Source organism: Allobosea sp. UC22_33, from assembly GCF_042700715.1.
In the GTDB taxonomy this organism is placed as follows: Bacteria; Pseudomonadota; Alphaproteobacteria; order Rhizobiales; family Beijerinckiaceae; genus Allobosea.
The window spans coordinates 400,356-458,026 of the sequence record NZ_CP170556.1 but is presented as its reverse complement, the minus strand read 5'-3'; the positions used below and the strand labels follow the sequence as shown (position 1 = coordinate 458,026).

General features: G+C 66.8%; 49 protein-coding genes, 4 pseudogenes and 1 riboswitch (2 of these 54 cut by a window edge). Of the genes and pseudogenes, 23 read left to right on the top strand and 30 right to left on the bottom strand.

Annotated features, from left to right (window positions below; genetic code table 11):
• The 5 genes from ACFJGT_RS02130 to ACFJGT_RS02110 form a co-directional block, all read right to left on the bottom strand.
• Window positions 1–645 carry the 5' portion of an ABC transporter ATP-binding protein gene (locus ACFJGT_RS02130; RefSeq protein ID WP_377845386.1) on the bottom strand. 327 nt of this gene lie to the left of the window's left edge, so 645 of the gene's 972 nt are visible here — the first part of the coding sequence; its start codon is at window positions 643–645; its stop codon lies off the left edge, out of view.
• Between the two features lie 44 nt (window positions 646–689).
• Window positions 690–1,583 carry an ABC transporter permease gene (locus tag ACFJGT_RS02125; protein ID WP_377845384.1) on the bottom strand — a complete coding sequence of 298 codons (894 nt, stop codon included), beginning with the start codon at window positions 1,581–1,583 and terminating at the stop codon, window positions 690–692.
• 10 nt (window positions 1,584–1,593) lie between these two features.
• On the bottom strand, window positions 1,594–2,559 hold the full coding sequence (locus ACFJGT_RS02120; protein ID WP_377845381.1) for an ABC transporter permease: 966 nt from the start codon (window positions 2,557–2,559) through the stop codon (window positions 1,594–1,596).
• Between the two features lie 99 nt (window positions 2,560–2,658).
• Window positions 2,659–4,230, bottom strand: coding sequence for an ABC transporter substrate-binding protein (locus ACFJGT_RS02115; protein WP_377845379.1), 1,572 nt, complete (start codon window positions 4,228–4,230; stop codon window positions 2,659–2,661).
• Window positions 4,231–4,277: 47 nt separating this feature from the next.
• The gene (locus ACFJGT_RS02110) at window positions 4,278–4,628 is read right to left on the bottom strand and encodes a VOC family protein (protein ID WP_377845377.1); all 351 of its coding nucleotides are present in this window, start codon (window positions 4,626–4,628) and stop codon (window positions 4,278–4,280) included.
• A 182-nt stretch (window positions 4,629–4,810) separates the two neighbouring features.
• Here ACFJGT_RS02110 and ACFJGT_RS02105 point away from each other — a divergent pair.
• A pseudogene (locus tag ACFJGT_RS02105) lies at window positions 4,811–5,064 on the top strand (TCP-1/cpn60 chaperonin family protein); the annotation flags it as partial.
• A gap of 119 nt (window positions 5,065–5,183) precedes the next feature.
• Here the strand turns inward: ACFJGT_RS02105 and ACFJGT_RS02100 are convergent.
• The 7 genes from ACFJGT_RS02100 to ACFJGT_RS02070 all read right to left on the bottom strand — a co-directional run bounded on the left by ACFJGT_RS02100 (window position 5,184) and on the right by ACFJGT_RS02070 (window position 13,591).
• Window positions 5,184–6,062 (bottom strand): SMP-30/gluconolactonase/LRE family protein, encoded by an 879-nt coding sequence (locus ACFJGT_RS02100; protein ID WP_377845375.1) that lies wholly within the window; start codon window positions 6,060–6,062, stop codon window positions 5,184–5,186.
• Between the two features lie 22 nt (window positions 6,063–6,084).
• Window positions 6,085–7,014, bottom strand: coding sequence for a 3-keto-5-aminohexanoate cleavage protein (locus tag ACFJGT_RS02095; protein WP_377845373.1), 930 nt, complete (start codon window positions 7,012–7,014; stop codon window positions 6,085–6,087).
• 9 nt (window positions 7,015–7,023) lie between these two features.
• Complete coding sequence (locus ACFJGT_RS02090) at window positions 7,024–7,974, bottom strand: 3-hydroxyacyl-CoA dehydrogenase (protein ID WP_377845371.1); 951 nt, start codon at window positions 7,972–7,974, stop codon at window positions 7,024–7,026.
• Complete coding sequence (locus ACFJGT_RS02085; protein WP_377845369.1) at window positions 7,971–8,750, bottom strand: SDR family oxidoreductase; 780 nt, start codon at window positions 8,748–8,750, stop codon at window positions 7,971–7,973. The genes ACFJGT_RS02090 and ACFJGT_RS02085 overlap by 4 nt, the downstream gene beginning before the upstream one ends.
• 14 nt (window positions 8,751–8,764) lie before the next feature.
• Window positions 8,765–10,777: an ABC transporter permease gene (locus ACFJGT_RS02080; protein ID WP_377845367.1), complete on the bottom strand. Its 2,013-nt coding sequence runs from the start codon at window positions 10,775–10,777 to the stop codon at window positions 8,765–8,767.
• Between the two features lie 44 nt (window positions 10,778–10,821).
• Window positions 10,822–12,402, bottom strand: a complete 1,581-nt coding sequence (locus ACFJGT_RS02075; RefSeq protein ID WP_377845365.1) for a sugar ABC transporter ATP-binding protein — start codon at window positions 12,400–12,402, stop codon at window positions 10,822–10,824.
• A 67-nt stretch (window positions 12,403–12,469) separates the two neighbouring features.
• Window positions 12,470–13,591, bottom strand: coding sequence for a sugar ABC transporter substrate-binding protein (locus tag ACFJGT_RS02070; RefSeq protein ID WP_377845363.1), 1,122 nt, complete (start codon window positions 13,589–13,591; stop codon window positions 12,470–12,472).
• Between the two features lie 167 nt (window positions 13,592–13,758).
• On the opposite strand from ACFJGT_RS02070, the gene ACFJGT_RS02065 reads away from it, so the two are divergent.
• Complete coding sequence (locus tag ACFJGT_RS02065) at window positions 13,759–14,436, top strand: GntR family transcriptional regulator (protein ID WP_377845361.1); 678 nt, start codon at window positions 13,759–13,761, stop codon at window positions 14,434–14,436.
• Window positions 14,437–14,679: 243 nt separating this feature from the next.
• Here the strand turns inward: ACFJGT_RS02065 and ACFJGT_RS02060 are convergent.
• The 5 genes and pseudogenes from ACFJGT_RS02060 to ACFJGT_RS02040 form a co-directional block, all read right to left on the bottom strand.
• Window positions 14,680–15,404, bottom strand: a pseudogene (locus tag ACFJGT_RS02060) (DUF1028 domain-containing protein).
• A 16-nt stretch (window positions 15,405–15,420) separates the two neighbouring features.
• Window positions 15,421–15,606, bottom strand: coding sequence for an HAD family hydrolase (locus tag ACFJGT_RS02055; RefSeq protein ID WP_377848898.1), 186 nt, complete (start codon window positions 15,604–15,606; stop codon window positions 15,421–15,423).
• Window positions 15,607–15,623: 17 nt separating this feature from the next.
• The gene (locus tag ACFJGT_RS02050; RefSeq protein WP_377845359.1) at window positions 15,624–17,138 is read right to left on the bottom strand and encodes a malonyl-CoA synthase; all 1,515 of its coding nucleotides are present in this window, start codon (window positions 17,136–17,138) and stop codon (window positions 15,624–15,626) included.
• A gap of 5 nt (window positions 17,139–17,143) precedes the next feature.
• Complete coding sequence (locus ACFJGT_RS02045) at window positions 17,144–18,529, bottom strand: malonyl-CoA decarboxylase (protein WP_377845357.1); 1,386 nt, start codon at window positions 18,527–18,529, stop codon at window positions 17,144–17,146.
• Window positions 18,530–18,564: 35 nt separating this feature from the next.
• The gene (locus ACFJGT_RS02040) at window positions 18,565–19,944 is read right to left on the bottom strand and encodes an SLC13 family permease (protein ID WP_377845355.1); all 1,380 of its coding nucleotides are present in this window, start codon (window positions 19,942–19,944) and stop codon (window positions 18,565–18,567) included.
• Between the two features lie 200 nt (window positions 19,945–20,144).
• Here ACFJGT_RS02040 and ACFJGT_RS02035 point away from each other — a divergent pair, with 200 nt between their 5' ends.
• The 8 genes from ACFJGT_RS02035 (at window position 20,145) to ACFJGT_RS02000 (ending at window position 27,996) form a co-directional block, all read left to right on the top strand.
• Window positions 20,145–20,810: a GntR family transcriptional regulator gene (locus tag ACFJGT_RS02035; RefSeq protein ID WP_377845353.1), complete on the top strand. Its 666-nt coding sequence runs from the start codon at window positions 20,145–20,147 to the stop codon at window positions 20,808–20,810.
• 394 nt (window positions 20,811–21,204) lie between these two features.
• A riboswitch (TPP riboswitch) is annotated at window positions 21,205–21,334 on the top strand.
• A gap of 90 nt (window positions 21,335–21,424) precedes the next feature.
• A complete protein-coding gene (locus tag ACFJGT_RS02030; RefSeq protein WP_377845351.1) occupies window positions 21,425–22,501 on the top strand; it encodes a hypothetical protein in 1,077 nt (358 codons plus the stop codon).
• Window positions 22,502–22,506: 5 nt separating this feature from the next.
• Complete coding sequence (locus ACFJGT_RS02025) at window positions 22,507–23,955, top strand: acyl-CoA reductase (RefSeq protein WP_377845348.1); 1,449 nt, start codon at window positions 22,507–22,509, stop codon at window positions 23,953–23,955.
• Window positions 23,945–24,736, top strand: coding sequence for an ABC transporter ATP-binding protein (locus ACFJGT_RS02020; protein ID WP_377845346.1), 792 nt, complete (start codon window positions 23,945–23,947; stop codon window positions 24,734–24,736). The genes ACFJGT_RS02025 and ACFJGT_RS02020 overlap by 11 nt, the downstream gene beginning before the upstream one ends.
• Window positions 24,733–25,482 (top strand): ABC transporter permease, encoded by a 750-nt coding sequence (locus ACFJGT_RS02015; RefSeq protein WP_377845344.1) that lies wholly within the window; start codon window positions 24,733–24,735, stop codon window positions 25,480–25,482. Before ACFJGT_RS02020 ends, ACFJGT_RS02015 begins: the two co-directional genes overlap by 4 nt.
• 6 nt (window positions 25,483–25,488) lie before the next feature.
• A complete protein-coding gene (locus ACFJGT_RS02010) occupies window positions 25,489–26,481 on the top strand; it encodes an ABC transporter substrate-binding protein (RefSeq protein WP_377845341.1) in 993 nt (330 codons plus the stop codon).
• Window positions 26,478–27,245: an SDR family oxidoreductase gene (locus ACFJGT_RS02005; RefSeq protein ID WP_377845339.1), complete on the top strand. Its 768-nt coding sequence runs from the start codon at window positions 26,478–26,480 to the stop codon at window positions 27,243–27,245. The genes ACFJGT_RS02010 and ACFJGT_RS02005 overlap by 4 nt, the downstream gene beginning before the upstream one ends.
• A 79-nt stretch (window positions 27,246–27,324) precedes the next feature.
• Window positions 27,325–27,996: a 4-hydroxythreonine-4-phosphate dehydrogenase gene (locus ACFJGT_RS02000; RefSeq protein ID WP_377845337.1), complete on the top strand. Its 672-nt coding sequence runs from the start codon at window positions 27,325–27,327 to the stop codon at window positions 27,994–27,996.
• 22 nt (window positions 27,997–28,018) lie between these two features.
• On the opposite strand, the gene ACFJGT_RS01995 is transcribed toward ACFJGT_RS02000, so the two are convergent.
• From ACFJGT_RS01995 to katG, 6 genes are all read right to left on the bottom strand, one after another.
• Window positions 28,019–28,408: a c-type cytochrome gene (locus ACFJGT_RS01995; RefSeq protein ID WP_377845335.1), complete on the bottom strand. Its 390-nt coding sequence runs from the start codon at window positions 28,406–28,408 to the stop codon at window positions 28,019–28,021.
• 11 nt (window positions 28,409–28,419) lie between these two features.
• Window positions 28,420–28,743 (bottom strand): hypothetical protein, encoded by a 324-nt coding sequence (locus tag ACFJGT_RS01990; RefSeq protein ID WP_377845333.1) that lies wholly within the window; start codon window positions 28,741–28,743, stop codon window positions 28,420–28,422.
• A gap of 26 nt (window positions 28,744–28,769) precedes the next feature.
• Window positions 28,770–30,089 carry a sulfite oxidase gene (locus ACFJGT_RS01985; RefSeq protein ID WP_377845331.1) on the bottom strand — a complete coding sequence of 440 codons (1,320 nt, stop codon included), beginning with the start codon at window positions 30,087–30,089 and terminating at the stop codon, window positions 28,770–28,772.
• 82 nt (window positions 30,090–30,171) lie between these two features.
• Window positions 30,172–30,957 carry an anti-sigma factor family protein gene (locus tag ACFJGT_RS01980; RefSeq protein WP_377845328.1) on the bottom strand — a complete coding sequence of 262 codons (786 nt, stop codon included), beginning with the start codon at window positions 30,955–30,957 and terminating at the stop codon, window positions 30,172–30,174.
• The gene (locus ACFJGT_RS01975; protein WP_377845326.1) at window positions 30,958–31,476 is read right to left on the bottom strand and encodes an RNA polymerase sigma factor; all 519 of its coding nucleotides are present in this window, start codon (window positions 31,474–31,476) and stop codon (window positions 30,958–30,960) included.
• A 144-nt stretch (window positions 31,477–31,620) separates the two neighbouring features.
• The gene (gene katG / locus ACFJGT_RS01970) at window positions 31,621–33,795 is read right to left on the bottom strand and encodes a catalase/peroxidase HPI (protein WP_377845324.1); all 2,175 of its coding nucleotides are present in this window, start codon (window positions 33,793–33,795) and stop codon (window positions 31,621–31,623) included.
• A 183-nt stretch (window positions 33,796–33,978) separates the two neighbouring features.
• Between katG and ACFJGT_RS01965 the strand changes: the two genes are divergently transcribed.
• The gene (locus tag ACFJGT_RS01965; protein WP_377845321.1) at window positions 33,979–34,950 is read left to right on the top strand and encodes a hydrogen peroxide-inducible genes activator; all 972 of its coding nucleotides are present in this window, start codon (window positions 33,979–33,981) and stop codon (window positions 34,948–34,950) included.
• Here the strand turns inward: ACFJGT_RS01965 and ACFJGT_RS01960 are convergent.
• Together ACFJGT_RS01960 and ACFJGT_RS01955 are read right to left on the bottom strand one after the other, a co-directional pair.
• A complete protein-coding gene (locus ACFJGT_RS01960; RefSeq protein WP_377845319.1) occupies window positions 34,915–35,070 on the bottom strand; it encodes a hypothetical protein in 156 nt (51 codons plus the stop codon). The genes ACFJGT_RS01965 and ACFJGT_RS01960 overlap by 36 nt on opposite strands.
• Before the next feature lie 183 nt (window positions 35,071–35,253).
• Window positions 35,254–35,562 carry a hypothetical protein gene (locus ACFJGT_RS01955; RefSeq protein WP_377845317.1) on the bottom strand — a complete coding sequence of 103 codons (309 nt, stop codon included), beginning with the start codon at window positions 35,560–35,562 and terminating at the stop codon, window positions 35,254–35,256.
• 150 nt (window positions 35,563–35,712) lie between these two features.
• On the opposite strand from ACFJGT_RS01955, the pseudogene ACFJGT_RS01950 reads away from it, so the two are divergent.
• Window positions 35,713–36,089 (top strand): annotated as a pseudogene (locus ACFJGT_RS01950) (siderophore-interacting protein); the annotation flags it as partial.
• Between the two features lie 293 nt (window positions 36,090–36,382).
• Here ACFJGT_RS01950 and ACFJGT_RS01945 read toward each other — a convergent pair.
• From ACFJGT_RS01945 to ACFJGT_RS01930, 4 genes are all read right to left on the bottom strand, one after another.
• Window positions 36,383–37,612: an ABC transporter substrate-binding protein gene (locus ACFJGT_RS01945; RefSeq protein WP_377845315.1), complete on the bottom strand. Its 1,230-nt coding sequence runs from the start codon at window positions 37,610–37,612 to the stop codon at window positions 36,383–36,385.
• 138 nt (window positions 37,613–37,750) lie between these two features.
• On the bottom strand, window positions 37,751–38,506 hold the full coding sequence (locus ACFJGT_RS01940; protein ID WP_377845313.1) for an enoyl-CoA hydratase/isomerase family protein: 756 nt from the start codon (window positions 38,504–38,506) through the stop codon (window positions 37,751–37,753).
• A 1-nt stretch (window position 38,507) separates the two neighbouring features.
• Window positions 38,508–39,716, bottom strand: a complete 1,209-nt coding sequence (locus ACFJGT_RS01935) for a CaiB/BaiF CoA transferase family protein (protein WP_377845311.1) — start codon at window positions 39,714–39,716, stop codon at window positions 38,508–38,510.
• A gap of 55 nt (window positions 39,717–39,771) precedes the next feature.
• A complete protein-coding gene (locus ACFJGT_RS01930; protein WP_377845308.1) occupies window positions 39,772–40,671 on the bottom strand; it encodes a hydroxymethylglutaryl-CoA lyase in 900 nt (299 codons plus the stop codon).
• 169 nt (window positions 40,672–40,840) lie between these two features.
• Here ACFJGT_RS01930 and ACFJGT_RS01925 point away from each other — a divergent pair, with 169 nt between their 5' ends.
• From ACFJGT_RS01925 to ACFJGT_RS01915, 3 genes are all read left to right on the top strand, one after another.
• On the top strand, window positions 40,841–42,787 hold the full coding sequence (locus ACFJGT_RS01925) for a helix-turn-helix domain-containing protein (protein WP_377845306.1): 1,947 nt from the start codon (window positions 40,841–40,843) through the stop codon (window positions 42,785–42,787).
• A 115-nt stretch (window positions 42,788–42,902) separates the two neighbouring features.
• Window positions 42,903–44,177, top strand: coding sequence for a hydroxymethylglutaryl-CoA reductase, degradative (locus ACFJGT_RS01920; RefSeq protein ID WP_377845304.1), 1,275 nt, complete (start codon window positions 42,903–42,905; stop codon window positions 44,175–44,177).
• Between the two features lie 21 nt (window positions 44,178–44,198).
• A complete protein-coding gene (locus ACFJGT_RS01915) occupies window positions 44,199–45,086 on the top strand; it encodes an AraC family transcriptional regulator (protein ID WP_377845302.1) in 888 nt (295 codons plus the stop codon).
• Between the two features lie 15 nt (window positions 45,087–45,101).
• Here ACFJGT_RS01915 and ACFJGT_RS01910 read toward each other — a convergent pair whose 3' ends face one another.
• Entirely contained in the window at window positions 45,102–47,075 is a 1,974-nt protein-coding gene (locus ACFJGT_RS01910) for a pyridoxamine 5'-phosphate oxidase family protein (protein ID WP_377845300.1), read from the bottom strand.
• A 194-nt stretch (window positions 47,076–47,269) separates the two neighbouring features.
• Between ACFJGT_RS01910 and ACFJGT_RS01905 the strand changes: the two genes are divergently transcribed.
• The 8 genes and pseudogenes from ACFJGT_RS01905 to ACFJGT_RS01870 all read left to right on the top strand — a co-directional run.
• Window positions 47,270–48,865 carry an ABC transporter substrate-binding protein gene (locus ACFJGT_RS01905; RefSeq protein WP_377845297.1) on the top strand — a complete coding sequence of 532 codons (1,596 nt, stop codon included), beginning with the start codon at window positions 47,270–47,272 and terminating at the stop codon, window positions 48,863–48,865.
• 1 nt (window position 48,866) lies between these two features.
• Window positions 48,867–49,841 (top strand): ABC transporter permease, encoded by a 975-nt coding sequence (locus ACFJGT_RS01900; RefSeq protein WP_377845295.1) that lies wholly within the window; start codon window positions 48,867–48,869, stop codon window positions 49,839–49,841.
• Window positions 49,842–49,870: 29 nt separating this feature from the next.
• Window positions 49,871–50,677, top strand: a complete 807-nt coding sequence (locus ACFJGT_RS01895) for an ABC transporter permease (protein ID WP_377848897.1) — start codon at window positions 49,871–49,873, stop codon at window positions 50,675–50,677.
• Window positions 50,674–52,302 carry an ABC transporter ATP-binding protein gene (locus ACFJGT_RS01890; RefSeq protein ID WP_377845293.1) on the top strand — a complete coding sequence of 543 codons (1,629 nt, stop codon included), beginning with the start codon at window positions 50,674–50,676 and terminating at the stop codon, window positions 52,300–52,302. Before ACFJGT_RS01895 ends, ACFJGT_RS01890 begins: the two co-directional genes overlap by 4 nt.
• A 55-nt stretch (window positions 52,303–52,357) precedes the next feature.
• Window positions 52,358–53,773 (top strand): amidase, encoded by a 1,416-nt coding sequence (locus tag ACFJGT_RS01885; RefSeq protein WP_377845291.1) that lies wholly within the window; start codon window positions 52,358–52,360, stop codon window positions 53,771–53,773.
• 202 nt (window positions 53,774–53,975) lie between these two features.
• Complete coding sequence (locus ACFJGT_RS01880; protein ID WP_377845289.1) at window positions 53,976–55,070, top strand: LacI family DNA-binding transcriptional regulator; 1,095 nt, start codon at window positions 53,976–53,978, stop codon at window positions 55,068–55,070.
• A gap of 79 nt (window positions 55,071–55,149) precedes the next feature.
• On the top strand, window positions 55,150–56,088 hold the full coding sequence (locus ACFJGT_RS01875) for an ABC transporter permease subunit (protein ID WP_377845286.1): 939 nt from the start codon (window positions 55,150–55,152) through the stop codon (window positions 56,086–56,088).
• Window position 56,089: 1 nt separating this feature from the next.
• Window positions 56,090–57,671 (top strand): annotated as a pseudogene (locus ACFJGT_RS01870) (FGGY-family carbohydrate kinase) (it continues 72 nt past the right edge of the window).

Genomic DNA, 57,671 nt, shown 5'->3' with positions numbered 1-57,671 from the left:
CGCCAGATCGTGGGTGATCAGGATCAGCGAGGCAGAGGTCTGCTCGACCTGCCGCTTCATCAACCGCAGCAATTGCGCCTGGATGGTCACGTCGAGCGCCGTCGTCGGCTCGTCGGCGATCAGCAGGCGGGGGCCGGCGATCATCGCGATCGCGATGACGACGCGCTGGCGCATTCCGCCCGAGAACTGGTGCGGATAGTTGTTCAGCCGTTCCTCAGGCTGGGAAATGCCGACCTCGCGCAGCATTTCGATGCAGCGGGCTCGTCGCGCCGCCGCCGGCAGATCGGTGTGCAGGCGTAGCATTTCCTCCAGCTGGTTGCCGACCGTGTAGAGCGGATTGAGCGCCGTCATCGGATCCTGGAAGATCATGCCGATGCGCTTGCCCCGAATATTACGCATGCCGCCTTCGTCGAGCCGAACCAGATCCTGCCCTTCGAAACGGATCTCGCCGGCCTCGATGCGGCCCGGCGGGTCGATCAGCCCCATGATCGAGAAGCCGATCATGGATTTGCCGCCGCCGGATTCTCCGACGAGACCGAGTATCTCGCCTGTTGCCAGGTCGAAATCGACGCCGTCGACCGCCTTCACCACTCCGCCGAAGGTGTGGAAGTACGTCTTCAAGCCGCGGACGGAGAGCAGCGGCACAGTCTCGGCGGTTTGGATCGCGCCGGTTTGGAGCGGGGACGGGATCATTTGAGCCGCGGGTTCAGCTCGTCGCGCAGGAAGTCGCCGAGCAGGTTGATGCCGAAGACGATCAGCATGATGAACAGCCCCGGGAACACCGAGATCCACCACAGGCCGGAAAAGAGGACGTCGAAGCCGTTTTTGATGAGCAGGCCGAGCGATGGCTCCGTGATCGGCACGCCGACGCCGAGGAAGGACAGCGATGCCTCGATCAGGATGAAGGTGCCGACCTGGATGGTCGCTACCACGATCAACGGGGTCAGCACGTTGGGCAGGGCATGGCGCAGGATGATCTTGCGGTTCGGAAGGCCCGACACCCGCGCCGCCTGGACATACTCCTTCTGCGTTTCCCGGAGCGTCGAGCCGCGCACGATGCGCGCATAGACGACCCAGCCCACCGAAATGAGCGCGATCAGCACCTTGTCGACGCCGGTTCCGAATGCCGACATCAGGAACAGCGCGGTCAGCACGGATGGAAAGGACAGCTGGATATCGGCGATGCGCATGATCAGGCTGTCGAGCCTGCCGCCATAGAAGCCGGCGAGAAGACCGAGCGTGGTGCCGAGCAGGCACGAACCCAGCATCGCCGCGACCCCGATGAACAGCGAGATGCGGCTGCCGTAGACGATGCTGGCGAGCACGTCGCGGCCCTGTCCGTCGGTGCCCAGCAGATATTGCGACGTCCCGCCCTCCAGCCAGACCGGCGGCTTGAAGGAATCCATCAGTTCGAGCTGGGCAACGTCATAAGGGTCCTGCGCGACGAGCCACGGGCCCAGCGCGATCATGACCGCGAACATCACAACGATCGCGCTGCCGAGGATGGCGGAACTGTTATGGCGGAAGTTGTGGAAGAACTCCGAGGCTGCAAAGCGGGAGATGGACGACGAGAAGGCATTCATCGGCGGCGCTTCACTTGATCTTGATGCGCGGATCGATGAGCGCATAAAGCATGTCCACGACGAAGTTCACGACGACGAACATGAAGGCTACGAACATCAGGTAGACGACGATCACCGGTCGGTCGCCGCGATAGATCGAGTCGACCAGGAGTTTGCCGATCCCGGGCCAGGCGAAGATCGTCTCGGTCAGCGTCGCGAAAGCGATGAGATCGCCCAGCATCAGACCGAATACGGTGACAAGCGGGATCAGCGCGTTCTTGAGCCCGTGCTTGAACAGCACGCCCCGCCGATCCGTGCCCTTCGCGCGGGCGAACTTGATGTAGTCCTGCTTCATCACCTCCATCATCTCGGCGCGGATGATGCGCATCAGGATGGCGAGCGTGCCGACCGAGAGCGTCAGCGCCGGCAGGATGAGGTGGCGCAAGCCTTCCCAGCTCAGGAAACTGACCCGCATGCCGAGCCATTCCTGCGTCGGACCGCGCCCCGAGGAAGGAAAGAGCTGGAGCTTCACCGCGAAGACGAAGATCAGAACCATGCCGAGCCAGAAGCCCGGCAGCGAGATACCGACGAGCGAGCCCGCCATCACGGCGCGGCTTCCCGCGCGCTGCGGGTTGGCACCGGCGTAGACGCCGAGCGGAATCGCCAGCACGAGCGCGATCGCCATGGCGAGCGCAACGATCTCGAGCGTCGCTGGCAGGCGCTCGAGGATGAGCTGCATCGCCGGCTGCCGGAACACGAACGAGCGGCCAAAATCACCTTGCGTCAGGCTCGACAGGAAGCGCCAATACTGGACGAGATGGCTGTCATCGAGCCCGAGCAGTCTTCGAGCCTGCTCGATCTGCTCCTCGGTCGCGTCGAGCGGGACCATCATGTACGTCGGATCGCCCGTGAAGCTCATCATCACGAAGACGAGCACGGATACGGCCCAGAGGACCACGATCATCTGGATCAATCGCTTGAGCAGATAGCCTAGCACGAGGGCAAACTTTCAGGCGTGACGTGTCATGGGCGCGGGCGCCATAAGGGGCCGGCCTTGCCAGGCCGGCCGGGCTATTTTCGAAGCCGGGAACAGCCGTCAGCTGACATCCATCTCGTAGGCCCAGATGAACTTGTCCATGCGCGGCACGACCTTGATGCCTTTCTTTGCCGCGTAGATGTCCTGCTCGTAATGGAGCGGGATCATCGGGATCTCGCGGGTTGCAACCTTGGTCGCCTCCTGCAGGAAACCGTTACGCTGCTTGATATCCGCGGTGGCGTCCGCCTTGTCGATCCAGCCGTCGAACTCCTCGTTGCTGAACGCTCCGCGGTTGGCCTGGCCGAAGCCGGGCTTCTTGCCGCGGCTGTACAGCAGCGTCGAATACATGTTGCCCGCATCGCCCGAGGGCGTATCCCAACCGCTCATGATGAAGCTCGACTTGTCGGACGGCACGCGGATGTACCCGAAGAAGTTCGACCGCGGCATCAGGTTGAGGTTCAGCTTGACGTTGATCCGCGCGAGCATCCCGGCCAGCGCCTGCGCGATCGCGCCGTCGTTGACATAGCGGTTGTTGGTGGTGTCGAGGGTCATGGAGAACCCCTTCTCGAACCCGGCTTCCTTCATCAGCGCCCGGGCCTTCTCCAGGTCGAACGGGTAGGTCTTCCGGAAATCGAGCCCTGGCACATATCCCAGGTGCGAGGACGGGACGTATTGCTCGCTCGGCGTGGCGAAGCCGTTCATCACGACGGTCTTTATGGCCTCGATATTGATGGCACGCACCAACGCCTCGCGCACGCGCCGGTCACGCATCGGATTGCTCGGCAGGTCGATCGTCGGCGACTTTTCGCGCGTGTCGATCGCGATCACCATATTGAGCAGACTTGGCCGCGTGATCACCTCGAAGGCCGGATTCGCCTTGACGCTCGCCACGTCGCGCACCGCCAGGTCCTGGATGACGTCGACACCGCCGGTGAGAAGCGCGGCGGTGCGCGTCGCCGGGTTGGTGATCGGCTTGAAGGTGACCTTGTCGATCTTCGGCTTGCCGCGCCAGTAGTCGGCATGCGCGGCCAGCACGATGCGGTCTTCCTTGACCCATTCGGCGAGCTTGTAAGGTCCCGTGCCCATGGGCTTCAGGCCCATCTGCTCGTCGCCTATGGCCTTGGTGTATTTCTCGCTGACGATCAGCACCTCGGCCAGCGCCATGTGCAGCACGGCGTAGGGCTTGGGCGTCTTGATCTCGACCGTGTAGTCGTCGATCGCGCGGGAGGACGCGATATTGGCGACGAGGTTCGACATCAGCGCCTTCTTCAGGCGCTCGAAGGTGTAGATGACGTCGGAGGCCTTGAGCTCGTCGCCGTTGTGAAACTTGACGCCCTTGCGGAGCTTGAACACCCAGGTCGTGTCGTCCACTACCTGCCAGCTTTCGGCCAGGCCCGGTTCGAAGCCCAGCTCCGGCGTGCGTGCCACCAGCGGGTCGTAGAAGTGGTAGAACATGATGTTGCCGGTCAGCTCGTTGGCGGCATGCGGGTCGAGGATCACCGCATCCGCCGTCAGGGCGATGGTGAGAGCCTTCTCCTGAGCCCGCGCAACGCCGGAAAACGCGACACCACCGAGCAGCGCCAGACCGAGCGCTCCTCGGCGGGAAAATTCCGTAAGGCCGCTTCTGATCATTTGATCGCTCCCTCGCCTTTTCCGCTTCTGATTGGCACTCCGCGCGTTCAGGCGAGCGCCGACTGGATCTCGATCTGGTAGCCTTCGGGGTCGTTGAAGACGAAGGCGCGGATCTTGAGCTCTGCACTGCTCCGCGGCTCGCGCAGTCCGGCGGGGCCGATGTCGCGGATATAGGCGTACCAGGCGTCGACATCGGCGACGCGGATGCAGATCTGCACTGGCTTGATATCGTTGGCCCGGTGGCTACCGCGGCTTTCGTCGACGAGGCCGACATAGCCATTCGGTGTAACGCGGTAGATTTTCGACCAGCCCTGATCGATCTCAAGTGTCAGCCCGATCACGTCCTCATAGAAGCGCATCGCGGTTGAGAGGTCGCGGTAATAGAGGAAAGTGATCAACTTTTCGGTTGCCGCATGGGCGGGCCGCATGGGTGCACTCATTGCATCAACCCTCTCTACCGTTCCCCTGCGCGCCCATTACACGGCACGTATCGTCGCCGGGAGCGTCTTGTTATTCCAACGGTATACCAAACGTATTTCATGTCAAGCAAGGGCGGCCGTTGTGACGATCAGCGCACCGCGTCGAGATCGTCCGCAAGGCGATCACCGCTCCGGCCCGCCAGATCGTCGAGAATGCCGGCGGCGATGGCGCGGTCGTGGTCGGCAAGCTGCTGGAGTCGCAGGACTATGCCTGGGGCTACGACGCCCAGACCGGCGAATGCCGCGATCTGGTCAAGGCCGGCATCATTGACCCGACCAAGGTCATGCGCACGGCGATCCAGGATGCGGCGTCGGTCGCGGCCTGCTGATCACCACCGAGGCGATGATCGCCGAGGCGCACCAAAACTTGGTCTGGCCGCTCTTACGCGCATCGCTCGCCTCACGGCAGGCAGCGCCGTTTTTGCCCGTTCCGGACACTCCGATGTCCGCTCTCAGAAGGCTTCGACAGGCTCCTCAGGCGCCAAACCGCATTTCCGGCTGGCCTTTGATCCCGAGATCGTAGATCGCGAACAGGCTGCCGCGCAGCACGCCGTCACCGGGGAAGCGCGGCAGCGGCGGCTTGGCCATCGAGGTCACGAACAGGATGTCGAGGTTCGGCCCGCCGAACATCACGCTCGTCACCTTCTTGACCGGCATGTCGATGATCCGGTCCACGCTGCCGTCCGGCGCGTAGCGCACCAGCCGTCCGTCATAGACCAGCGCGTTCCAGAGGAAGCCCTCGGCATCGACGGTCGAGCCGTCCGCGGCGCCGCCCTTCGAGGTGTCGACCTTGGCGAAGACGCGGCGGTTCGTCGCCGCGCCCGTATCGAGATCGTAGTCATAGGCCCAGATCTCGCCGGACCAGGTGTCCTGGAAATAGAAGGTCTTCCCGTCCGGGCTCCAGCACGGGCCGTTCGAGCAGACAATGCGGGTGTCGAGCCTCGTCACCTTGAAATCGGTCGAGAGGCTGTAGAGCGCGCCGTTGGCGCCTTCCTCCTGCGTATCCATCGAGCCGGCGACGAAGCGGCCGCGCTTGTCGACCTTGCCGTCGTTCAGCCGGTTGCTGGGCTGGTCGGGTTCCGGATCATGAATCAGCGTGACCTCGCCGGACGTGAAGTCGAGCGCATGGAAGCCGCGCTGCAGCGAGACGATGGCGCCTTGCCCGTCCTTGCGAAGCGCCATCGAGCCGATCTTCTGCGGCACATCCCATGCGCGCACCTCGCGTCCATCGACGGTCGCGCGAAACACCCGGCCGTCGAAGGAATCGATCCAGTAGAGCCGCTCCTGCTCCACGTCCCAGAGCGGGCCCTCTCCGAGCGTCGTCTTGACGTCGACCAGCACTTCGATGCGCATGCTATCCTCCCTGTCGGTGTCGTCAGAATGCGACCTTGTCGCCGCCCTTGAGCTCCAGCATCGCGCGCGCCTCGTCGGGTGTGGCGATCTCCAGCCCCAGCCCTTCCAGGATCAGCCGCACCCGGCGCACCTGCTCGGCATTGGTCTCGGCAAGCCGTCCCGGCCCCAGCCACAGGCTGTCCTCGAGTCCGACGCGGACATGCCCGCCTTGGGCTGCTGCGATGGCGGCGATGTTCATCTGGTTGCGGCCGGCGCCCAGCACGGACCAGCGATACTGGTCGCCGAAGAGCCGGTCGGCCGTGCGCTTCATATGCGCAACGTCGTCGGGATGGTTTCCGATCCCGCCCTGCAGGCCGAACACCGTCTGGATGAAGAGCGGGCCCCGCACCAGCCCGCGGTCGAAGAAATATTTCAGGTTGTAGAGATGGGCGGTGTCGTAGCACTCGAATTCGAAGCGCGTGCCGCTGCCGGCGCAGGTGGTCAGGATGTGCTCGATCTGCCCGAAGGTGTTGCGGAAGATGATCTCCTTGTTGGCGAGATAGGTCCGCTCCCATTCATGCTTCAGGTCCTTGAAGCGGTCGAGCATGCCGAAGAGCCCAAAATTCATCGAGCCGAGATTGAGCGAGGCCAGCTCCGGCTTGAAGGTCGCGGCGGGCTTGACCCGCTCCTCGATCGTCATGGTCGGGGCGCCGCCGGTGGTGATGTTGACCACGCAATCGCTGCGCTGGCGGATGATCGGCAGGAAGCGGGCAAAGGCTTCCGGCGTCTGGTCCGGCGCGCCGGTCTGCGGATCGCGGGCATGGAGGTGGACGATCGCGGCGCCGGCTTCGGCCGCGCCGATCGCGGCGTCCGCGATCTCCTCCGGCGTCACGGGCAGAAAAGGCGACATCGATGGGGTATGGATCGCGCCTGTGACGGCGCAGGAAATGATGACCTTCCGGGCCTTTGCCATGGTGGGCTCCTATTCTCCGATGTCGCGCGCGGCAGCGCGCTTATGGGCGGCGAGCGCCATCAGGCGCCTGTCCCGCCAGATCTGGCGCTGGGCGAGGTCGTCGCGAGAGAGGCGAGCGGCGCGCTGGCCCTCGACGGTGTCCATCACCGGTCCATTCCAGTCGGCGCGACGGCCGGCGAGTTCTGCGGCGATGCCGCTGTAGATGTGCTGGTAGCGCTGGGCGTAGTCGCGCACCCCGCCGGGCGCGTTGAGGTCGATCGTCTCGAACGGGCCGATGAAGGACCAGCGAAGCGCCAGTCCTTCGCAAATGCCGATATCGACATCCTCGACATCGGCGATGCCGTCGGCGACCAGTCGGAAGGCCTCGTCAAGCAGCGCCCCCTGCATGCGGTTCATGATGAAGCCGTCGATCTCGCGTTTCATCACCAGCGGCTGCTGTCCGCAGGCTCGCATGAAGGTCGCGGCCTTCTCGACCGTTTCTGGCGCCGTCCAGGGCGAGGGGCAGACCTCGACGGCGGGAACGAGATAGGGCGGGTTGATCGGGTGGCAGACGAGGCAGCGCGCGCGGCCGGCCACCTGCTCCATGAAGCGCGAGGGCAGGATCGCCGAGGTCGAACTGGCGATGACCGCCTCCGGCGGTGCCAGCCGATCCAGATCGTCGAAGACGGCGCGCTTGCTCTCGAGAATCTCGGCCGTGCTCTCCTGAACATGGCCGGCGCCGGCGAGCGCCTCATCGAGCGCCTCAACCGGCTTCAGCCGTGCCAGCACGTCGGCCGGCGTGTGGCCGCCAAGCAGGCCGTTGGCCGCGAGCTCGGGCAGCACCGAGGCGGCGAAGTCGAGCGCCGCATGCGGCGCCTGCGCCTCGCGATCCCAGAGCCTGACCTCGTGCCCAGCGCGGGCGAAGCTGATCGCCCAGGAGCGGCCAATCAGGCCAGAGCCGACGATGGTCGTGCGCATCACAGCGACTCCAGATTGCCGTCAACAGGGAAGGACTGGCCAGAGAGGTTGTTGCCGGCCGGCGTCAGCAGGAAGAGCGTCATCGCCGCCACGTCCTCCGCCTCGGTCATGCGGCGCAGCGAAATGCGCTGAAGATATTGCTCGCGCATATCTTCGAATGAGACGCCGACCTGTTCGGCGCGGGCACGGATCACCCCGTCCATTCGAGGCCCCTTTATGATCCCGGGCAGGATCGCGTTGACGCGGATATTGGCGGGGCCGAGCTCCTTGGCCAGCGACTGCGTCAGCCCGATGATGCCCCATTTCGCAGCTGAATACGGGGTGCGGAAGGCGTAGCCGAAGCGCCCGGCCGAGGAGGACATGTTGACGATGGCGCCGCCTCCGGCGGCTTTCAGCATCGGCACGGCGTGCCGCGTGCAGAGGAACTGGCCGGTGAGGCAGATGTCGATGGTGCGGCGCCACGCGGCAGGGTCGATCTCTTCGACGCCGCCCGTCGGCCCCGCGATGCCGGCATTGTTGATCAGCGCGTCGAGCCCTCCGAGCGTGGTCCGCGCTTCCTCGAAGAGCCGGGCGACATCGGCATCGTCCGCGACATCGCAGCGCGTCGCGCCATGGCGGGGATGGGCGGCGCGGAAATCGGCGAGATGGCTCTCGTCGATATCGCAGATATGCACCCGCGCGCCGTTCTCGATCAGCAGATCGGCGATGGCGCGCCCGATGCCGGAGGCGCCGGCCGTGACGACGACGCGAAGGCCGGGCTTGAGCGCAAGTGCGGGCATCGTTCGTCGTCTCCTCAATGCGAGCGTTCGCGCAGCGCCACGACGGCGCCGAGCACCACCACACCGTACAGGATGGCGCGGGTGGCATAGGGCACGGTGGTTCCGGCCAGCAGGGTCTGGAGCGCGGTGAGCAACAGCACGCCGCCGAGCATACCGAGATAGGAGCCGCGTCCGCCGGTGATGAGCGCGCCACCGACCACCACGACCGCGATGGACGGCAGCAGATAGTCGTCACCCATGCCGAGGCTCGCCTGCCCGGAGAAGCCGGAGAGCAGGATGCCGACCCCCGCCGCGCACAGGCCCGACAGCATGTAGACCTTGACCAGCGTGGCCTTGACCGGGACACCGGACAGCTCCGCCGGCCTCTCGCCATTGCCGATGGCATAGACGCGCCGGCCAAACACCGTGCGGCCGAGCAGGATCGCCGCGCCAGCGGCGAAGAGCGCGACCAAGGGCACGATCGGCGTGACGCCGAGGACCTTCGCCGTCATCAGCCAGCGCAAAGCGGGTGAGGCGAAGCCGCTCGGCGTCCCGCCCGAATAGACCAGCGCCGCACCCTGCAGGATGCCGTTCATCGCAAGCGTCATGACGATCGGCGAGAGGCCGAGTGCCACGATGCCGAGGCCGTTGACGAGACCGATCAGGGCGCCCACCGCCAGCACCGCCGGCACGACATACACCAGCGCCGCATCCGAACCGGAGAGCAGACCGGCGCAGAGAATGCCGCACAGCCCGATCGTCCAGGGCAGGGAGAGATCGAGGCCGCCGGTCAGGATCACCGCGCCCTGCCCTAGCGCGAGGATCGCGAGAAAGCAGCCCAGCACAATCAGCGAGTCGTAATAGGGCCAGGACAGGATGGTGTTGCCCAGCACGAACTGGGTGACGACGAGCACGGCGATGAAGCAGAGATAGGCCGGCAGGCCATTACGCAGTGCCTCCGCATGGCGGCGCCACCAGACCGGGCGTTCGATGGCCGGATCCGTCATCGGCAGGGCGACGCGGACCGGCGGCAGGTCGAGTTGGCGCGGCAGCCGGCCGGCGCGGCGGGCAGCGGAGCGGGCGACCACTTGCCGCAAGCTGCGCAGCAGGACGGAATCGCGGGCGAGCGAGGAGGCGAGCACCGCCAGCACCAGAATCAGCCCCTCGACTACCGAGGAGTAGAAGGCCGGCACGTTGAGCACCAGCAGGATGTTGACGACCAGCATCAGCACATAGGCACCGAAAATCGTTCCGACGATGCCGCCGCGCCCGCCGCCCAGCACGGTGCCGCCCAGCACCACGGCCGCGAACATCTGCAGCAGCATCGGGTTGCCGACCAACGGGTCGCCCGAGCCGGTCTGGGCGCTGATGAAGATGCCCGCCAGCCCGTAGAGTCCGCCCGCCAGCACATAAGCGAAGAACTCGTGCAGCCTGACGCTGAGGCCGGCGGCGCGCGCCGCCTCCCGGTCGGAGCCGAGCGCCGGCAGCGCCTTGCCGAACAGAGTGTTCTTGAGAGCAAGCCAGAGCGCGATCAGAAGGGCGAGCAGCAGCACCGGCATCGGCAGCAGGCCGGGGACGGCATTGCCGGTCAGCGCCTGTGCGAAGCCGGACGGAATCTCGCCGCCGGGCTTGTCCATCACGAGCAGCGTGACGCCCTGAAGGATGAACATGGTGGCGAGTGTCACCACGATCGGCTGGAGCCTCAGGCCGGCGATGAACAACCCGTTGAAGGCGCCGGTTGCCGCGCCGATCCCGATGCCGAGCACAACCCACAGCACGATCGAGCCGGGGCTGTCCTGCATCTGCCCGGCGAGTGAGACGTTGACGAGCGAGATCACGGCAGCGGCAGACAGGTCGAACCCGCCCGTCAGCACCACGATGGTCTGGCCGCTCGCGGCGATGGCGAGCGTCGCGCCGCCGGCGGCGAGCGTGCCGATTTCGTAGTAGCCGAGCGTGCCACCGCTCAGCCAGCGCACAAGGCCGAGGCAGATCAGGAAGACGCCGACCGCGATCAGCGGCCCGCGCGAGCGGTCTGGCCAGCTCCGCACGCGAGAGGATAGCGCTGTGCGAGGCGCGGCTGCAGCAAGGGAGTTCATCGCGCGGCCTCCAAAGCGGGAGCCGGCTCATCGGCGATCACGGCTGATCCGCCGCCGAGCATGGCGCGCAGGATCGCGTCCTCGCTGATCGCCTCGCCGTCGAGGCTCGCCGCCAGCCCGCCGCGATAGAGCACGAGCACCCGGTCGCAGAGATGGTCGAGCTCGGCCGTCTCGGTCGAATGGAACAGGATCGAGCCGCCGGCAGCGGCGAATTCCCGCATCAGCGCATAGATCTCGTTCTTGGTGCCGACATCGATGCCGCGGGTCGGGTCGAACAGCAGCAGGATCCGGCTCTCGGCGAAGAGCCATTTCGCCACGGCGATCTTCTGTTGATTGCCGCCGGAAAATGCCTTCACCGGCGTCCATAGCGCCCGCATCTGCACATTGAGCCGGGCCATAATGCGGGCGACGGCTTGCTCTTCGCGCTGCCGGTCGACGAAGCCGAAGCGGCTGTAGCGCTCGATCACCGGCAGCGAGACATTGCGGCGCCCGTCGAGCTTCAGGAAGAGCGCCTCGGTCTTGCGATCCTCCGGGACGAGGCCGATGCCGATGCGCGCATCCAGGGCGTCGCGCGGAGAGGTCAGGCTGACCGGGTGCCCGTCGATCCGGATCTCGCCTTCGCTCTCGGCCGTGCCGAAGAGCGCTGAGAACAATTCGAGCTGGCCCATGCCCTGAAGCCCGGCGACGCCGAGGATTTCACCTCGGCGAAGGTTCAGATCCAGTTTGTCGAGCCGGTTGCCGACCGAAAGCCCGCGGGTCGCCAGCACGGCCGTGTCGGACAGGAGGCTGCGCGGCGGGCGCGGTGGAAACGAATGGCCGCCGCTGCCGCCTGCGATCAGCCCGATCAGCTCCTCGTCGCCAACCTCGGAGAGGGGGCGCGTCGCGATGTGCTTGCCGCCGCGCAGCACCGTGACGCGGTCGCAGAAGGCCCGAACTTCGCGCATGCGGTGCGAGATGAAGACGGTGGTGACGCCCTGCGCCTTGCATCGGGCGATGATGTCACCAAGCCAGTCGATGTCACTGCCCGACAAGGTCGAGGTCGGCTCGTCGAGCAGGAGAATGCGCGGCTTGCGGAAGAGGGCGCGGGCGATCTCGATCTTCTGGCGCTCGTTGAGGTCGAGGTCGCGGATTTCCGAGCGCGGGTCGATCGCGCCCAGGCCGAGCGCCACGAGATGGGCCTCGACCGCGCGGCGTGCTTCCCCGCGCCGGATCAGGCCGAGCGGCCCGCGTGGCGGGGTCGGCAGCAGCATGTTGTCGAGCACGCTCAGATCCCGAACCAGGCTGAGTTCCTGGAAGGCGGTGCGGATGCCGTGGCCGTGGGACGCGGCCGGGGAATGCAGCTCGGCGCGCGTACCGAAGATGTCGAAGCCGCCGGTCGTCGGTCGCACCAACCCGGAGAGCAGCTTGACCAGCGTCGACTTGCCGGCACCGTTCTCGCCGAGCAGCGCATGCGTGTCGCCGGCCCGGATGTCGAAGCCGACGTCGTTGAGCGCGATCGTAGCACCATAGACCTTGCGGATGTCGCGGGCTGCGACAGCGATGCGCGCGCCGTCGCTGGAAATCTCGCGCTGAAGCACGGGCTGCCGTCCTTCCTGCGTTGGGAATGTGGAAAGCAGGCGGCGCAGTGGCCGCCCGGCGCGGCGATCAGTTCTCGGGCTGCCCGACGAGCGCGGCGTTCAGGCCGATCTCGGGAGTCTCGTTCGAGAAGATCGAGGCGAACCAGCCCGGATTGGTCACGATCGACGGCTTGAAGGCGTTGCAGCCTGCCTTCATCTCCTCCCAGCTTCCTTCCTGGCAGAGCTTGATCGTCTCGTTGGTGACGACCGGCAGCGGCAGCACCGTCTTCTTCGCCACCTCCTTGCCTTCCAGCTTGGCGACGGCGAGCTTCAGTGCCAGAGCGCCGGAATAAGGCGGGGATGCGTAGGAGATGCGCGGCGCAGCCATCGGCTTGTAGGTGCCGTTGGCGCCCTCGACCTCGGTCCCGGTCGGCAGCATCTGCACGCGCCCGCCATTGGAGCCTTCGCCGGCGCAGGGCTTCAGCTTGTCTTCCGCGATGCCGGCCTCGATTTGCATTGTATTGGCGGTGTAGCAGCCGACCTGCATCCAAAGACCATCGATCTGGTCCCATTTGCGGGTGGCCAGGATCTTGGAAAGCTCGGTGCGGGCGACGGCCTGGCTCCACATGCCGACCGCCTCGTTGACGATCTTGATGTCGGGGTGTTTGGCGAAGACCTCCTTGGCCGCCTTGGTGCGCAGCGTATCGACCGAGGTGCCCGGCACACCGGTGATGGAGACGATGTTGCCCTTGCCGTTCAGCTTCTTGACCAGCCATTCAGCTGTGACGCGGCCGGCCTCCTCCTGGTCGATCGCGACGTTGTAGGCGCAGGGTTCGGTGATCTCACCGTCATAGGCGATGACGGTCACACCTTTCTCGCAGGCGTTCTTGATGGCGGAGTTGAGGGCGGTCGGCGAGATCGGGAAGACGACGATCGCCTTGGCGCCGGCCTGGACCATCGCGTTGATCTGCTGGATCTGGCGCTGGGCATTGGGGCCGGCGACCTGCACCTGCAGGTCGACCTTGTCGGCCATCGTCTTGGACGCGGCCATCGCCTTGATCATGTTGGCGGCTTCGCCCTGCCAGTCATTGCCGATGAAGCTCATCGACAGGAAAATCTTGTGCTTGGCGGGAGGCTGGGCCGTTGCGACCCCTGCTGTCGCCGACAAGGCCAGCGCGGCGGCTGCCGCGATGAGATGCTTCTTCTTCATGATGGACGTCCTCCCAGACGCTGCTCTGTTCGATCCGAAGGGCATCTCTGGCGACGCCTCATTGTTTTGATCAAAGATCATAAATCAGATATCAAGGCAATGACGATTTGAGTTCGATCCCGTCCCCGCTATGGTCCCGGCAGACGAACACCTTGGATTTCAAGACGATGAGCCTCGCGCGCCCTCAGGAGTTGCCCTATTCGCCGATCTCCCGCGCGACCATTCAGGAGAACGTCTACGGCCGTATCCGCGAGATGATCCTGAACGGCGACATCGAGCCGGGCCGCACCGTGACTGTCAGCAGCCTGTCCGAGGCCTTCGGCGTCAGCGCCATGCCGGTGCGCGAGGCGATGCATCGGCTCGTCGCCGAAAAGGCTTTAACGGTGGTGGCTGGCCGCTCCGTCGGCATCCCGACGCTGAGTGCCGCAAGGCTGGAGGACCTCAGGCGGGTCCGGTGCGAGATCGAGGGCATGGCGACCGAATGGGCCGCGGCCGCGATCACGCCTGCGGATCTGCGACATCTCGACGAGTTGATCGCCATCATGGAGGCCGCCAAGGCGGTGAAGGACCGGGCCCGCTATGTCCCCGCCAATCGCGATTTCCACTTCACGATCTACAAGGCCGCGGGTTCGCCGGCGCTGATGGCGATCATCGAATCGCTCTGGCTCCAGATCGGCCCCTACATCAATCTGCTCAAGGAAACCGACAACTGGACGAGCGCCAATCGCGATCACAAGGCGATCCATACAGCGCTGCTACACGGTGACCCCGTGGCTGCTGGGCAAGCGCTGCGGGACGACATTTCTGAAGCGGCGAAGGCGCTGGGGCGCTTTCTAAGCAAATGAAGTCGACTTAGGCCGTTATTTGGGCCGGCAACCGGGCAGACGTGGAAATATCGCGACTGCGGAGAGTTTTGGCCAACTGAGTTGGCGGCCGCGCGCTCGCGCTTTTCCTGCAGTGCTCCGACATCGGCTTTGCGAACAGCGGAGGCATGAAGGCGTTTAATTTTAAGGATCTTGGGGTTTCGAGCCGAGCGGCAGCGCTAAGTCTGCTTTCGGGCAGGATGCAGAGTACGAGCGCGATGGCACCTACTCGGGATGCCGCGCCTTCCAGTCCTCGGCATACTCGGCACAGAGGCGATAGGCAGCCGCCCGATCCAGGCATCCGACCGGATCGGCCCGCGAGGGCAGAAGCCGCTGGAACGGAACATATCCTTCATGGGCCAGGCGCCAGAGCCGGCGCAGCTCCGTCAGCGGCTCGGGATGATCGTCGACGCGGAGGTCGAAGCGCGGGAACGGTGCATCGGACCAAATGCGGAGCGCGCAGGACTGGCGCCCGCGCCGGTCGCCGCCGGCCCGCTCGCCTGCGTCCATCGCGACGAGGAGACGCTCGTCGAAATCGCGATCGGCTGCGTCGAGATAGGCCGCCAACGTCGCCGCGACAACGGCGGGTCCGGCCAGCATGTTGCCGGCAACGGAGACATCGGGCGCGGCGACCGCGCCGCTCCAGTCGAGGCAGGCCGGGCCGGTATGGGAGGCCGTCCGTCCCTCGCGGTCGACGAGATGGAGCTGGCGATGCGCGCGGCCTTCGTCCGCAGCGGTCAGGAGCGCGACGATCTCGGGCGCGGAGCAGCCCTCCTGGAGGAGACGCAAGCCGTCGACGCCATATAGGGGTTGGCGAGGGCCTGCGTCGCCAGCGCGCCACCCCGGCCCGCGCCATAGGGGACGACTGCTCCGACCGCGAGCGCCCGCGAGACGCACAGGACGGCGAATTCGCCGGTGCGCCTGTCCCGTGCGACGATCGACCATGTCATCCGAGCCGCCTTCCGCTTAACCTGAGACGAGGCTGCAAGGCGGCATGATCGTCATCATCCCTGCCGTTGCGGCCGAACGGACGCCATTGTGGCTGTCCTCCAAGGCGAAGCAATGCTTCGGCGCAATTCCCAGCCGCTTTGACGCCCGCGGATAGGGATCGAGGGCAGGCTTGCTGGTCTCATGGTCGCCATGACCGACAATATGCCATGGTAAACCGATCAGGCGCCAAGCAGATCGCCATAGGTCTCGCGCAGCAGGTTCTTCTGCACTTTGCCCATGGTGTTGCGCGGCAGATCGTCGACAAAAACGACGCGCTTCGGCAGCTTGAACCTGGCCAGCCGCGTTTCGAGGCTCTTCAGCACGTCCTCCTGGGAGAGGGAGACCTTCCCGGTCGTGACGATGACGGCGATCACGCCTTCGCCGAAATCGCGGTGGGGGATGCCGACCACGGCCGACTCCAGCACGCCGGGAAGCGCGTCGATCTCCGTCTCGATCTCCTTGGGGTAGACGTTGTAGCCGCCGGTGATGATCAGGTCCTTGCCACGGCCAACGATGTGCACATAGCCGCGCTCGTCGACCTTGCCGAGGTCGCCCGTGATGAAGAAGCCGTCATGCCGCAATTCGGCGGCCGTCTTCTCCGGCATGCGCCAGTAGCCTTTGAAGACATTGGGCCCGCGCACCTCGATCATGCCGATCTCGCCCTGCGGCAGGTGCTGGCCGGTCTCGGGGGATGTGATGATCAGTTCGACGCCGGGCAGAGGCATGCCGACGGCGCCGGCCACCCGCTCGCCGTCATAGGGGTTGGAGGTGTTCATGTTGGTCTCGGTCATGCCGTAGCGCTCGAGGATGGCGTGGCCGGTCCGGGCCAGCCATTCGCGATGCGTCTCGGCCAGGAGCGGAGCGGAGCCGGAGACGAAGAGCCGCATGTTGCGGGTCGTCCCGGGGCTCAGCGTCCCGTGTTCCAGGAGACGGACGTAGAAGGTCGGCACGCCCATCAGCACCGTCGCGCGCTTCATCAGCTTCAGGACGAGGTCCGCGTCGAACTTCGGCAGGAAGATCATCGAGGCGCCGGAGAACAGCGTCACATTGGTGGCGACGAACAGGCCGTGGGTGTGGAAGATCGGCAGGGCGTGGATCAACACATCCCGGTCGGAATAGTGCCAGGTATCGCGCAGCGCGAGGGCATTCGAGACGAGATTGCCATGAGTCAGCATGGCGCCTTTCGAGCGGCCGGTGGTGCCGGAGGTATAGAGGAGGGCAGCAAGGTCGTCCGCCTCGCGGTTGACCGTCGCGAACACCTCCGCCGCTGCGGCCGCTGCCTCCATCAGCGTTCCCCCGCCACGAACGTCGAGGGTCGCCATGGCTGCGCCTGCCTTGTCGGCTGTAGCCTGAAGCGCCTCGCGCCTCGCCGGATCGCAGACGAGGAGCGCGGGCTCGGCATCGCCGATGAAGTAGTCGATCTCGGCCGGGGTGTAGCCGGTGTTCAACGGCAGGAAAACGCCGCCGGCGCGCAAGGTGCCGAGATAGAGGACGATGGCCTCGACGGATTTTTCGACCTGGGCAGCGACCCGATCGCCCGGTTTCACACCGAGACCGGCGAGAGCGTTGGCCATCCTGCCCGTGCGGGCGACGAGATCGGCGTAGCTGATGTGCTCGCCCGTGATCGTCTCGATGGCGGTGGCGTCAGGCGATGCAATGCTGGCTGACAGTCGGGCGAAGAGATTGGCGTTCATGGCGATCACCGCGCGGGAGAAGAGGTTGCGGAGGGATGAGAGGGCAGCGCCTGCCGCACCGCGGCGGAGACAGCCACGACGCCGCGTTCAGCCAGCGCCTCATGGTTCGTTTCGATCTGGTCGGGTGCGTAGAGGTAGTTGACCATGAGGCCATGGGCCTGGCGCAGCCCGTTCGCCGACACGTCGCCAAGGAAATTCAGCCGCTCGAGCCGGGCGCCGTTGCCGAGGTGGAACCGGGCGACCGGATCGACCGGTTTGCCCGCCTTGTCCTTGGCGTTTAGGAAGTAATGCGCTGCGAGCGGGATGAGCGCGCCGCGCGCGGCTTCTGCCTTGACTTGGTCCTGGTGCCAGCCGGTCTCGTCGATGACCGCCAGGGCTGCGCGCCGCTCCTCGTCGAGAACGGCAGACGTGCCGGCCTCCCGCTCACGCTTCAGCCAGGCGGCGAAGCCCGGCGTCGGCGACAGGGTGACGAACGTCTTGATATTCGGCAACTCGGCCTTCAGGTCTTCGACCACCTGTTTGATGAGGAAATTGCCGAAGGAGACGCCCGCGAGCCCGCGCTGGGTGTTCGAGATCGAATAGAACACCGCGGTCGTTGCCTGCGCCGCCTCGATCGGTTGCCGATCGAGGTCGAGGAGCTCGGCAACATTGTCCGGTATCGCCTCGGTGAGGGCGACCTCGACGAAGATCAGCGGCTCGTCGGGCAATTGCGGGTGGAAGAATCCGTAGCAGCGCCGGTCATCCGGCTGCAGCCGGTTGCGCAGATCGTCCCAGTTCTTGATCGCGTGCACTGCCTCGTAGCGGATGATCTTCTCGAGGATATTGGCCGAGGTCGACCAATCGATGTGCCGCATGCCCAGGAAGCCACGGTTGAACCAGGAGCCGAACAGATGGGCGAAGTCGGAATCGACCGCTTTCAATTCCGGATGGGCGCCGAGATGCTTCAGCAGTTCTTCGCGCATGCGGACCAGCGCTGCAGTTCCGCCCGGAGCCAGGTTCACCCGCCGAAGCAGCTCCTGGCGGCGCGGTTCGGCGGCGGCGTGGAGTCCTTCCATCGCATTGGGGGCGCCGCGCTGCACCGCCTGCATCGCGGTGGCGACGGCCGCCGGGCTTGGTCCGAACCGGGAGGCGAGCATGACGAGGAAGGCGCGGCGCTCCTCCGGCTCCGCCGCATCGAATGCGGCGACGAGCGAGCTCGCGAGCGCGACGCCGGACGCTTCGCCGCGGCGGGAGAGGAGCAGTTCGCCGAGGCTCGCGAGGTCGGGGGCGGCGACCGGTGCGGAGGTCTCGCGACGGCGCAGCAGGTTGCGGCCGTGCTCGGTCAGCGTATCCAGCAGGTCACCGAGCAGGGCGGCGGGGTGGTGGCGGCCAGTCCAGGCGGACTTGGTCATGGGGCGCTCCTGTGCCGGGGCTGGGACAGAGGGGTTCATCGCGGCACCACGATGAAGAGGAGCCAGAGGATGACGGGCGCGACCACGGTGACGAGCGCGCCATAGCCGAGCAGCTGCCTGAAGAAGGCGTCGCGGTCCGTGCCGCGGGCATTGGCGAGCACGAGCGCGCCGTTGGTCGAGAACGGACTGACGTCGACAATGGTGGACGCGACGCCCATCGCGGCAATGAAGCCGATCGCGCTGACGCCGCTTCCACCCTGGAGGAAGGGAACGGCGAGCGGGATCAGGGAGCCCAGCACCGCCGTCGAGGAGGCGAAGGCGGAGACGACGGCGCCGATGAAGAGGAGGAGCAGCGCGGCGAGCAGCGGCGAGGTCATGCCGGCGACGCTGTGGCCGACCAGACTGATCGTGCCCATCTGCTCGAGCACGGTGACATAGGTGCTGACGCCGGTGATCAGCATGATCTCGGGCCAGGCGACCTGCGACATGGCCCTTTTCTGGGTGTTCGGTGCCCAGAGCGCCAGAACCAGGCCGATGGTCAGCGAGGTGAAGCCGATGTCCAGCTTGAACGCGAGCACGAGAACCGCAAGCAGGATCAGGCCTGCGAGCGTCACGACCTGGTAGAGGCCGCCGTCGGCATCGGGGAGCGGGGCGTCCGCGGTGAGCCGGTTGGCCTCGCCACCGCCCTCGCGGGCGATCTGCTGGCTCAGCGCCTGGGCCTCGCTGTCGCCGAAGATCTGCGGACCGGTGGCAGCCCTGGCGATTTCGCTGTGCGGCACGTTGACGACGGCCGGCGCGCCCGGCGCCGCCTTCAACAGCTTGCGGCCGCCCAGCGCCATGAACAGCAGCAGCGCGACGGTCGCGTTGACGAGGAAGCTCGCCGCGAATGTCGTCATGGGGCTCAGCGGCAGGCCGGCCTTGGCGACGATGCCGTTGGTGATGCCGCCATAGATCGAGATCGGCGAGAACCCGCCGGCCTGGGCGCCGTGAACGATCATCAGACCCATCAGCAGCGGCGAGATCTGGTATTTGAAGGCGAAGCCGAGGGCGATGGGGGCGATGATCGCGACCGCGCCGGGGCTGACGGCGCCGACCGAGGTGAGCAGCGCCGAAATCCCGAACATGATCCACGGGATCGCCGCGATCCGCCCTCTCACCGCACGAACAGCCAAACGCACCAGCCAATCGATCGTGCCGTTGTTCTGGGCCAGGGCGAACAGCCAGGTGATACCGACCAGAGTGAGGAAAAGGCCGCCGGGAAAGCCGGCGATGATCTCGGCCGATTTCTGGCCCGCCAGCAATGTGCCGACCAGAAAGGCACCGATGAATGCGAGCACGCCCATGTTGATGGGCCAGAGTGTCGCGACAACGAACATCGCCACGAGGGCGTAAATCGAGATGAGTTGCGGCGTCATCGGGTGTCCTCCGGGGCTTTATTTTTTTGTCGGCGCCTTGCGTCCACGGATGTGGAGCAAGCGTGCCCTGCATCAGTTTGTATGCGTCGTTATCGTTCTTATATCCTACAAATGTCATGATGTATATATCGCTCTCCATCACGGGTTCGCCTTGCCCGCGTGTTATATTGCGGCGCCCGTCGCTGCCGGAGATTGCCAAGGTGAAGCCAGTTCCAACCACGATGCGGATCCGCGGGGCTTTGGAGAACGCAATCGTCGAAGGACGCTTTCCCCCCGGCGCAAGGCTCGATCCGGAGCTGCTGGCGCGCGAGTTCGACTGCTCGCGAACACCGATCCGCGAGGCTCTTCAGCAGCTCGAGGCATCCGGCCTGGTCCGGGTCTTCCCCAAGCGTGGCACCTTCGTCTCAGAATGGAAGGCGGAGGAGCTGGCCGAGCGCTTCGAGGTCATGGCCGAGATCGAGGCGGCCTGTGCGCGTCTCGCAGCCCGCCGTATCACCGATGCCGAGTTGACGGAGTTCGAGGCGGTTCATGGGGCCTGCCGTGCGCTGGCGGAGGCCGGCGATGTCGACGCGTATTACGTGCGCAATTCTGATTTCCACCACTGCATCTACCATGCGACGCACAACGCCTTCCTCGAACAGGAGGCGTCCCGGCTGCACGCGGTGCTGCAGCCCTACCGGCGCATGCAGCTGCGCGTGCGCAATCGGATGGCGCGCTCACTAGCCGAACACGATGACGTGCTGGCGGCCATCCGGTCAGGTGACGGCGAGGCAGCGGCGAAGGCGATGCGTGATCACGTGGTGATCCAGGGCGATCGCTTCCACGATCTGATCGCTGCTCTGCGCCAGGATAATCGAACGCTCTGACGGGGCGATGAAAGCGACGTGTTCGGCGGCACGGTCATGATCGGTGCGCCCGAGCCTATCTCCGCTTCCTGAAGCGCTTAAACAGGAAGCGCGGCAGGTGCCCACCCAGGAGCGTCTCGATCGTTCCGTCGAGGAGGAGCCGGAGAATAGGTGGGCCTCCCAGTATTCCTGCGCGGCCGTTACTCGCGACGGTGATTGCATGGCGCCACTGAGGCGCTTCCGCGGCACAGCTGGCGACGCCCCAAATCGCTGGCCTTTGTTGTGGCCGCGTTCGTCGCGCTCGTTGGAGCGGTCTCGTCCAAGCACCAGATGGAGGTCTCAAAGTGCATCCAACCACGCCCCCGCATGCAACCGCGTGATCGCTTGACAGCTCAGTCGATTGCTCGTCATCTGCATCCGTTCCCAGGGGGGCCTCGCTAGGAGGCTGAGATTCCGCCGGCTGGGCTTTCGAGCCCGAGCAACGCGGTGACCCTCCGAACCTGATCCGGATCATACCGGCGTAGGGATGCGGGACATGCGGCCGTCACAGGCCCTGATTCCAGCTTGCGCTCGTGATCCTTCCAGCGATCGACGCTCCCGGCTTGGCCGTGCGCGTCCGAACGGAGTGGGCTTAAGTGACGCAGGCCGAGATCATCGCGGCGCTATCGGCGTTCATCGCGCTTCCGGACGCGTCGGAAGCCGAATTCGAGGCGATGGCGCTCAAGGTCTTCGCCTATCAGTTCCGCAACAACGAGCCCTATAAGCGCTTCTGCCTGCAGCGCGGCCGCACGCCTCTCTCGGTGAAGCGCTGGCGCGATATCCCGGCCGTACCGATCACTGCCTTCAAGGACCTGACGCTGAGCTGCAGCCCGCCCGAGCAGGCGGAACGCGTGTTCATGACCAGCGGCACGACGCAAGGCATCCGCGGCCGCAGCTATCACCCGACGCTCGACGTCTGGAAACGCTCGATGCTGGTCAATTTCCGCGCGCGCTTCATGCGCGACACCAAGCGCATCCGCATGGGCATCCTCTTCCCGGACGTGACGGAACTGCCGAACTCCTCGCTCGCCACCTACCTCTCGCTCGCCAAGCAGGAGTGCGGCACACCTGATTCCCAGACCTTCATTGACGCGGACGGCCTCGACCTGGACGGCCTTCTGTCGGCTCTGGAGCAGGCGGAAAAGAGCGGCGAGCCCTATGCCCTGCTCGGCGCGAGCTATTCCTTCGTGCCCGTGCTGGATGCCCTCGCCGCCAGCGGCCGGTGCTTCGCCCTGCCGGAAGGCAGCCGCATCCTCGACACTGGCGGCTTCAAGGGGCAGTCGCGCGAGCTGGGACCCGACGAGTTCTATGACGGGCTCAGCGCCGCCTTCGGCGTGCCGCGTTCGGCCTGCATCAACATGTACGGGATGACCGAGCTGAGCTCGCAGCTCTATGACGAAGGCAATGCGGTCTGCCCCTCCGTCAAATCCGGGCCGCACTGGATCCGCAGCCGGGTGGTCGATCCGCTGACCGGCGTCGACCGGCCAGAAGGCCAGCGCGGGGTGATCGTCCATCACGACCTCGCCCATTTCAACTGCGTCGCGGCGATCCTGACCGAGGATGCCGGGGAGATCGTGCCGGGTGGTTTCAAGCTGCTCGGCCGCGTCGATGGCGAGGCCTCGAAGGGTTGCTCGGTCGCGGTCGCCGAATTCCTCGCAGCGGCCCGGGGCTGACTGCCGTGATCGAGCATGCGGGCCATCTCCCGGGCCTGAACCGCGAAGCGCTGCGCTGGCGCGAGGTCGGCCATAGCGCCTGGGGCGAGAACGCCGTAATCGCCCTGCCGGAGCTGGACGAGGCGCAGGCGGCAGCGCTCTCAGCGCATGTGCGCGACAATGCCCGCGCCCGGCTGAAGCGGATGGAGACCGCGCGCATCGTCGCCGCGATCGACGGCGCCATCGCGCGCCTGCTCGACCGCCAGCACCCGCTGCGACGCAAGGCCGAGCATCTCCTGCCGATCGTCACCGGCTATGACCGCGAGACCGTCCGCCTCGGCCTGACCGGCTATCTCAAGACCTTCCGCAAGCCGCAGCTCTTGCGCTTCCTGGCCGAGGATTTTGCCAATCCCGGCCTGCTCGACGGTTTCCAGCCGACGCCCAAGGGCGGCTATCTGCGCGCCCATGGCCCTGAGCTTCTGCTGCATATCTGGGCCGGCAATGTCCCCGCGCTCTCGCTCTGGAGCCTGATCTGCGGCTTGCTGGTCAAGGCCGGCAGCATCGGCAAGCTCGCATCGGCCGAGCCGCTGACGGCCGGATGGTTCGCGAGCCTGCTCACCGAGATCGATCCCGAGATCGGCGAATGCCTCGCCGTCACCTGGTGGAAGGGTGGCGAAGCGGTGGCGGAGCCGGTCTTCCTGCGCGAGGCCGACACGGTGATGGCCTATGGCAGCAACGCTACGCTGACGGCCCTGCGCGCCAAGCTGCCGATCACCACGCGATTCCTGCCGCATGGCCACAAGATCGGCTTCGGCGTCGTCGCGCGTGAAGCGCTCGACAGCCGAAAGGCCCCGGCGCTGGCCCGGCTCGCCGCCCATGACGTTGTCCGCTACGAGCAGCAGGGCTGCTACTCGCCGCAGATGCTCTTCGTCGAAAACGGCGGAAAGGTCAGTCCTTCGGAGTTCTCCCGCTACGTCGCGCAGGAACTCGCCGCCTTCGCCTCGCGCCATCCGCGGCGCGCGCTTTCGTCGGGCGAGGCGGCTTCGATCGCATCATGGCGCGGTACGCAGGAAACCCGCGCGATGGACGGCGCCGCGGAGCTTATCGGCGAGCCCGCCGATCCCTGGAGCGTCGTCCATGTCGAGACGCCGGAAGCCCTCAGCCCGACGGGGCTCAACCGCACGCTCAAGCTCGTCGCGGTCGAAAACCTCGACGCGGTCCCTGCCCTCGTCGCGCCCTATCGCAGCTTCCTGCAGACGGCCGGCATCGCCGCATCCCCCGAGCGGCTGTTCCGGCTTGCGGAGCAGCTTGGCGCGGTCGGCGTCAGCCGCATCGCCCCGCTCGGCCGCATGACCGCGCCGGAAGCCGGTTGGCATCATGACGGGCGCTTCAGCCTGCTCGACCTCGTCAGCTTCACCGAGATCGAGCAATCGGCCGAAGCCGCGGCAGAAGGGTTCGCGCCCTATGTCGACTGATTCCGCCAAAACCGGTTTCGTCGCGATCGAACGCGCCAATTACCGCTACAATGCGGCCGGCCCGGCGGTCGTTGAGGCCGTCGACTGGACGATCCCGCGAGGCGAGATCCATTGCCTGCTCGGCCGCAGCGGCTGCGGCAAGACCACCTTGCTCAAGCTCGCCGCCGGGCTGCTGATGCCGAGCGAAGGCGCAATCCGCATCGGCGGCGAAGCGCTGACCGGCCCGAGCCCGCGCGCCGGCTTCGTCTTCCAGGCGCCGACCCTGCTCGACTGGCTGAGCGCGCTCGACAACGTCCTGCTGCCGGTCTCGCTGAAGCGCCGCCCCACCATCGCCGACAAGGATGCCGCGCTCGACCTGCTGGAGCGGGTCGGACTCGCGGATTTTGCGATGCGCCGGCCCGCCGAGCTTTCCGGCGGGCAGCAGAGCCGCGTCGCCGTCGCCCGCGCGCTGGTTGGTAATCCAGACTTGCTGCTGCTCGACGAGCCTTTCGCCGCGCTCGACGCGCTGACGCGCGAGGAGTTGCAGGACGATCTGCTGCGGCTCTGCGCGCTCCGCGGCACCACCGCGCTCTTCGTCACCCATGATATCGGCGAGGCCGTCTATCTCGCCGACAAAGTCGCGGTGATGGCGGCCGGCCGCGTGACGCATGTGCGCCGGATCGAACTCGTCCGCCCGCGCCACCGCGACATGCGCTATGCGCCCGGTTTCATCGCCGCCTGCCGCGCCTTGCGCGACGCCATGGATGATGCGGCCACGGCCCGCCGGAGGCCGGTGGCATGATCGCCCGCCTGCCCTCGCTGCTGCTGCTCGTCGCGCTGCTCGCCGGCTGGGAAGCCTGGTGCCGGCTCGGCGGCTTGTCGCCGCTGGTCCTGCCGCCGCCCTCGGCCGTGCTGATCACGCTGTGGAGCGAGATCGCGACCGGCAGGCTCTGGCCGCACCTGGCGATGACCGCCGCCGAAATGGCGCTGGGCCTCGGCATCGGCGCCGTCGTCGGGCTCGGCACCGGCATCCTGCTGGCGGAATTCCCGGCGCTCAGCCGCCTGCTGCGGCCCTATGTTCTGGCGAGCCAGCTCGTGCCCAAGCTCGCGCTCGGACCGCTCTTCATCATCTGGTTCGGTTTCGGCATGACGCCGACGGTCGTCATAACCGCGTTGATCTGCTTCTTCCCGCTGATGGAGAACACGCTGACCGGGATCAGCGAGGTCGATGCGTCCCGCCGCGAGCTCTTCCGCATGCTCGGCGCCGGCCGCCTCAAGACCCTGTTGCGCCTCAAGCTGCCATCGGCGCTGCCCGTCATCATGGCGGGCCTGCGCGTCGCGGTCGTGCTGGCGCTGGTCGGCGCCGTCGTCGGCGAGTTCATCGGCGGGCGGATCGGGCTCGGCGCCTCGATCATCGCCGCGCAGAGCGTGATGGATTCAAGCCTGATCTTCGCCCTGTTCATCGTCATCACCGCCCTTGGAATGCTGCTCTACGAGGCCGTGCGCCTGATCGAGCGCCGCGTCCTGCATCGCTTCTCGAAAGGCTAGACACCTATGTCCGCATTGCGCGCCCTCCTTATGCTCGCCCTCTCCTGCTTCGTCGCGGCGCCTGCCGCGGCGCAGACGCTCGACAAGGTCACCGTCGCCGGCTGGAGCCAGCCGATCAGCGAGATCACCAATCTCCTGGCCGAGCCGGACAAGGGCTTCTTCAAGGCCAAGGGCATCGCGCTCGATTATGTGCCCGGCAATGGCGGCGGCGCTGCCTTGCAGAACATGCTCGCGGGGCAGGCTGACGTGGCCTTCACCGATCCGGCCGCGCTCTATCTCGCGCTCGACAAGGGCGAGAAGCTCGTCGCGATCTACAACATCTACCCGCAGAACGTCTTCAACGTGGTCGCGCTGAAGAGCAGCGACATCCGCACGGCCGCCGATCTCAAGGGCAAGCGCATCGGTGTCTACAGCCTCGCCAGCGGCACCTACCAGAACCTGCTGGTGCTGCTGCATCAGGTCGGGCTTGGCGAAAAAGACGTCACCATCCAGCCGACCGGCCTGCTCAATTTCGCGCCGCTGATGCAGGGACAGGTCGACGCCACCGCCGCGACCGATACCGGCCTGCTCGTCGCCCGCGCCAAGGGGCTGGGCGAGGCCAACGTGATCGAGGTCCGCGACCAGCTCAACCTGCCGAGCGACATCTTCGTCGTGAAGGAAAGCTATTACGAGCAGAACAAGCCGCTGCTGAAGCGCTTCCTCGCCGCCTATCGCGATTCCGCCGCCTGGATGATCGCTAGAGACCAAGAAGCCGCGCGTATCGCCGTCACCCGCGCCATCAACGGCCGCGACGAGGCGGTCAATCTCGAGATCATCAAGCTGCGCAATGCGTCCAGCGTCTCGCAGACGACAGCGCGAGAAGGCCTCGGTCGCTTCGACCTCGATGCCTTGCAGAAGGGCGCCGATACCTTCCGCAGCCTCGGGCTGATTGCCCGCCAGATCGACATGAAGGCAATCGTGAAGAGCGACCTGATCCCGTCGAAGGACGGCGCGCCGTGACGTTCCGCGACCGGGCCATCCTCGTCACCGGCGCGAGCCGCGGCATCGGGGCTGCGATCGCGAAGGCCTTCGCGGCCGAAGGCGGGATCGTCATCGTCAACTATCGGACGAATGAGGCTGCGGCCGAGGCGGTCGCGGCCGAGTGCCGCGCGCTCGGCGGCGAGGCGCTGGCGATCGCCGCCGATGTCACCTCGCCTGAGGCAGTCGCCGCGATGGCAACGCGCATCGCGGAAGAAGTCGGCCGGCTCGACGTGGTCGTCAACAACGCCTTCGCGCCCTATCACTTCGATCCGGACAACCGCGCCCGTTTCTGGGAGACGCCCTGGGCGGCCTACGAGCAGCAGTTCGAGGGCGCGGTGAAGGCGGCCTATACGGTCAGCCGGGCGATGCTGCCGCTGCTCCAGCGCCGCAGCGGCGGGGCAATCGTCAATCTCGCCAGCGATCTGGTGACGCGGCCGAGCATCCCCTATCACGACTACACCACCGCCAAGGCCGCTCTCGTGGGCTTCAGCCGCAATCTCGCGGCCGAGCTCGGCCCGCTCGGTATCCGCGTGAACTGCGTCGCGCCAGGGCTGGTCTATCCGACCCAGGCGAGCGCGGACACGCCCGAGGAGATGCGGGAGATGCTGATCGCGCAGACGCCGCTGCGCCGCATCGCGACGCCCGAAGATGTCGCCGGCCCGGTGCTCTTCCTCGCCAGCGAGTGGAGCCGCTTCGTCACGGGCCAGATCCTGCATGTCGATGGTGGGCTGGTGATGGCCTGAGCGGCGGCCTGGAAGGCTCAGCCTCCTCTTTGGCCGGAACTTGTGGCATCCAGGAACAGCATCCCTCGCGGAGAACGCCATGGCCGGGCTCGACTTCATCTTCATGCTCACGCGCCATGACCGGACGGTGCCGGAGGCGATCGACCATGTCGCGACAGTACTCGAAGCCGGTATCCGCCATATCGGCTTCAAGGATATCGGCCTGCCCTTCGCCGAACTCCGGACCGTCCACCGCCTGATCAAGGCCGGCGGTGCAGCGAGCTATCTCGAAGTCGTCTCGCTCGATCGTGCCAGCGAAATCGCCTCGGTGAGAGCGGCCATCGATCTCGGTGTCGACAACCTGCTCGGCGGGATCCATGCCGAGGACGTGCTGCCGCTCCTGCGCGGCACCGGCATCCGCTACTATCCCTTTGCCGGGCGCGTTTCAGGGCACCCGAGCATCCTGGATGGCTCCATCGCCGAGATCGCCGGCAGCGCCCGTGCCATCGCCGAGCGGGACGGCGTCGATGGGCTCGATCTGCTGGCCTACCGCTCGAAGACGGATGTGGAAGCGCTCATCGCAGCGGTCTGCGCTGCGACGGACAAGCCTGTCCTGGTCGCCGGCTCGATCGAGCGTCCCGAGCAGATCGCAGCGATCCATCGCTGCCGAGCCGCCGGCTTCACCATCGGCACGGCGGCTCTGGAAGGCCGTTTTCCCGCCTCCGGCCCGACCTTGCGGGCACAGCTCGATGCCATCGCCGCCTGTCTCTGAGCAGGCGGCAGCCGGACCGTCGTCACTCCGCCTTCTTGCCGGCGGCGTCGAACTGCTTGAGATAGGCCATGAGATCGGCGATGCGCTTTTCGTCCTTGAGGCCGGCATAGATCATCTTGGTGCCCGGCACCTTGGCGCGCGGGTTCTGGATGTACTCGGCGAAGGTCGCCTCGTTCCAGGTGAGCCCGGAATCCTTCATCGCCGCGCTGTAGCTGTAGCCTTCGCGTGCTCCAGCCTTGTGGCCGATGACGCCGTTGAGGACGGGACCGACCAGATTCTTGGCGGCCTCGCCGACCTGATGGCAGGCGCGGCACTGGGCATAGACCTTCTCGCCGGCCGCCGCATCCTGGGCGCGAGCGGGCTGGATCGCGGCCGCCAGCAGGGCGGCGCCGGCGAGGATTGCGAATTTCATCACGGAGGTTCCTATGGCTTCGGAGCGAAGGGGCTGACCCAGCCGCCGCCCTGGGCCGGCGCCTTCGGCGGGAAGGCCTGGGCGAGATAGTCGAGCAGCGTCTTACGCATCTCCGGATCGGGCTCGGGCATGCTGTGCTTCTCTGTCATCCAGTTGAGCGTCTCGTCCCAGCGGGCGCGGTCCATGCCCTGCCGGCCGACGACCTTCATCGAATGACAGGCGATGCAGTAGCCGAAGGTCTCCTCGCGGCCGGGGAAATCCGGCAGCGTCTCGGCGGTCTCCTCCTGGGCGAAGCCGGCGGAGGGAGCGAGGAGGATGGCCGCGAGAGCGGCCATCCGAAGCGTTTGCACGAGCACCATCGTCAGCCCACCAAGACCGCGATGCGCTGGAACGGGTTCGAGCCATAGCCCTGCGGGTTCCAGTTGGTCGCGACATGCGGCTGGGCGACGCCGCGGGAATCGGTCGCGCGGGCCCAGAGCTCGAAATAGCCGTCGCTCGGCAGCTTCACCTTTCCGGTCCAGCGTACCCAGTCATAGCGGTTCTTCGGCTTGGCGAGCGTCATCGCGTGCCAACGCTGGCCGGCATCGAACGAGACCTCGACCTTCGCGACCTCATGGTCACCGGCCCAGGCGGCGCCACGCAAGGCCACCTCGCGCGTCGCCGCCGGCAAGCGCGTGCCGTTCGCCGGCTTGCTGATGATCGAACGCACCGGCATCGAGGTCAGGTCGGTGAAATTGGTCTTGCCGTCGGCATTCGAGCCCGGAACGATCGGAACCGTCGGCACGCGATAGGAGGTGCCACCCATGCCCTGCCCATCATGCGGCGTCGCCCGAACCAGGATGCGGTTCAGCCATTTCGACGAGAGCGAGGCCGGCCAGCCCGGCACGACGAGGCGCAGCGGGCCGCCATGGATATGCGGCAGCGGCTCGCCATTCATCGCCCAGACGATCAGGCAATGCGGCTCCAGCGCCTTCTCGATCGGCATGCCGCGCGAGATCGCGTCCTTGGTGGTGTCGCCGGAGAGGTGCGGATCGGCGCCGTAATGGCCGGTGAACTTGGCGGAGGACTTGAGGCCCGCCGCCTTCAGCACGTCGGCGAGGCGCACACCGGTCCATTCGGCGCAGCCGGCGCCGCCATTGGTCCATTGGTTGCCGCGCGCCGCCGGCGAATAGAAGGAGCGACCGTTGCCGCCGCATTCCAGCACCATGCGGAAGGTCTGCGGCTTGAAGCGGGATTTCAGCTCCTTGACCGTGAGGGTCAGAGGCTTCTCGACCTCGCCCTCGATCTTGAGCTGCCAGCCATCGACATCCTTGATCGGCTCTGGGATCTGGCCGTTGTTGCGGACAAAGAACTTGGAGATCGGCGTGGTGTCGTCATCGAGCAGGCTCTCGGGCGTCTCGGCGACGAGGGGGCGGTCGCCGAGCAGGGTCAGACCCTTGTCCTTGCCGGGATAGTCGAAGGGCTGCGGCCCCTTGGGCGGGGCGGCGGCCGGCGCAGCGCCCTGGGCGGCAGCCGGCGCGATCGGGGACAGGCGCGGCAGGCCGCCGGCAGCGAGGCCGAGCGCGGCGAGGCTGCCGCCGAGCAGAAGACGTCGCGATGTGCGGGGGGTATCGGTGGCGCCTTCGGCAGGCGCGGCATCGGTAGCGGCTGCGCCATCGCGCAGGTCTGCTTCGTTGAGCATGGCGTTTCTCCCGAGGACATATTCCTCACTGGAGACGACGCATCAGCTCTTCGATTTATTCCAACCTGAGAGAATCTTTTTCTCAGCCGATGCAGGCGGGGCCGACGCTGCGCGCCTCGGCCAGCGCCGCGACCTGCTCGCGCGGGACCCCGGGCTCGTCGCGCGTGATCCGGGCAACGAGAGCGGCGATGCCATCGAGACGGGCGGAATCGATCCCGCGCCCGAGCAAGGCATAGCTTGCGCGCTCCCCTCGCCATGCACGAACCAGGAGGCCATCGCGATCCCGAACCGCCGGCTGCGGCGGCAGTGCCGCCTCGACCGGCGCGATCCACAAGCCCACGCGGCAGCCATTCGGACCGACATAGCCGGCCAGCATGCCACCGCCACCGCGCCCCGCGGGATCGAGCGAAAGATGCACGAGGCGCAGCGAGGCGAGCGTCAGGTCCGGCAGGGCGCCGGCTTCCGCTCCGGCGAGTTCGACGCCAAGGCGCGGTGGCGTGCCGGCCGGAGATTGGGCGAGCCAGCTTTGATGCGCGGCAATCGCAGCGGAGAGTGATGAATCCGGCGCTTGCCTCTGGCCGATACCGAGCGAGGCCGCGCCGATGAGCAGGGCGATGCAGGCGGCGGCAGCCCAGGGCAGCCGGCGCGCCACGCGCGGCCGGGCTTGCGGCAGCACGAAGGGCGGTGCCTCCGGCAAGGGCGACGCGGCTTTGACCGTCGCGCGCAGCTTCGTCAGCGTCGCGACCTGCGCGGCGGCCTCGCGATCATCGGCGAGCGCCGCCGCGACCTTCGCAGCTTGGTCGGGCTCCAGCTCGCCGTCGACATAGGCGTTGAGCGTGGCCCAGGAGAGGAGATCGCGGTCGGTCACTTAATCGCTGGCTCGTTTGCGCTGCCGCGCGGCGAAGGGGCGGACGCTCCCGCCCTCGATCGCATTTAGAAGCAAAAGCCGCGCCCGGCTGAGGCGGCTCATCACGGTTCCCACGGGCACACCCAGGATATCCGCCGCCTCGCCATAGCGGAAGCCGGCAAGATCGACCAGTTCGACGATCTCGCGATAGGGCTGATCGAGACGCTCCAGCGCCTGCCTGACAGTGATGACCGCGATCATCCGGTCGTCGCGGCGCCATTGCTCATCTTCCAGCGCCTCCTCGGCAGCGGCAGCGTTGACCGCACCGCGGCGGTGCTCGTCGATCCAGATGTTGCGCAGGATCGCGAAGAGCCAGGCGCGGATACGTTCCGCGTCTTCCGGCGGTGAAGCGGCAAGCGCCTTGGTCGCGCAGGATTGCAGGAGGTCGGCCGCGCCGTCGCGATTGCCGCTCAGGCGCAGCGCATAGGAGAACAGGCGCTCCCAGTTCTGGCGCAGCGCATGCTCGACGATGATACGCAAGGACGAAGCCCTCCGCAGCGGATGCGTCCTGTCTATCGCAGCCGCAGGAAGGCTCCAAGCCTCGCAGCCCGAACCGACCTGACAGAAAAGCCCCGCCGGCTGAGCCGGCGGGGCTTGTGATAGCCAGCTATGGTGGAATGCCGATCAGGCCAGATCGGCGCGATCGGCGTTCATCACCTTGGCCCAGGCCGCGACGAAGTCGTCGACGAATTTCCGGGCGTTGTCGTCCTGGGCATAGACCTCGGCATAGGCGCGCAGCACCGAGTTCGAACCGAAGACGAGGTCGACGCGGGTCGCGGTCCACTTCACCGCGCCGGTCTTGCGGTCGCGGATCTCGTAGAGCCCACCAGCGGTCGGCACCCAGCTGTAGTGCATGTCGGTGAGGTTGACGAAGAAGTCGCTGGTCAGCGCACCGACCCGGTCGGTGAACACGCCATGCTTGGTGCCGCCATGGTTGGTGCCCAGCACGCGCATGCCGCCGAGCAGCACCGTCATCTCAGCCGCCGTCAGGCCGAGGAGCTGGGCGCGGTCGAGCAACATCTCCTCGCCGGTGACGACATAGGCTTCCTTCTGCCAGTTGCGGAAACCGTCGGAGAGCGGCTCCAGCACCGCGAAGGACTCCGCATCGGTCTGCGCGTCGGTGGCATCGCCACGGCCCGGCGCGAAGGGCACGGTCACGTCGAAGCCCGCGGCCTTGGCCGCCGTCTCGACGCCGACATTGCCGGCGAGCACGATGACGTCGGCGACGCTCGCGCCGGTCGCGGCCGCGATCGGCTCCAGGACAGCGAGAACCTTGGCGAGGCGCGCCGGCTCGTTGCCGGCCCAGTCCTTCTGGGGGGCGAGGCGGATGCGGGCGCCGTTGCTGCCGCCGCGCTTGTCCGACCCGCGGAAGGTGCGGGCGCTGTCCCAGGCGGTCGAGACCAGATCGGCAATCGAGAGGCCGCTGGCGGCGATCTTCGCCTTGACGGCGGCAACGTCATAGCCGACGCGGCCGGCCGGGACCGGGTCCTGCCAGATCAGCTCTTCCACCGGAACGTCCGGGCCGAAATAGCGCGACTTCGGGCCGAGATCGCGATGGGTCAGCTTGAACCAGGCGCGGGCGAAGGCATCCGAGAACGCCTCGAAATCGTTGAGGAAGCGCTCCGAGATCGCCCGGTAGGCCGGATCGACCTTCAGGGCCATGTCGGCATCGGTCATCATCGGGTTGTGGCGGATCGAGGCGTCCTCCACGTCCACGGGCTTGTCCGCGTCGGCGATCGAGACCGGCTCGTACTGCCAGGCACCGGCCGGCGACTTGCGCAGTTCCCAGTCATGGCCGAGCAGCATCTCGAAGAAGCCGTTGTCCCAGCGCGTCGGATGGGTGGTCCAGGCGCCCTCGATGCCGCTGACGACCTGGTCGCGGCCTATGCCGCGGCCCTTTCGGTTCATCCAGCCGAGGCCCTGGTCCTCGAGCGAGCCGGCTTCCGGCGCCGGGCTGAGATTGGCCGCGTCGCCATTGCCGTGGCTCTTGCCGATGGTGTGACCGCCGGCGGTCAGAGCGACGGTTTCTTCGTCGTTCATCGCCATGCGCGCGAAAGTCTCGCGCATCATCGCGGCGGTCTTGAGCGGATCGGGCTTGCCGTTCACGCCTTCCGGATTGACGTAGATCAGGCCCATCTGGACGGCGGCCAGCGGGTTTGCCAGCGTCTTGGCGTCCGTGACGTCGCCATAGCGATTGTCGCTCGGCGCCAGCCACTCCTTCTCCTCGCCCCAGTAGATGTCCTTCTCGGGGTGCCAGATATCCTCGCGACCGAAGGCGAAGCCAAAGGTCTTCAGGCCGGCGACCTCATAGGCGATCGTGCCGGCGAGCGCGATCAGGTCGGCCCAGCTGACGCGGTTGCCGTATTTCTTCTTGATCGGCCAGAGCAGGCGACGCGGCTTGTCGGTGTTGGCATTGTCCGGCCAGGAGTTCAGCGGGGCGAAGCGCTGGTTGCCGGTGCCCGCGCCGCCGCGGCCGTCGGAGATGCGGTAGGTGCCGGCGGCATGCCAGGTCATGCGGGCCATGGTGCCGACATAGCTGCCCCAGTCGGCCGGCCACCAGTCCTGGCTCTCGGTCATCAGCGCGCGCAGATCGTTCTTCAGCGCCGCGACATCGAGCTTCTTCAGCTCCTCGCGGTAGTTGAAGCCCTTGCCGAGCGGATTGGTCTTGCTGTCCTGCTGGTGGAGGATGTCGAGGTTGAGGGCGTTCGGCCACCAACTGGTGACGGAACCGCCGGTCTGGGTCATCCCGCCATGCATGACCGGGCACTTGCCAGCCTTGTTCACGTCGCTGCCGTCCATGATATCCCCCTTCGGAGCCTGCAAAATCGGGTTTTCCCGGAAGGCGCCTGACGCCTCGCGCCGGAAGACGGCGCACCCGCATCCACCCGAGGCGGACGTCGCACCGTTCCATTCGAATGGTTCTAGGGAAAAGCTATCATAATGAGAACTTGAATTTTCAAATCATTACGATAATTTTTTCAAATGATGTCGATCAAGCACCTGCGCTACTTCGCGGCCCTCGCCCAGCATCGCCATTTCGGCCGCGCCGCGGATGCCTGCGCCATCAGCCAGCCTGCCCTGTCGCTGCAGATCAAGGATCTGGAGGAACTGCTCGGCGCTCAACTGGTCGAGCGCGACCGCCGGCAGATCCGGCTGACCGGCCTCGGCGAGGCCTTTGCCGGGCGGGCGCAGCAGATCCTGCGCTCGGTCGACGAACTCGCGGACCTGGCACGGGCTTCGAGCCCCGCGCTCGGTGGCCGGCTGCGCATCGGCATGATCCCGACGGTCGCTCCCTATCTCTTGCCGGCCGTCATCCGCCGGCTGACCGAGCGGTTCCCGGCAGTCGACCTGCGTCCGCGCGAGGCGGTGACCGGCAAGCTGACGGAGGACCTGATCACCGGCGGGCTGGACATCGCCGTCATGGCCCTGCCCGTTTCGGAATCTTCCCTGCAGGATCAACCGCTCTTCGACGAGGAGTTCGTTCTGGTGCGCGCCCCGGCCGACCGGCACAAGCCGCCGCCGAGCGTGGAAAGCCTGCGCGCGATGCGCCTGCTTCTGCTGGAGGAAGGCCACTGCTTCCGCGATCAGGCGCTGGCCTTCTGCAACATGGCTTCCGGCCTGTCGCAGGATCCGATGGAGGGCAGTTCGCTCGCGACGCTGGTGCGCATGGTCGGCGCCGGCATGGGCGTGACGCTGATCCCCGAAATGGCGGTCGCGGCGGAAACGTCGGCGGTGGAGGTCAGCATCGCCCGGCTGGCGGAACCGCGGCCGCGGCGCAGCATCGGGCTGGTCTGGCGCAAGACGAATCCCCTGGCCGAGCATTTCGTGCAGGTCGGCGAAATCGTCCGCCAGGAGCACGACATCCTGCGCCGTCAAGGCGGCGCGGCGCGGCTTCCCGATACGGGTCTGCGAGGCGGATCAAATCGCGCGGGCGATCTGATAGATCACCCATAGAAGGAGGCCGAGCCAGCCGACCTGTATCACTCCCAGGAACAACGCGAGCATGAACGTCATGCTGCGCTCGCCTGTTTCCGTGGAGGCGCCGGCAGCCGTCGAACCCGTGGCGATCATCATCCACTCCATCGTTGATGGAGCGGGCTTAGCGCGCAGGTGACGCTACGGAAACATAATGCTTAATTCATCGTAAACGCGACAAGGGCTGCCGGCTCGGGGCCGCATCGCCGTCATGAGGTCTTCGATATGAAAAGCGGCCCGTTACCGGGCCGCTGATCGATGGCGACGCGCTTTCAGGAGCGCTCACCAGCCGCGATGACGGCGATAATAGCCAGGCGGGGGGCCGTAGCCAGGGCGCGGACCGTAGCCATAGCCCGGGCCGTAGCCAGGACGGGGGCCATAGCCGTAACCGCCGCCACGCCCATGGCGCTGCTGCCGCATCGTCTCGCGGATGATCATGTGGCGCCGCTCGGCGGCTGCCGACCAGGTATACTCCGCGGCCTGCTTGTCCAGGCCTTGGGCCATCGAGGCCGGCAGCTCTTCCGAGGCCATCGCCGGCGCCGCCAGCGACAGACCGATGCCCAGGGCGGCAAGCGAGAGGAATTTGCGCATCTGTTTCTCCTTATGCTGCCCGCATTAAACGCGTCACCGTACAAACAGTTCATGAACCGCGTTGTTGGCTTACGTTCATCAAGCCCCGAAGGCTGGAGGCCTGCCGGTCTCGATAGGTTGGTCTGCCCCCTGAAAAGTAGTCCTCCGTGAGCCGGGAGCGCGCCCTCGGCGCGGTCGATCCTGCTGATCGGCGACGAGAGCGCTCTTCCGGCGATCGGCGCATTGCGGCGGAGGTGCCTGGAGGCACCCGCATGGGGGCGATCATCGAGGTTCTCGATGCGGCGGAGGAACAGCCGCTACCCTCGGCCGGAAGCCTTGAAGTTCGCTGGCTGCATCGCAGCAGCTATACTGCTGGCGCTACGGGCATCCTGGCCCGAGAGGCAAAAAAGGCGATAACCTCCGCCGATGCGGAAACCTTCATTTGGATCGCTGGCGAGAAGGCGGACGCGCGTTCAATTCGCACAGTCCTGAAGGAACGCCGTCACGGCAAAAGCAACATGTATGTCGCGTGGTATTGGGAACGCTGAACCCGACCGGTCTTCACGCTATCGTCTCGATCGCGCCAAACGCGTGCAGCCCCCGCTGACCGCGAAGATCGAGGTACGCAGACCTGCGCCCGCTCCTACCGCGTGTCTTCGCAGCACGGCCGGGCGAGCGCAGGCGGTCCGGTCCCTCCCCAAGTTGCCCTTCTCAATCATGCAGCCACACGGCCCCGAACCAGCTCCGACAAATGGAGCCGCAACGCAACTAGCCTGATTGAGATCGCAGCATGACCTGGCTAACCAACTTGCCTCACCCAGGAGGCGTCACGGGCGAGCGGCTACCGCTTCACCAATGAGCAGGTCGAGGCTGCGAGCGGCTGGAAGGCCTGCTCGCCGGGAATTGTCGCGAGCAGCTTGTAGTAGTCCCATGGCGCCTTCGACTCCGAAGGCTTCTTGACCTCGTAGAGGTTCATGTCGTGGACCATGCGGCCATCCGGCCGGATCTTGCCGTTCTTGTAGAAGAGGTCGTTGACCGGCGTCTCGCGCATCGCCTTCATCACGGCCGCCGTCTCGTCGGTCTTGGCCGCCTCGACCGCCTTCAGGTAATGCACGACAGAGGAGTAGGTGCCGGTCTGCAGCATGTTCGGCATCGACTTGACCTTGTCGAAGAACTTCTTCGACCAGGCGCGCGTCTCGTCGTTGGTGTCCCAATAGGACGCTTCCGTGATCGTCAGCCCCTGGGCCTCCTGGAGGCCGAGGCCATGCACATCATGGATGAAGCCGCCCAACGTCGCCAGCTTCTGGCCGGACTGCGTCAGCCCGAACTGCGCCGCCTGCTTGATGGAGTTGATGGTATCGCTGCCGGCATTCGCGAGAGCGACGACCTTGGCGCGCGAGGATTGAGCGGTCAGCAGCGGCGAGGCGAAATCGGTGGTCCCGACCGGGACCTTGACGCTGCCCAGGACCCTGCCCTTGTTCTCGGTGACGATGCGGGTCGCCTGCTCCTGCAGGCCATGGCCGAAGGCGTAATCGGCGGTGACGAAATACCAGGTGTCGAAGCCCTGCTTGGCCAGCGCCTGGCCCGTGCTCTGCGCGATGGCGTAGGTGTCATAGGCCCAGTGCACGACATAGGGGCCGCAATTCTCGTTGGTTATGCGGGTCGAGCCTGGCGAGGACAGGGTGATGATCTTGCCCTTGTCCTTGGCGATCTCGATCACCGCCAGCGCCGGCGACGAGGAGGCGACATCGAGGATCGCATCCACCTTGCCCTCGTCGAACCATTTGCGCGCGATCGAGGCGGCGATGTCGGGCTTGTTCTGATGGTCGGCATAGACCAGCTCGACCGACTTTCCGAGCACCTTGCCGCCGACCTCGTCGATCGCCATCTGGGCGGCGGTCACCGCACCGATGCCGGTGATGTCGGCATAAACGCCCGACATGTCCTCGATCACGCCAATGCGGATCACATCGTCCGAGATGGCTGGCGCCTGCGCGGAGGCCGCCGTCGAGACGGCCGTCAGCGCGGTTGCGGCAAGCAAGCCGAGCGTGCGGTTGTTGAAGCCCTTCATCGTTCCTCCGGATATTTTTATTGGTTGATCGCGTTCGATCCCGGCGGTCATTCTCCGGCCGGGCGCGCGCCGCACTCAACGTCCGTCGCCGACATTCCGGAGACGGAGATATGTGGCTTTCTGACAGCCGACAGCGCCTCAGCGCTTGGCGCGCGTGGCGAAGGCAGCCAGTCCGCGTCGTGCGTCCTCGCCGGTGAAGGTGCGCTGGCCGAGCAGCGCCTCGGCGGCGAAGGCCTCCCGATAGGGCAGGTCCTGGAGCGTGAGCGCAGCCTGCTTGATCGTCTGGACCGCGCTCGGGCTGAGCGCAGCCATGCGCTCGGCCAGTTCCATGGCGGCAGGCTCCACCTCGGCTGCCGGCAGAACGCGATTGACCACGCCCTTCGCCAGCATCTCGGAGCTGGAGAAGCGCTGCGCCGTGAGCAGGATCTCCATGGCATGGGCATGCCCGATCTGGCGGATGAGGCGCACCAGCGTCCCGCCCGCCGGCACAAAGCCGTGAACGGCCTCCGGTAGCTGGAAGACGGCATCCTCGGCCGCGATGCGGATATCTGTCGCCAGCATGATCTCGAAGCCGCCACCGATGCACAGGCCGCGAATGGCGCAGACGATCGGCTTGTAGAGCGGCACATTCTTGAGATGGGCGGGGTCCCATTCGCTGATGTCGAACCGATCGCTCGCGAGCGCGGGAATGGATTCGGTCAGATCCGCGCCGACGCAGAAGGCGCGCTCCCCCTCCCCGGCGAGCACGATGGACCGGATGGCATCGTCCGCGGCGGCTTCGATGAAAGCCTTGCCGAGATCCTGATACATCGCCAGCGAAAGGGCGTTCAGCTTTTCGGGACGGGCGATGCGGATGGTCGCGACCGCGCCGTCGCGCCTGAAATCGATGGCCATTCTAGATCGCTCCACCGTCGACGAGCCGCTGGATCGCGGGGTCGTCGAGCCCGAGCAACTCGGCCAGGAGCGAGCGCGTATGCTCGCCCGGCGCGGGCGCCTTGCCGAGCGGAATCTCGCCGGTCGCGGAGAGCTTGATCGGCGAACCGAACATGCGGACGCTCTCGCCGGCGACCGGTATCTCGACGATCATCTTGCGGGCCGCGATATGCGGGTCTTCGACGACCTCCGGAACGGTCCGGATCGCGCTGAGCGGCACCCTGTCTCCAGCCATCGCCTCCAGCTCGGCCTTGCCATAGGCACTGAACCAGCCCTCCAGCAGGGGGCGCACGACACGCTCGGCGATCTCGGGGTCGAAGCGCTTCTCCATGGTGTCGATCGCAGGATCGTCAGCGCGTTCGGGCTCGCCGAACATCTCGCAGGTCAGGCGCCAGAACTTGTCGGTGTAGCCGCCGAAGAAGACATAGCCGTCCTTGCAGGCGAACTGGCCATAGGGCCGCACGAAGGGGTGCTCGTTGCCCAGCGGCGAGGCGACCTCGCCCTTGGTGGTGTAGCGCACGACGGCGTTCTCGGTCAGCGTCAGGATCGAGTCCTGCTGCGAGACGTCGACGACCTGCCCTTCACCGGTGCGCTCGGCGGAACGCAGGGCGGCCAGCGTCCCGATCGTCGCATAGAGCGAGGCTGCGAGATCGCCGATGATGGTGCCGACGCGCACGGGTGGGCGGTCCGGATAGCCGTTCATCGACCACAATCCGCCGACCGCCTGCCCCGTATTGTCGAAGGCAGGGCGGGAGGAATTCGGGCCGGAGCGGCCGAAGCCGCTGATCGCGGTGTAGACCAGCCGGGGATTGTGGCGCTTCAGTTCGTCATAGCCCAGGCCGAGCTTCTCCATCGTGCCCGGCCGGAAATTCTCGACCAGAACATCGGCCTTGCCGACGAGCTGCTTCAGCAGCGCCTTGCCTTCGGCCGTCTTGAGGTTGATCGAGATGCCGCGCTTGTTGCGATTGAACTGGGAGAAGAAGGCGCTTTCTACCCCATCGCCCTCGCCCCCAACGAAGGGCGGGAAGCCCCGCGCATAGTCGGGATCATCGGGATGCTCGACCTTAATGACGTTCGCACCGAGATCAGCGAGCAGCATCGCGCAGAATGGACCGGCAACGACACGCGTGATGTCCAGCACGGTGACGCCCGCCAGCGGCCTTGCCGCCATGCCCGCATCGTCTCCTCGCGATACCTCGCCCGCCATCTCGTTTCCTTTTCCGTTTTCAGGCGGCAGCTTGAGCTGCCTGCGCCCGCGCAACCCGCGATCCCGTGCGTCGGCCGAGATGCTGGGACACGAACTCGCCGGCAGCGATCAGTGCCGCAAGATCGATGCCCGTCGACAGACTCATGCCGTGAAGCATGTAGACGACATCCTCGGTCGCGACATTGCCCGTGGCGCCGGCAGCGAAGGGGCAGCCGCCCAGCCCGGCGACGGAGGCGTCGAAACTGGTGATGCCCGCGTCCAGCCCGGCATAGATGTTCGCCAATGCCTGGCCGCGCGTATCGTGGAAATGCAGGGCGACACGGCCGGCGCCGATCTCGGCTGCGACAGCTGCGGCGACGGCGCGGGCCTGGTGCGGGGTCGCGATGCCGATCGTGTCGGCGACGGAGACCTCATAGCAGCCCATCTCCGCCAGCTGGGCCGAGAGCCGCGTCACCGCCGACATCGGAACCGCTCCCTCATAGGGACAGCCGAAGGCGCAGGAGACGTAGCCACGCACCGGAAGCGTTCCATCCAGACGCTCGAAGACCGGCCGGAAGCGCTCCAGACTCTCCGCGACCGAGCAGTTGATATTGCGGCTGGAGAAGGCCTCGCTCGCCGAGGCGAAGACGGCGACCTCGTCGGCACCGGCCGCGAGCGCGGCTTCAAGCCCCTGCAGGTTCGGCACGAGCGCGATGAAACGTCCGCCTCCGGGGCGCCGCGCACCCGCCAGGACGGCCGCCGTATCCGCCATCTGCGGCACATGGCGCGGCGACACGAAGCTGCCGACCTCGATCGAGACGAGGCCTGCTGCGACGAGCCGGTCGACCAGTTCGGCACGCACAGAAGCCGGCAGTATCCGGGCCTCGGCCTGCAAGCCGTCGCGCGGCCCAACCTCGACGATCCGAATATCCGCTGTCATGCCGTTCCACCGTGGTTTCCCGTCACTCTTGCCTCAGCGCCAGGAAACACGAAATGGATGCTTCATACGATCTGATGCGCAAATTATGTATCATTACGACATAACGACGGCGCGCTGCCTGCGATAACTGCTGGGGCGTGGCGCGATCGCGCTCAACAGGAGTCCGCGCATGATTCAGGAGGCGGAAGGACTGACGCAACCGCTGTCCGAGGCGGAGACCATCGCCGGTTTCTACGCCCGCATGCTCGCACTGCTCGACCAGAGCGCAAACCCCTCGGCTTTCGAGCAGCTCGTCCTTGAAGCGCGCGCCCTCGAGCCGGGCCTGCGCGGCCGGGTCGAGGCCGACATGGCTCTGGCCATCCGGTTGCGCGAGAATGTCGAGCACAAGCTCAAGCGCGAGCGCGAGCTCATCGCGCTCAACGAAACGGCGCGCGATCTCTCGGCGATGCGCGACACCGACCAGGTGCTGCAGGCGATCATCCGCCGCGCGCGCCAGCTAGTCGGCAGCGACCTCGCCTATCTCTCGGCCGCGCCCGACGACCGCAGCCCCCTGCATGTCAGGGCCACCGAAGGCGTGACCTCCGAAGCCTTCGCAAAGATCGTCGTGCCACGCGATGTCGGCATCTGCGGCAGTGTCGTCCGCACGCGCAAACCATGCCAATCGAGCCAGTACCGGGCTGATCGGCAGTTCCACCACGATCCGGTCATCGACTCCGCCATCCATGCCGAGGGCGTCGTCTCCATACTCGGCATTCCGCTCGAACTCGAGACACATATCATCGGCGTTCTGTTCGTGGCCGATCGCTACGAGCGCTCTTACAACCCGCAGGAGATTTCGATCCTGCAGTCGCTCGGCACCTTCGCCGCTCTCGCCATCGAGAACGCCCGCCTGCTCGAAGAGGGGCAGCGCGCCCTGAGCATGGCCCGCGACGCCAACGTCGCCCTGCGGACCAAGGCCGACGACATCGAAAGCGCCGCCGTCGCGCATGAGCGCCTCACCGAACTCATCGCCCGCGGCGGCTCGCTCGACGACTTGCGCCAGCGCGTCGCATCCCTGCTGGGTGGCGAGGCGACGATTCTCGATGAGCGCCAGATCGCCATCGCCGGCACGCTGCCGGACGACCTGCGCGAGAACGGCATCGCCTCGGCCATCCGCGAGAGCGTCCGCCTCGGCCGATCCGTGCAGTTCGAAGTCGCGCCGGCCAGGGTCGTGACAGTCGCCGCGGTCACGAGCGGCGCCGTCCGTCTCGGCGCCGTCGTCCTGATCCGCACCAGGCCGATGTCCTCCCCCGAGATCCGCACGCTGGAGCGGGCCGCACTGGTCACGGCGATCGTGCTGCTGTCGATGGAACGCGTCACCGAGACGGCCTATCGCAACGTCGCCGACATCATCTCCGCGCTGCTGCGGGGCACATCGGACCCGTTTGGTTCGGAGGCCTCGCAGGCCCTGCCTGCTGGCGTGACGCTGTCCTGGCCGGTGACGATGCTGCTCGTCTCCTGCAAGGAGGGCTTCGCCGCCCATCTCCCACAGGCCCTGCGCGCGACCGTCTCGGGCCGCCAGACGATCGGTGCCGCCTTCAACGGCGACCTCGCCGTGGCGACAGCCGCCCAGGACTGGACGGAGCAGGCTCGCCGGATCGCCACCGCCCTGCAGGATGCCGGCCGCCACGACTTCAACATCGTCGCCTCCCAGCCGGTTTCGGACATCGCGACGGCAACGGCGGAATATCAGCGCCTGCGCCGCAGCCTCGCCTTGCTGCGGAGCCTCGGGCAGAGCGGCCGGGTCGTCCCCGAAAAGGCGCTGTCCCTATATGGCCTGCTTTTCGACGGCCAGAGCGAGGACGCCGCGCGCCAGTTCATCCATCACACCGTCGGCCCATTGCTGGAACACGACAGGCGCCGCAAGGCCCAGCTGGTGCCGACGCTGCTGACCTTCTTCGAATCCGGCCGCAGCCTGCAACGGGCAGCCGACATGCTGGAGATCCACGTCAACACCATGCGCCAGCGCCTGGACGCGATCAGCGGGATCTGCCCCGATTGGTCCGAGCCAAGCCGCAGCCTCGAGCTGCACATGGCGCTGCGCCTGCACAGGCTCAGCGAAACCCTGCCCGCCTGAGACAATGGAGGAGACATACCGTCGCTGGCCTCCTCGGTATGGATCGCAACCATTGTCGCCCGCCAAAGGGGCTCGTTAAACGCTGGTACTCGTACAAGAACGGAGCCTAGCGCCGATGCCCGTCAACAGCCGCCTCCCCGGCTTCTACAAGCTGTCTCCGCGTGACCGCCTGGCGGAGGTGACGCGCGCCTCCGGCCTCACCGAGACTGATCTCGCCTGCCTCGTCCCCTCCGATCCGGACATGCTCGCGACCGCGGACCGCATGATCGAGAACGTGGTGGGAACGCTGTCGATCCCGGTCGGCATCGCCGCGAACTTCACCATCGGCGGGCGCGACTACCTGATCCCCATGGCGACGGAGGAGCCCTCGGTCGTCGCCGCGGCCAGCAACATGGCCTCGGTCGCACGCCTGCATGGCGGCTTCCACGTCTCGACCGACCTGCCGATCATGGTCTCGCAGGTGCAGGTCGTCGGCGTCCCCGACCCGCGCGGCGCCCGCATGCGCCTCTATGAGGCGGAGGCCGAAATTCTCGCCCTGGCCAATGAGCAGGACCCGCTGCTGGTCAAGCTCGGCGGCGGCGCGCGCGGCATCGAGGTTCGCATCGTCGAGGCCGACGGCGCGACCTATGTGGTCCTGCATCTCCAGGTCGACGTGCGCGACGCGATGGGCGCCAATGCCGTCAACACCATGGCCGAGGCGCTGGCACCGCGCATCGCGGAGATCGCGGGCGGACGCGTGCGGCTGCGCATCCTCACGAACAAGGCCGACCGGCGCCTTGCGCGGGTACGCGCCGTCTTCGATCGCGACGCCCTCGGCGGCGCCGATGTCGTCGCCGGCATCGTCGACGCCTATCGCTTCGCCGCCGCCGACCCCTATCGCGCCGCGACCCACAACAAGGGCATCATGAACGGCATCACCGCCGTGGTGCTGGCGACGGGCAACGACACCCGCGCGGTCGAGGCGGGCGCGCATTGCCATGCTGCCGCCAGCGGCCGCTACAGCTCGCTCTCCCATTACGAGGTCAATGCGGACGGCCACCTCGTCGGCACGCTCGAAGTGCCCATGGCGGTGGGTCTCGTCGGCGGCGCGACCAAGACCCATCCGGCGGCTCGGGCCGGCGTCAAGCTGCTCGGCGTCACCTCGGCGCAAGAACTGGCGCAGGTCATCGTCGCGGTCGGACTGGCGCAGAATGTCGGCGCCCTGCGCGCACTGGCCGCCGAGGGCATCCAGAAAGGCCATATGTCGCTGCATGCCCGCAACGTCGCGGCGGCAGCCGGCGCGATCGGCGACGAGATCGAGGCGGTCGTCTCCCGGCTCAAGACCGGCGGGCATGTCCGCCTCGACCGCGCGGAGATCATCCTGGCCGAGTTGAGGGCGGCAACCCCGTAAGCGCCCGGCGCGCTGACCAGCGTGCCGGCACCGTCATGTGATGCTTCCGGAGAGGAGACGAAAAGGATGCTGTCGACGAGCGCGCAAATCCGGCAGGTCTCCGCGTCTTGCACCATGGGCCGTGCGCGGCCGTGCAGCTTCGACGATTGGCACGGCTCGCAGGACCCGGTCGTTGCGCATGAGGCCCATTACCCGGCGAGCGCGCAGGGCAAGCTGCACAGCCACGCCCGCGCGCAACTGGTCTGCGCGACGACATCCGCCCTGGACGTCATCGCCGGAGATTGCCGCTGGACGGTTCACCCAGGACACGCGGCCTGGCTGCCCGGCGGCGTCGTCCACAGCGTCGCCGGCCCGCCGGAGAACACGATCTTTCGTTCGCTCTACGTCCGGCCGGATCTCGCGGCCAGGCTGGATGGCAAGGCGGCAGTCGTCAGCGCATCCCCGTTTCTGCAGGATCTGCTGCAGCGCCTTTTCGACATCCATGCCGGTCATCGCGATCCGGCGCTTTACCCCCATCTCGCCGCGCTCGCGCTCGACGAGATCGCGCGCGCGGAGCGTCACGGCGAGATCGCCTCGCCCCGCCTGCCTTCGCCGCGAGATCGCCGCGCGAAGCTGATCTGCGAGGCGCTGCTGGACCAGCCCGCCGATCGGCGAACATTGGAGGAATGGGGCAAGATCGCAGGCGCCAGCGCACGCACGCTGGAGCGGCTGTTCCGAGACGAAACCAGCATGAGCTTCAACGACTGGAGACAGACCTGCCGCATCGCCGCCGCCATCCCGAAGCTCAGGCAGGGGTGTCCGGTCAAACAGGTCGCCTGGTCCGTGGGCTATGACAGCCCCAGCGCTTTCGCCGCGACCTTCCGGCGCGTCGTCGGCACCAACCCCACGAGCGCGCATCGCGGGCATTAGACGCGCGCGCTTCGCTCAGCAGGCGATCACCATGTCGCTGTCCGGCACGGCCTGGCAAAGCAGCACCTGCCCTTCCGCAAGCACCGGCGCCTCGCCTGCCGGATAGTCCGCCGAACCGCTGACGAGCTTCTGCACGCAGGACTGGCAGTCCCCGACACGGCAGGAGTAATCGACCTTGATCTGATGGCTGAGCGCGAGATCGAGGAGGGAGCCGCATGCAGGCCGCCAGACCAACTCCTTGCCCGACTTCGCGAAGGTGATCCTGCGCTCGGCCCGGCCGGCCAGCTTCTCTGCCAGGCCTTCGCCGGTCGGGCCGAAGGCTTCGAAGCGTACGCGCTCGGGATCCGCGCCGCGCGCGATCAGGCCGTCGCGCAAACCGCTCATGAACGTGTCCGGCCCGCAGATGTAGAAATCCGCCTCGGCAGCCGGAACGAGCCGATCGAGCACCCCGGCATCCAGACGTCCGCGATGGTCGCAAGGCTCGCCCTCACCGGCCTGCGAGTAGGCGTATAACAACCGCACCCGCCCGCCCGAACGCTCCGCCAGATCCCGTACCTCGTCGACGAACAGGGCATGGCTTGCGTCGCGGGCCGCATGGACAAACCAGATGTCGCGGTCGATGCAGTCCGTCGCGAGCGTCGCCAGCATCGGCAGCAGCGGCGTGATGCCGACACCGGCACTGACGAGAACGACGGGCCGCAGCGATGCCCCATCGAGCACGAAGCGCCCCGAGGGTACGCCGACATGGACCTCGTCGCCCTCGGCAAGGCCATGCAGCAGGCCCGACAGCCCGTCCTCGCTGACCTTGCGCACGGAAATCCGGATCGCCCTGTCGCCCGGCCGGCCCGAGACCGAGTAGTTCCGGCGCCGCAGGGGCTGGTTTTCATCCTTCGGCGAAGCGACAGTGACATATTGCCCGGCCCGGATATCGCCGATCGCGGCCGCGTCGAGCGGCTCCAGCACGAAGGATCGGACTTCGGGATTCTCCTGCCGCAGCGATGTGATCGCGAAGCGACGCAGGCCTGTCCAGGGCGCCACTTTCGGCTCGGCCCAGATCTCGGACCGCGTCAACGCCGCAGAGCAGTGGAAGAAGATCTCGTCGGGTGCGATGTCGACCGCCAGTCGCGCGCCCGCCTCGCCATCGCCGGAGCGGAACGGGCCGTTCATCCTCAGTGCTTCGCAACGCCCCGGAACGGCCGCCAGCAACGCGCATTCGCCCGAACCGCCGAGGCCTGCACGCTCGGCCGCCATGCGCAGCCTAAAACGTTGACGGTTGGCGGTGATGTCGAGCGCCAACGCGCCATCGCCGTGGAGATCCAGATCGATGCCGCCATCAGGCCTATCGGTGGCGAGCACGATGAAACTCGCCTCATCGATGAAGGCGAGTCCGCCTGATCCGATCGAATCATAGACCTTGGTTCGCACCACTTCGCTCGGCGTGCCGTAGATTTCGCGCATGCCGGCGGCGGCGAGCCGCGCCTCCTCCACCCCCGGCCGCTGGATCGACTCGCGGCCGGTTTCGCGGTGCATCGCCTTGTCGGAGTGGTAGTAGCCCATCATGTCCAGCGGCGCCTTGCGCGCGCTGGGATCGAGCCAGAAGCCGGAACGATCGAAGGCCCGGCTCTCGACGAAATCCATCGCGTGCGGCGTCAGCGCGATCACGGTCATCGGCCGGTTCTGGTCGGCCGGAAAGCGGGCGATATCTTCGGGCCTTGTGGAAACCTCCGCATGCGCCCGGATCTTCAGGAAGCGGCTGGAGCCTCGACTGAGCAGGGCGACGACGACGTCCGGATTGCCGAGCAGATTGGCGATCGTGTCGAGGCGGCGATTGCCCATGTAGTCGGGCAGGAGCAGGCGGCCCTCACCGTCCGGCCACAACACGGAGGGCTGTCCGCCTCGCGGCGAGACGTCGAGAGCGCCTTCCGGGCTGCGCGACGCGATGAAGAGCAACGTGGCGCTCTCGATGAAATCCCGGACGGCGGCATCCATGGACCGGCTTCGGCCTCCTTGCTTGCGGTGCGCATCCTAGTCCGCCGCTGGAAGCGGTCAGGCACTTTGTCGAGCGGGAACCCGACAGAGGCCGCCGCGAACCCGACACGCGCCTTCCAAATCGCCGCCCCCTCGCTAAGCCATTCCGAAAGCCCGCAAGCTGCCGGCGACGCCAAAAACGGGGAAGGCACACCATGAAGCGACGCGAGTTCAACAAGATGCTGCTCGGCGCCGGCGCGGGTCTCGGCCTGTCCAGCTCGGGCCTGTTTCGGGACGGCGTCGCCTACGCCCAGGGCAAGTCCGGCGGGCTGACCGCGATCATCAATCCCGAGCCGCCGGTGCTGACCCTACCGCTCAACCAGCAGATCCCGGTCGGGACGATCGGCGGCAAGATCTATGAGAGCCTGCTCGACTACGATTTCGAACTGAAGCCGCGCCCGCAACTGGCCGAGCGCTGGGAGATCTCCGAGGACGGCCTGACATACACCTTCCATCTGGCAAAGAACGCCAAATGGCATGACGGCAAGCCCTTCACCTCCGCGGACGTGGTGTTCTCCTGCAACGTCATGCTGAAGGAGGTGCACCCCCGTGCGCGCGGCGTCTTCGAGCGTTGCGAGAGCATCACCGCGCCCGACGACCATACGGTCGTGTTCAAGTTGAAGGCACCTTTCGGCCCCTTCCTGCTCGCCTTCGAGACCAGCTCGGCCCCGATCGCGCCGAAGCACATCTACGAGGGCACCGACTACCGCAAGAACCCCGCCAACGACACGCCGATCGGCACCGGCCCCTTCAAGCTCAAGGAGTGGCGCCGCGGCAGCCATATCCACCTGGTCGCCAACCCGGATTACTATCGCAAGGGCGAGCCCGTCCTGACGGAGATCTTCTACCGCGTGATCCCGGACGGCGCCTCCCGCTCCGTCGCCATGGAAAGCGGCCAGGCCCAGCTCTCGCAATTCGCCGATATCGAGCCCTTCGACGTGCCGCGCCTCGCCGCGATGCCGCAGTTGAAGCTCACCACCAAGGGCTATGAATTCTTCAGCCCCGTGCTCTGGTACGAACTGAACCTGCGCCGCAAGCCCTTCGACGACCTGCGCTTCCGCAAGGCGGTGCGCCATCTGCTCGATCCGAACTTCATTGTGCAGCGGATCAATTTCGGGCTCGGCCGCCCCGCCACGGGGCCCATCGCCTCGACCACGAAGTTCTATGATCCCAACGTCACGAGCTACAAGACCGACGTGGCGGCTGCGACAAAGCTGCTCGACGAGATGGGCCTCAAGCCGGATGCCAACGGCGTGCGCGCCCGCATCCGCTTCCTCGTCGTGCCCTTCGGCGAGTTCTGGACAAGGCTTGGCGAGTACTTCCGTCAGGCGATGAAGGCAGGCGGGATCGAGGTCACGCTCGACACCACCGATGCGGGCGGCTTCGCCGAGAAGGTCTCGAACTGGGACTACGAGACCACCTCGAACATGCTCTACCAGAACGGCGATCCCGCGCTCGGCGTCGCCCGCAGCTATATCAGCTCGAACATCCGCAAGGGCGTGATGTTCACCAACACCCAGGGTTACTCGAACAAGGAGGTCGACGACCTCTTCGACCGCGCCGCGGTGCTGACCTCGGATAAGGAGCGGGCCGAGCTCTACAGCAAGGCGCAGAAGATCCTGGTCGACGATCTGCCGGTGCTGTGGATGACCGAACAGCAGTTCCCGACCATCCATGACGCGCGGCTGCAGAACCTGATCGACAGCGCGATCGGCGTGAACGGAACCTTCGGGCGGGCGCGCTGGGCTTGAGATGAGCTTGCGCAGCGTCCTCTCCCGACTGGCCGGGATCATCGTCACGATCTTCGTCATCGCGACGATCAACTTCGTTCTCGTGCGGGCGGCGCCGGGTGATCCGGCGGCCGTGATCGCCGGCCAGTCGGGCGCCACCGACGAAGTCTTCCTGCGCCAGGTGCGGGCCGAATACGGGCTGGACAAGCCCTACATCGCCCAGCTCGGCGCCTATCTCGGCAAGGTGGCGTCGCTGGATCTGGGCTATTCCTATCGCCTGCGACGGCCGGTGCAGGAGCTTATCGGCGAAAGGCTGGGGCCGACGCTGCTGCTGACGCTTTCGGCCTTCCTGCTCTCGCTCGGCGGCGGCGTCATCCTCGGCGCGCTCGCCGGCATCCGGCACGGCAAATGGTCCGACCTTGCCATCTCGCTGCTGGCGCTCGTGCTCTACGCCACGCCGGTGTTCTGGCTCGGGCTGATGCTGGTGCTGCTGTTCTCGATCCAGCTCGAATGGCTGCCGGCCTTCGGCTATGTCGACATGCGCGCGGGGGAGCTGAGCCGGGTGGGCTATGCGCTCGACGTGGCGAAGCATCTGCTGCTGCCGGCCATTACGCTCGGCGCCATCTACATGGCGATCTATGCCCGGCTGATGCGCGCCTCCGTCATCGAGGTCGCCGCCGAGGACTATATCAAGACCGCCCGCGCCAAGGGGCTGAAGGAAGGCGCGGTCCTGCGCGGCCACATGCTGCGCAACGCCTCGCTGCCGGTCATCACCTTCGCCGGCATCCAGGTCGGCGCCATGATCGGCGGCGCCGTGGTGGTGGAGACGGTGTTCTCCTGGCCCGGGCTCGGACGACTGACCTTCGATGCCGTGACCAGCCGCGACTACCCGGTCCTGCTCGGCCTGTTCCTGGTGATGTCGGTGCTGGTGATCTTCGTGAACCTGCTGACCGACCTGATCCATCGGCTGGTCGACCCCCGCCTCGCAGTCAGATGAGACGATGAACGACAGCCTCAAGACCTTTTCTGCGCCATCCCGCCGGCCTGCTCGGGCTGGCCATTCTCGCCGTCGTCATTCTGGCAGCGGTGCTAGCGCCGCTCGTCTATCCGGCATCGCCCTGGGACATGGCGGGCGCGCCGCTGCGCCCGCCGGGAACCGACGGCGCCGTGCTCGGTACAGATACGATGGGGCGCGACATCGCGGCGGGCATCATGCACGGCGCCCGCGTCTCGTTGATGATCGGCATCGTCTCGACGCTCGCCGCATTGCTGCTCGGCGTGACGCTCGGCGCCATCGCCGGCGTCGCCGGCGAGACCGTCGACCATCTGATCGTGCGCTTCATCGAGATCTTCCAGACCATCCCCAATTTCGTGCTGGCGATCCTGCTGGTCGCCATTCTCACCCCGTCGATCGGCACCATCATCCTTGCCATCGGGCTGGTGAGCTGGCCGCCGCTGGCCCGCCTCACCCGAATCCAGGTGAAGAGCATCGCGGCGCGCGAATTCGTCCAGGCGGCGCGTTGCCAGGGCCAGAGCGCCGTTTCCGTGCTGCTTCGCCACATCATCCCCAATGCCATCTCGCCGATCATCGTCACCGGCTCGATGGCGGTGGCGTCGGCGATCCTGATCGAGGCGGCATTGAGCTTCATGGGGCTGGGCGACCCCAACTACATGTCCTGGGGCTACATGATCGGCGCCGGCCGCACCGTCATCCGCCAGGCGTGGTGGGCAAGCCTGTTTCCGGGGCTGGCGATCCTGCTGACCGCCGTCGCCATCAACCTGATCGGAGAAGCCCTGAACGATGCCCTCAACCCGCGGATCGCGCGCTCATGACGCTGCTCTCGGTCGAGAACCTCTCTATCGCCCTGCCGGCCGGAGGCGATCGCGCCCATGCGGTTTCGAACGTCTCCTTCGACATATCCGGGAACGAGATCGTCTGCCTGGTCGGCGAATCCGGCTCCGGCAAGTCGATGATCGCCCATGCCATCCTGGGCCTGCTGCCACCGGGCATCGGGATCGACGGCGGCGCGCTGATGTTCGAGGGCAGCGACCTCGCCGGGTTGCCGCCGGCGCAGAAGCGCGCGGTGCGTGGCGACCGCATCGCGATGATCTTCCAGGAGCCGCTGACGGCGCTCAATCCGCTGAAGCGCGTCGGCGAGCAGGTCGCCGAAGCCATCCGCACCCACCGACCCTCCCTCGCGGAGGCAGCGGTGACCGCCAAGGTCGAGGAGCTGTTTGCTCAGGTGGGCCTGCCCGATCCGCCGCGCCTGATGAAGGCCTATCCCTTCCAGCTCTCGGGCGGGCAGCGCCAGCGCGTGATGATCGCCATGGCGCTCTCCAACAACCCGAAGCTCCTGATCGCGGACGAACCCACCACAGCGCTCGACGTCACGACGCAGCGCCAGATCCTCGACCTGATCAAGGATCTGCAGAAGACCCACGATATGGGCGTGCTGTTCATCACCCATGATATCGGCGTCGTCGCGGATATCGCCGACAAGGTCGTCGTGCTCCAGCAGGGCAAGATCGTCGAGGCCGGCAGCGCCGATGCCGTACTGCTCAATCCGACGCAGGACTATACGCGGATGCTGCGCGACGCGGTCCCCGGCCGCGGGGCCTTCCGCAAGGCGGCCGAGCCGGCACCGCCCATCCTCGAGATCCGCGATCTCCAGAAGCGCTTCGTCACACGGCAGGGGCTGTTCGCGAAACCGCGCGAGGTGGTCGCGGCACGCGACGTCAATTGCCGCCTGGCGGCGGGAGACACGCTCGCGGTCGTGGGCGAAAGCGGCTCCGGCAAATCCACCCTGGCGCGCATCCTGCTCAGGCTGATCGAGGCGGATTCCGGCGAGATCCTCTGGCACGGGACCTCCGTCCGCGCCATGAACGGCGCGGCGCTGCGAAATTTCCGGCGCAAGGCCCAGATCATCTTCCAGGACCCCTATTCCTCGCTCGATCCCCGCCTCAAGGTCGGCGAGAGCATCTGTCGCGGTCCCATGGCCTTCGGCGCCAGCCGTGCCGAGGCACACAGGCTGGCTGGAGAGTGGCTGGACCGCGTGGGCCTCAGCCGCAAGGCATTGGACCGCTTCCCGCATGAGTTCTCCGGCGGGCAGCGCCAGCGCATCTGCATCGCACGGGCGCTCGCCCTCCAGCCCGAGATCCTGATCGCCGACGAGGCGGTCTCGGCGCTCGACGTCTCGATCCAGGCGCAGGTCCTCGACCTGTTGAACGGGCTGAAGGCCGAGATGAAGCTGGCCATGGTCTTCATCACCCACGACCTGCGCGTCGCCCGCGAGATCGCCGACCGGATCCTGGTGATGCGGCAGGGCCAGGTCGAGGAGGACCGCCCGACGGCGGAGCTCTTCGAGCACCCGCATAGCGACTATACGAAGCGGCTCCTCGAAGCCGTGCCGGGACGGGCCTTCTTCGCCGCCCGCGCCGCGCAGGAGGCGCTGGCGTGATCCTCGCGAGAGGCCCACAGAGATTCGTCGGATACGAGCGACAAGGTGAGAGACCGTGAGCAGCGAACTTTGGCAATGGACGGCCGCCGAGCTGGCGGCGGCGATTTCGGCGGGGCGGATCAGCTCGGTCGAGGCGACGCAGAGCGCCCTGGCGCGGCTCGAACAGGCTAACCCCGCGATCAATGCCGTCGTCGACGCCTTGCCCGAGGCCGCGCTCGCCGAAGCGCGGGCCGCCGACGAGGCGCTGCGTCGCGATGGTCCGGCCGGCCCGCTCCATGGCGTGCCCGTCACGATCAAGGTCAATGTCGATTACAAGGGCCGCGCCACGACCAACGGCGTCGTCGCCAACAAGGACCACAAGGCGGAACAGGATTCCTCCACGGTTTCCGCGCTGCGGGCCGGCGCCACGCCGATCATCGGCCGCACCAACACGCCGTGCTATTCGATGCGCGCCTTCACCAGCAACGACCTGCATGGCGCGACGCTCAACCCACATGACCGTGCGGTGACCTGCGGCGGGTCGTCGGGCGGCGCCGGGGCCGCTGCGGCCGCCGGCATCGGCGCGATCGCCCATGGAAACGATATCGGCGGCTCCGTCCGGCATCCCGCCTATTGCTGCGGCGTCTACGGCCTGCGACCGACGGCGGGGCTCATTCCCGGCACCAGCCTGTCCATGCCCGAGCGCAAGATCGTCTCGCAGTTGATGGCGGTGCAGGGCGCGCTCGCCCGCTCGATCGAGGATATCCGGCTGGCCATGCAGGTGCTCAGCCGGCGCGACCCCAACGACATCTGGCAGATCCCGGCCGGCGACATCTTCAGCACGCTCACCCACAGGCCCCGCAAGGTCGCAGTCGTCGCGGAGACGCAGGAGAGCCCGGTCGATCCCGAGGTGACGGCCGCCATCCGCCAGGCGGCCGCCATTCTGGCCGATGCAGGTTACGAGGTGGCCGAGGTCGAGGCGCCTTCCTTCCGCGAGCTGGTGGAGCATTGGCGCCTCATCCTGGGCAACGAGATGCGCGGGGGGCTCGGCCAGCTCATGGAAGCCCATGGCGACTGGAAGATGAAGAGGATGCTGGAGATCCAGCTCGAAGGCGTGCCGGTCGTCGATACGCGCGACGGCCTGCTGGAGGGGCTGGCGCAGCGCGCCCGGCTCGCCCGCAAATGGCAGCTCTTCATGGAGGACTGGCCGCTGATCCTCACCGCCGTGAGCTGGGTGAAGCCGATGGAGGACGATCTCGACGTCTCCGGCAAGATGGACACCGACTGGTTCTACGCCGTCACCGCGCCCTATATGGGCACGCCGACGATCGGTTTGCCTGGACTATCCGTGCCGGTCGGCACCGTGCCGGGCAAGCCCATGGGCGTGCAACTGCTCGCTCCACGCTTCGGCGATCGGCTTCTGTTGGAGGCTGGCGCTGTGCTGGAGCGCGGCATTGGCCGGATCGCGCCGATCGATCCGGCAAGGGATTGAGCGATACCTTGACCGGCCTCGGCCAGCAGACGGGATCGAAAGTTGATCTGCTCCGAGGCGGACGTCTCAAGGGCGGCTAAGGACCAGTAACGGGCTCTAGCCGCCGCCATAGTGAACGAGCGACATTGACTCGAAGCGCGCTTGTCTTGCGCGCTCGCCCCCTGTTAAACGTTTTTCTGTAAAACGTTTAACAGGCTTTCCGATGGACAATGGCCGCGTCACGATCCGGGATGTCGCCGCCCGCGCGGGCGCCTCGATCGCGACGGTCTCGAACGTGTTCAGCGGCAACAAGCCGGTGAATGCCGATCTGCGGGCCCGCGTGCTCAAGGCCGCCGACGAGCTGACCTATCAGGTCGACCGCGCGGCATCGCAACTGCGCTCGGGCCAGGCCCGCGTCGTCGGCGTCCTCGTGCCCGATCTCGACGACGTCTTCTTCACCTCCCTGGTCTCGCAGCTCGAAGTCCTCGCGCAGAAGGACGGCTACGATATCCTCGTCGCCAGCTCCCGTGACGATCTCGGACTGGAACAGTCGCGCCTGCGGACCTTGCTGGCCTGGCGCCCATCCGGGCTGATCGCCGTGCCCTGTTCCGATGCGGTTCCGGACGCCTTGCGCAACAAGATCGGGCGGTTGCCGATCGTGTTCGCCGACCGCGTGCCGCCCGAGGGCTCGCTCGTCGATACCGTCGCGATCGACAACCGCGAGGCCGGCGAGATCGCGGCCCGGCACCTCCTCGCCAAGGGGCATCGCGACATCCTCGTCGCCGCCTCCAGCCTCGCCATCTCGCCGATCCGCGAGCGCGTCCGCGGCGCCTGCGAGTTGATCCGCAGCACACTCGGCCGCGAGCCGACCGTGATCGAGCTCGGCTCCAATGCCGATCGCGGCGCCGCAGCCTTTCTGCACTGGCTCGAACGCCATCCACAGCCGAGCGCGGTGATCGCGCTCACCAACGTCACGACGCTGAGCACGCTTTCGGCGCTGGCCCGAATGCGCATGGACATTCCTGACCCGGTCTCGGTCGTCGGCTTCGACGATTATCCCTGGATGAGCGCCCGCAAGACTGGTGTCACCGCGATCCGTCAGCCGATTGCCGAAATCGCGGAAGCCGCCTGGAGCCGCTTGCGCGCCCGCATGGCCGGCAACATGGCGCCGCCGACGCATTCCGTCCTGCAGACCAGCCTGCAGGCCCGCGATTCCGTGAGGGATCTCGCCGCCACCGCTGAACGCGGCGGCAGCCGCGATCCCGATCCGCTTCCGAATCCGGAGAGACCGAGCGGCACCGCCAAGGCGGTGCACTGACGAAGACCGACGACGGGCGCCCTGCGTCCGAGCCACCGGGCCGACAGAGCCCGGAGCAAGGAAGCCCTGGAGGAAACGCGTGCAGCTTCAACGAACGGCACCACTCTTGCCGCTGCTTGCGCCGGTGCATCTGCTCATCCTGAGCGTGATCGTGCTGCCGTCGCTCTATGTCGTCTGGCTGAGCCTGAACACGTCGAGCTTCGGCCAGGCGCCGCGCTTCGTCGGCCTGCAGAACTACTGGCGCGTCCTGACCGATCCCGCCTTCCACAGCGCTCTCTGGAACACCGTCGTCCTCGTCGTCGTCGCCGTCCATCTGGAACTCGCCGTCGGCCTTGGCATGGCCCTGCTCTTTGCCAGCGGCCTGCCCTTCCGGCGTTTCCTGCTCGTCGCCGTGCTCGCGCCCTATGCGGTCAGCGAGGTCACCGCCGTGGTGATGTGGCGCTTCCTGTTCGATCCCGATGCCGGGCCGATCACGCTCGCCCTGCACGCACTCGGCCTGCCCTCACTCGACTGGTCCTTCGAGCCCTCGCACGCGATGGTCCTGATCGGCCTTTTGACGATCTGGCTGCACCTGCCCTTTACCTTCGTGATCGTCTACGCGGCACGCCTCGCGATGCCCGCCGAGCTTTACGAAGCATCCCGGATCGACGGCGCAACGCGCTGCCAGGCTCTCCGGCAGGTGACGCCCTATCAGGACAAGGACGCGATCGAGGATTTCGGCGACATCGCGTCAGGCCTCGTGCAGGGCATGACGGTCGACGGCAAGCTGATCGGCATCCCGGTACGCCATGCGACGCATGGGCTGTCCTACAACGAAGCGCTGCTGGAGGAGGCCGGTATCTCCGCCCCGCCGACGACTCTGGAAGAGCTGATCGAGCAGGCGAAGAAGACGACCTTCACCTCCACCAAGGGCGATATCGATGTCGGAGAACTGCGCCGTCAGCAGCTTGAGCGTGGCGTCTATCTACGCAACCCCGACGGCACGCGCGCCGGGCCGCCGAACCGCGCCGCCGCCTGATATGCCCGGGCATTTCATCGGAATCGATGTCGGCACCGGCAGCGCCCGGGCCGGCATCTTCGACGAGCAAGGGCGCATGCTCGCGACGGCGAAGCGCGACATTGCGCTCTATCGTGACGGGCCCGATATCGCCGAGCAATCGAGCGCGGATATCTGGCAGGCGGTCTGCGCCAGTGTGCGCGAAGCGATGGCGGAAGCCGGGCTCGCGCCGGACGACATCGCCGGCATCGGCTTCGACGCGACCTGCTCGCTGGTCGTGCTCGGGTCGGGCGGCAAGCCCCTCCCCGTCGGGCCACATGGTGATGCCACCCGCGACATCATCGTTTGGATGGATCACCGCGCCATCGAGCAGGCCGAGCGGATCAATGCGACGCGCCATCCGGTCCTCGCCTATGTCGGCGGCACGATCTCGCCGGAGATGGAAACGCCCAAGCTGCTCTGGCTGCGGGAGAACCTGCCGACGACCTACCACGCCGCCTGGCAATTCTTCGACCTGCCGGATTTCCTGACCTGGCGCGCGACCGGCTCGCTGGCGCGCTCGATCTGCACGGTCACCTGCAAATGGACCTATCTCGCCCATGAAGAGCGCTGGGACCCAAGCTATTTCCACCAGATTGGGCTAAGCGATCTCGCCGAGGAAGGTTTTACCCGCATCGGCACCGAGATCGTTCCGGGCGGCACGGCTCTCGCACAAGGCCTGAAGGAACAGGCCGCCGCCGAGCTCGGTCTGAAGCCGGGCACCGCGGTCGCCGCGGCGCTGATCGATGCCCATGCCGGCGGCGTCGGCTCGGTCGGCGTGCGCTCGCCACACGGCACGGCGCTGACCCGCATGGCCTATGTCTTCGGCACCTCGGCCTGCACCATGGCGAGCAGCGCAGAGCCGATCTTCATCCCCGGCATCTGGGGACCCTATTTCTCGGCGATGGCGCCGGGCCTCTGGCTCAGCGAAGGCGGACAATCCGGCGCAGGCGCGGCCATCGAGCAGCTCATCGGCTTTCATCCCGCGGCGCCGGAGGCGCAGCGCCTTGCCGAAGCCGAGGGCCTTTCGCTACCGGACTGGCTCGCGGCACAGGCGGCTCGGCATGCCGCCTCGCCTTCGGAGGCAGCCCGCCTCGCCGCCGAGATCATCGTCGTGCCGGATTTCCTCGGCAACCGCTCGCCTCATGCCGACCCGCAGGCCCGCGCTGTAATCGCGGGGCTGGGGGAGGGAGCGCGACCTCGACCATCTCGTCGCGCTCTATGTCGCCGGCCTCACCGGCATCGGCTACGGCCTGCGCCAGATCATCGAGGCCAGCCGGGCCAAGGGCGCGATGATCGAGGCGATCGTGCTCAGCGGCGGCGCGGGACGCCAGCCCCTGATCCGGCAATTGCTGGCGGATTGCGCCGGGCTGCCGCTGTTGGCGCCGGATGATGTCGACCCCGTCCTGCTGGGCTCCGCCATGCTCGCGGCTACGGCCGCGAAGGCATTTCCCGGCCTTGGCGAGGCCATGACCGGGATGGCACCGGGCGCCGCCATCTTCACACCGGCCAGCGGCGAAATCGCCGCGCTGCACGCCCGGCGCCTCGCTTCTTTCGAAATATTG

Coding starts and splice junctions, on each gene's coding strand:
- ACFJGT_RS02125 (WP_377845384.1), bottom strand. CDS start 1,583: ATGAATGCCTTCTCGTCGTCCATCTCCCGCTTTGCAGCCTCGGAGTTC.
- ACFJGT_RS02115 (WP_377845379.1), bottom strand. CDS start 4,230: ATGATCAGAAGCGGCCTTACGGAATTTTCCCGCCGAGGAGCGCTCGGT.
- ACFJGT_RS02100 (WP_377845375.1), bottom strand. CDS start 6,062: ATGCGCATCGAAGTGCTGGTCGACGTCAAGACGACGCTCGGAGAGGGC.
- ACFJGT_RS02095 (WP_377845373.1), bottom strand. CDS start 7,014: ATGGCAAAGGCCCGGAAGGTCATCATTTCCTGCGCCGTCACAGGCGCG.
- ACFJGT_RS02085 (WP_377845369.1), bottom strand. CDS start 8,750: ATGCCCGCACTTGCGCTCAAGCCCGGCCTTCGCGTCGTCGTCACGGCC.
- ACFJGT_RS02070 (WP_377845363.1), bottom strand. CDS start 13,591: ATGAAGAAGAAGCATCTCATCGCGGCAGCCGCCGCGCTGGCCTTGTCG.
- ACFJGT_RS02065 (WP_377845361.1), top strand. CDS start 13,759: ATGAGCCTCGCGCGCCCTCAGGAGTTGCCCTATTCGCCGATCTCCCGC.
- ACFJGT_RS02050 (WP_377845359.1), bottom strand. CDS start 17,138: ATGAACGCCAATCTCTTCGCCCGACTGTCAGCCAGCATTGCATCGCCT.
- ACFJGT_RS02045 (WP_377845357.1), bottom strand. CDS start 18,529: ATGACCAAGTCCGCCTGGACTGGCCGCCACCACCCCGCCGCCCTGCTC.
- ACFJGT_RS02040 (WP_377845355.1), bottom strand. CDS start 19,944: ATGACGCCGCAACTCATCTCGATTTACGCCCTCGTGGCGATGTTCGTT.
- ACFJGT_RS02020 (WP_377845346.1), top strand. CDS start 23,945: ATGTCGACTGATTCCGCCAAAACCGGTTTCGTCGCGATCGAACGCGCC.
- ACFJGT_RS02015 (WP_377845344.1), top strand. CDS start 24,733: ATGATCGCCCGCCTGCCCTCGCTGCTGCTGCTCGTCGCGCTGCTCGCC.
- ACFJGT_RS02010 (WP_377845341.1), top strand. CDS start 25,489: ATGTCCGCATTGCGCGCCCTCCTTATGCTCGCCCTCTCCTGCTTCGTC.
- ACFJGT_RS02000 (WP_377845337.1), top strand. CDS start 27,325: ATGGCCGGGCTCGACTTCATCTTCATGCTCACGCGCCATGACCGGACG.
- ACFJGT_RS01995 (WP_377845335.1), bottom strand. CDS start 28,408: ATGAAATTCGCAATCCTCGCCGGCGCCGCCCTGCTGGCGGCCGCGATC.
- ACFJGT_RS01990 (WP_377845333.1), bottom strand. CDS start 28,743: ATGGCCGCTCTCGCGGCCATCCTCCTCGCTCCCTCCGCCGGCTTCGCC.
- ACFJGT_RS01985 (WP_377845331.1), bottom strand. CDS start 30,089: ATGCTCAACGAAGCAGACCTGCGCGATGGCGCAGCCGCTACCGATGCC.
- katG (WP_377845324.1), bottom strand. CDS start 33,795: ATGGACGGCAGCGACGTGAACAAGGCTGGCAAGTGCCCGGTCATGCAT.
- ACFJGT_RS01965 (WP_377845321.1), top strand. CDS start 33,979: ATGATGTCGATCAAGCACCTGCGCTACTTCGCGGCCCTCGCCCAGCAT.
- ACFJGT_RS01960 (WP_377845319.1), bottom strand. CDS start 35,070: ATGATGATCGCCACGGGTTCGACGGCTGCCGGCGCCTCCACGGAAACA.
- ACFJGT_RS01955 (WP_377845317.1), bottom strand. CDS start 35,562: ATGCGCAAATTCCTCTCGCTTGCCGCCCTGGGCATCGGTCTGTCGCTG.
- ACFJGT_RS01945 (WP_377845315.1), bottom strand. CDS start 37,612: ATGAAGGGCTTCAACAACCGCACGCTCGGCTTGCTTGCCGCAACCGCG.
- ACFJGT_RS01940 (WP_377845313.1), bottom strand. CDS start 38,506: ATGGCCATCGATTTCAGGCGCGACGGCGCGGTCGCGACCATCCGCATC.
- ACFJGT_RS01935 (WP_377845311.1), bottom strand. CDS start 39,716: ATGGCGGCAAGGCCGCTGGCGGGCGTCACCGTGCTGGACATCACGCGT.
- ACFJGT_RS01930 (WP_377845308.1), bottom strand. CDS start 40,671: ATGACAGCGGATATTCGGATCGTCGAGGTTGGGCCGCGCGACGGCTTG.
- ACFJGT_RS01925 (WP_377845306.1), top strand. CDS start 40,841: ATGATTCAGGAGGCGGAAGGACTGACGCAACCGCTGTCCGAGGCGGAG.
- ACFJGT_RS01920 (WP_377845304.1), top strand. CDS start 42,903: ATGCCCGTCAACAGCCGCCTCCCCGGCTTCTACAAGCTGTCTCCGCGT.
- ACFJGT_RS01910 (WP_377845300.1), bottom strand. CDS start 47,075: ATGGATGCCGCCGTCCGGGATTTCATCGAGAGCGCCACGTTGCTCTTC.
- ACFJGT_RS01905 (WP_377845297.1), top strand. CDS start 47,270: ATGAAGCGACGCGAGTTCAACAAGATGCTGCTCGGCGCCGGCGCGGGT.
- ACFJGT_RS01900 (WP_377845295.1), top strand. CDS start 48,867: ATGAGCTTGCGCAGCGTCCTCTCCCGACTGGCCGGGATCATCGTCACG.
- ACFJGT_RS01890 (WP_377845293.1), top strand. CDS start 50,674: ATGACGCTGCTCTCGGTCGAGAACCTCTCTATCGCCCTGCCGGCCGGA.
- ACFJGT_RS01880 (WP_377845289.1), top strand. CDS start 53,976: ATGGACAATGGCCGCGTCACGATCCGGGATGTCGCCGCCCGCGCGGGC.